Raw genomic sequence first — 56,929 nt, 5'->3', positions numbered from 1 at the left:
GCTACCTCACGCTCCTCGGCCTGGGCACCCAGCCGGAGGCGTGGGCCCTCGGGATCGCGGCCGTGCCGGTCGCGGACTATGTCACGGCGTTCCACGACGAGATGGAAGCGCTGAAGGCGATGGACCGTACGTTGCTGGGCGGTACGCCGGAGGAGGTGCCGGAGCGCTTCGAGGCGTCGTCTCCCTTGACGTACGTGGACCAGGTCAAGGCTCCGGTGTACATCTCGGCGGGCGTCAACGACCCGCGGTGCCCGATCCGTCAGGTCGACAACTATGTGAAGCGGCTGGAGTCGAGGGGTGCGGTGCACGAGGTGTACCGGTACGACGCGGGTCACGGGTCGCTGGTGGTGGACGAGCGGATCAAGCAGGTGAGGCTGGAACTGGACTTCGCCGAGAGGCATTTGGGGTAGCGGGGGCGGACTTCCGGCCGCGGGTGCGTGGGGGCTGGGCGCGCCCGCGCGGCGGAGCCGCACATCGATACAGCCCCGCGCCCCTCGGGCGAGTACAGCTCGGCCGACTTCAGGTGCACCCAGTTGGGGGCGCGGGGAACTGCGCGCCCAGCCCCCACCGAGCTGCGGCCCGCGACGAACGGCTATGTCCCCGCCCGCTCCCGTCCCCTGCGCCCCAGCAACTCCGCGAGCCCCCGCCGAGTCGCCGCCAGCACCACACGGTCCGAGGCCTGAAGGACATACGTGTCCGGCAGGTCCCACGCCAGTCCCGGAGAGTCCCCGGACTCCTCCCGCGCCAGCACCCGCCAGGACCCCGCCCGAAACGCCTCGCCGACCGTCCGCCCCTCCAGCTGTGGATGCCCGCCCACATCCACCGCCGCGAACAGCAGCACCCGCCGCTCGACCGGAAACGCCCCCAGGATCTGCCGCCCCATCATCGCCCCGGCGAAGGCGGGAGCCGCCAGATGGGAGACACTCCGGCTCCGGGTGGATGCCCGGGGGTGGGCGGCCCGCAGGGTCCGGTACACCGCCGTCGCGAAGTCGTCGTCGTACAGCCGCAGCACCACCCGCAGATCGGGCCGAACGGCCCGCGCGTACAGCACGGCCTCGAGATTCGTGGTGTCCGCGCTGGTCACCGCGAGCAGCGCATGGGCGCGGTGGATCTTGGCGGCCTCCAGGACCCCTTCCTGGGTGACGTCACCGAGCACCACCGGTACCCGCAGCCGTCGGGCCGTGGCGAGTCCGCGGGCCTCGGGGTCGGACTCGACGCAGACCACGGGGATGTTCAGCTCCCGCAGCCGCGTCAGCACCCTGGTGCCGATCTTGCCGAGTCCGAGCAGCACGACGTGTCCGCCGAGGCCACGGGGCGGTTTGCGCAGGGAGGACGCGGTGCGGAAGGTGCCGAGCGCTTCCAGGACCGCCGCGAGGAGCACCGGAAGGAGCAGCAACCCGGCGAGCCCGGACAGCAGTTGGAGGATCTGCCGCCCGACGGACTCCCCGATCGCGGGGTCGTCGATCGCGAACAGATCGAGCAGCGTCAGATAGAAGGCGCGCAGGGGGTGGATCCCGGTCACCAGCCAGAGCGCGACGGCGAGCGCGAGCACGCATCCCACCATCCCCGCCAGCGACCACCGCAGCCGCCGCGAGAACAGCGAGGCGAACCACGGCATCACACCCCGCCCGTCGGGCAAGGAGGGCCCGGCGTACGACACCTGCTCCAGCACGACGGTCGCGCGCCCGCCGCCGTCCCGTACCGCCGCCGCGTCCGGCAGCAGTGTCGGCCCCTGGTCGCCGCCGGGCCCGGCACTGTCGGTCGGTGAGAGCAGGGCGAGCGTGGCCAGACCCGGGTCGGCGCTCGTCCCGGCCCCGGACGGCGGCCGTTCGACCGCCCGCAGCAGCAGCCCGCCGGTCTGGAGCACCTTGCTGGTGCCGGTCAGGGCGGTGGCGGCCAGTGCGGGCGCGGCCGTGTCGGCGTCGGAGAGCACGGTCGTGGAGGCGTCGAACCCGGAACCGTCGGCCGCGCCGCCCGCCCCCTCGCCGTAGGCCAACGCGGCAGCCTGGTCGAGGAGTTCCTCGATGTGCTGGCCGAGGCGCCGGTTGTAGAGCCGCAGCACGAGCCGCAGCCGGGGGTTGAGGCGGCGGGCGGTGAGGGCGGCACGGATGTTGGTCTCGTCGTCGTCGTACACGAGCGCGAGCGCGTGCGCCCGCTCCACGCCCGCCTCGGCGAGCGCGGCCTCGTTCGGCTCGGCGGCTTCCATCAGCCGTATCCCGCCCGGGGGTTCGGCAGCAGGGGCGGTACCGCTGTTGGCGCCGCCCCCGTTGCCGGTCAGGCCGGCGGCCGCCGTCACCACCCGGTCGAGCAGCGCGGACGCGGCTCGGGCCCGCACGACCACCGGTGGCCGCACGGACCGTTCGGAGGCCGGCACGACGAGCGTGACCTGCTCGCCGTAGACCCCTCTGAGCTCGGCCGCCAGCCGGTGCGCGAGCCCGTCGTCCCCGCACACCACCATGTGCGCGGCCGCGTCGCCCGGCAGCCCTGGACTCTGGTTCGGAACGCTCCCCACAAGGGAGAAGAGTGCCCCACCGCGACGGGTGGTGCCACGGCCGGGGTCCCGGGTGGTGTCATGTGATGGCCAACCTTCCCCAAGGAATCCCCAAACCCCCGCGCACACTGAACAAACGGACCTGCACCGCCGTACGCACCAGCGGGGAAACCAGCACCTCACCACCGGAGGGATCCCGGCCGTGGCCGTCACCAAAGCACCCCCGCGCACGCGGGACACCGGCGAGGACCCGCGCCCGGCACCGGACCCGGAGGCGCGGCGCCTCAACTCCCCCCTCACGCTGACCCTGCTGATGCTGCTGGTGGTGCTGTGCCAGGGTCCGATCCGCGGGGCGCTGGGCGCGCCGGTCATGCAGAGCTGGATGACGGTGTTCGTCGCCGTGCTCGTCCAGGCGCTGCCCTTCCTGGTGCTCGGGGTGCTGCTGTCGGCGGCGATCGCGGTGTTCGTGCCGCCGTCGTTCTTCGCCCGCGCCCTGCCGAAGAACCCCACCCTCGCGGTGCCGGTGGCCGGAGTGGCGGGCGTGGTGCTGCCGGGGTGCGAGTGCGCGTCCGTGCCGGTGGCCGGAGCGCTGGTGCGCAGGGGCGTCACCCCGGCCGCGGCGCTCGCCTTCCTGCTCTCCGCACCGGCGATCAACCCGATCGTGCTGACGGCGACCGCCGTCGCCTTCCCGCGCAACCCGGAGATGGTCGTGGCCCGGCTCGTCGCGAGCCTGCTGGTGGCCTGCGTGATGGGCTGGCTCTGGCTGCGCCTCGGCCGCACCGACCTGCTGAAGTCGCCGGCCCGTCATGAGTACGAGGGTCAGGGCAGGGGCGCCGCCTTCTGGGGCTCGGTGCGGCACGACGTGATGCACGCGGGCGGCTTCCTGGTCGTCGGCGCGATGGCGGCGGCGACCCTGAAGGCCGTGGTCCCGCAGACGTGGCTGCGTACGGCGGCGGAGAACCCGGTGATCGCCGTGCTGGCCCTCGCGGCCCTCGCCGTGGTGCTGTCGATCTGCTCGGAGGCGGACGCGTTCGTGGCGGCCTCGCTGACCCAGTTCTCGCTCACCGCGCGGCTGACCTTCCTGGTCGTCGGCCCGATGATCGACCTCAAGCTGTTCGCCATGCAGACGGGCACCTTCGGCCGCGCCTTCGCCCTGCGGTTCGCGCCCGCCACCCTCGCGCTGGCGATCGTGGTCTCGGTCCTGACCGGGCTGGTGATGCTGTGAACCGGCAGGCACAGTCGGCGGTCCTGTTCGTCCTCGGCGCGGCCCTCCTGCATGCGGGCCTCACCGATCTCTACCTCCGCTACGTCAAGGCGGGCCTGCGCCCGCTGGTCCTCGCGGCCGGTGTCGTCCTCATCGCGACGGCGCTGGCGACGGCCTGGTACGAGTGGCGGGCCAGGGCCAAGGAGGAGGAACACGCCCACCGCGAACCCCGGGTCTCCTGGCTGCTGGTCCTCCCCCTCTTCGCCCTGATCCTCGTCGCCCCGCCCGCCCTCGGCTCCTACAGCGCGATGCGCACGGGTACCGCCCTGCAGCAGTCGTACGGCTACGCCAAGCTCCCGCAGAGCGGGCCTCTGCGGCTCGGCCTCGCCGACTACGCGGGCCGCGCCGTCTACGAGCACGGCCGGGGACTCGAGGGACGGCAGATCGTCATCACCGGGTTCGTCGCCCTGGACCACTCCGGCGCGCCCTACCTGGTCCGCATGGCCCTCAACTGCTGTGCGGCGGACGCCCAGCCGGTCAAGGTCGGGCTGACCGGACAGATCCCGCCGGTCCTCAAGCCGGACGGCTGGCTCCAGGTCACCGGGACCTACACGGCCAAGCGGACCAAGGACACGGTGAACGGCGGCCCGATCCCGTACCTCGAGATCACGCAGGCGAAGCCGGTCCCGACGCCGCACGACCCGTACGACGAGACCTGGAACAACTGACGTTCAGCCCTTCAGCGAGGCGAACGCCTCGTCCAGCAGCGTGACGAGGTCGAGGCGCCCGTCGGAGGCCGTCCAGTACTCCAGGGCGATGTTCAGGCAGTCCAGCGCGGCGCCCGCGCGAGTGGTGAGGGCGATGGTCGGCGGCCCGTCGGAACCGGCGCGGTCGGCCAGGGCCTCGGCCAGCGCGGGCCGCCAGCTGTGCTGTTTCTCCAGATGGCGGGCGCACAGGGACGGCGTGTCGTAGACGAGCCGGGTGGTGGCCAGGGCGCCGGCCGGGTCCTCGTGGTAGCGCCCGATGACCGCGTCCAGGGCGCGCCGCAGCGCCGTCCAGTCGTCCTCGTCGGCCGGCCGGGCCCGCAGCGCGTCGGCGACCTTCCGGTCCTGGCCCTCGAAGGCGCCGAGCACGGCGTCCTCCTTGGTGCCGAAGTACCGGAGAAAGGTGCTGCGGGAGACCCCGGCCGCTGCCGCCAGGTCGTCGAGCGTGACCTTGTCGAAGCCCTCGCGGCGGAACAACTCGAAGGCCACCTGGGCGAGTTCGGCCCGTACGGCAGCCCGGGCGATGTCTCTCGTGGTGGTACGCGCGGCTCCGGTCACCCGCCGATCGTATCGCCCGTGCCGGACCGCACTGGCAGCTGTGGGCCTCGGTCACTAATGTGACACTCAATTTCACATCTGGCTGAACCGTCGAGGAGAGACCCCGGATGACGATGATCGAGATCCCGACCCAGGACGGCACCGCCGACGCCTACCTCGCCCTCCCCGACGACGGCCGCCCGCACCCCGCCGTCCTCCTCTACATGGACGCCTTCGGCCTGCGACCGCACCTGAAGTCGATGGCGGACCGGCTGGCCGGGGCCGGATACACCGTCCTCGTCCCCAATGTCTTCTACCGGTACGGCCCCGCCCCGGTCGTCGAACTCCCCGAGTTCATCAATCCCGCCGAGCGGCCGGAGATCATCCAGAACCTCGGTCCCGCCGCGCGCACCCTCACCCCCGAGGGCGCCATGCGGGACGCCGCCGTCTACCTCGACTGGCTGGCCGCATCGCCCCTGACCACTGAAGGTCCCGTCGGTGTCACCGGCTACTGCATGGGCGCCGGCCTCGCCCTGCGCACCGCGGGCACCCACCCCGGGCGGATCGCCGCGGCGGCCGGGTTCCACGGGGCCCGCCTCGCCACGGAAGCCCCCGACAGCCCGCACCTCCTCGCCGGACACATCAGCGCCGAGCTCTACTTCGGCCACGCCGACCAGGACTCCACCAACCCCGCCGACCAGATCGCCCGCCTGGAGAAGGCCCTCACCGAGGCGGGCGTCGAGTACCGCAGCGAGGTCTACGAAGGGGCCCGCCACGGCTTCACCCAGGCCGACACGGCGATGTACGGCGCGGAGCCGACGGACCGTCACTGGACCGCGCTGCTCGACCTCTTCGCCCGCAGGCTCTCCGGCTGATCCCTTCGGGCCCGGGCCCGGGGCGCGGTCGCGGCGGCGTCACGCCGACCCGCCTGGCCCTTGCCCCTGCGGGGGCCTCCCCCTAGCCTGCAATCTGACGACCCATCAGATACCGGCTAGGGGGCAGGCAATGGCCGTCACCACCGAGAGCGGAACCCGGGACATCCCCAAAGTCATCAGCGTGGACGATCACGTGATCGAGCCCGCGCACCTCTTCGAGACCTGGCTTCCGGCGAGGTACCGGGACAGGGGGCCGAAGCCGCTCACCGCCGGCATCGGGGACCTCGCGTACGTCGGCGGGAAGTACCGGTTCACCACCGATCCCGAAGGCCAGATGACGGACTGGTGGGAGTACGAGGGCGACCTGTTCCCGTACAAGCGGATCATCGCCGCCGTCGGATTCTCGAGGGACGAGATGACCCTCGACGGGATCACCCGCGAGCAGATGCGGCGGGGCTGCTGGGATCCGAAGGCCCGTGTGGAGGACATGGAGATGAACCACGTCGAGGCCTCCCTCTGCTTCCCCACCTTCCCCCGCTTCTGCGGGCAGACCTTCGCCGAGGCCAAGGACAAGGAGGTCGGGCTCGCCTGTGTGCGCGCCTACAACGACTGGATGGTCGAGGAGTGGTGCGGGGACAGCGGGGGCCGGCTGATCCCGCTGTGCCTCATCCCGCTGTGGGACATCGAACTCGCGGTCGCCGAGATCCACCGCAACGCCGCACGGGGCGTACGGGCCGTCACCTTCAGCGAGATCCCGACCCACCTGGGGCTGCCGTCGATCCACTCCGGCTACTGGGACCCGTTCTTCGCGGCCTGCGAGGAGACCGGGACGGTCGTCAACATGCACATCGGCAGCAGCTCCCAGATGCCGGCCGCGTCCCCCGACGCCCCGCCGGCCGTGCAGGCCTCCCTCTCCTTCAACAACGCCATGGCCTCGATGATGGACTTCCTCTTCTCCGGGGTTCTGGTGAAGTTCCCGCGGCTCAAACTGGCGTACAGCGAGGGCCAGATGGGCTGGATCCCGTACGCCCTGGAACGCGCCGACGACGTCTGGGAGGAGCACCGGGCCTGGGGCGGCGTCAAGGACCTGATCCCGGAGCCGCCGTCGACGTACTACTACCGGCAGATCTTCTGCTGCTTCTTCCGCGACAAGCACGGCATCGAGGCCATCGAGACCGTCGGCGTGGACAACGCGACCTTCGAGACCGACTACCCGCACGTCGACTCGACCTGGCCGCACACCAAGCAGGTCGCGTGGGAGCACGTGGCCGGGCTGTCCGAGGACGTGACCTACAAGCTGCTGCGGGGGAACGCGATCAGGATGCTGGAGCTCGGGTTCGACAAGTGACATACGAAAAGACCCGACCGCTGGCGACGGGGGATGCACCAGCGGTCGGGCTGTGGCCAACACTAACAAGGCCGCAGGAACAGCGGGAGCGGACTGCTCGGCTGCGGGGAGAAGTTGTGATCGGGATCACCTAATGCGCTTCAGTCGCACGGAGGATCGTACGAGAGCCGCGGCAGGTACTCCTCCCAGGCCCGGCGGGTCAGAACGTTCGAAGTCGTGGCGCAGATGCGGCTGATCGCGTTGTCGACGTCCAGGTCCCACAGCCGGATCGTGTCCGCGCCGCTGGAGACCCCGAGCATGCGGCTGTCGGGGCTGAAGGAGAGGAAGCTGCCGGTCTTGGCACTGGGGCTCATCGACTGCCCGATGGGGCCGGCCGCGGACGGGTCGGCCACGTCCCAGAGCCGGACCGTGTTGTCGTTGCCGCCGCTGGCCAGCGTGGAGCCGTCACGGCTGTACGTCAGCGACACGACCGCCTCGGTGTGGCCGGTGAGCGCCGCGCCCGTCTGCTCGGCGTGCGTGGGGTCGGTCACGTCCCAGAGCCGGACCGCGGAGTCGTCGCCGCCGCTGGCCAGGGTGTGCCCGTCCGGGCTGAAGACGAGCACATTGACGGGCCCGGTGTGCCCGGTGAGCGGCTTGCGGAGCAGGGTCGGCCGGGCCGGGTCCGTCACCTTCCACAACCGGATCGTGCCGTCCGCGCTGCCGCTGGCCAGGGTTTGGCCGTCCGGGCTGAAGGCAAGGCCGTCGATGTACCCCTTGTGGCCGGCGATCGGGCCGTGGGAGACCGGGTGGGCCGGGTCGGTGACGTCCCACAGCTGAAGCTTGCGGCTGTCGTAAGCGGTGGCCAGGGTGCGTCCGTCCGGGCTGAACGCCAGTGCGTCCGGACCCATGAACCGGGAGCGCAGGACGAGCGCCGGACCGTAGGGGACGGGGTGGGCCGGGTCGGTGACGTTCCACAGGTGGACCCGGCCGGTGGTGAGCACCGCGAGGGTGCGGCCGTCCGGGGAGAAGAGCACCTGGGAGTCCGGGTCGCGCGCCACGGGTGTGAACGGCTCGCCCAGAGCCACGGGCCGGTCCGGGTCCGTCACGTTCCACAGCCGGATCCGCCCGTCCCGCCCGGCCGTGGCGAGCACCTCGCCGTCCCGCCGGAACGCCCCGCTGCTGCCCACCAGGTCTCCCGCCGGGATCGACCACAGGCGCACCTTGCTGTCGCCGCTGCCGGTGGCGAGGGTCCGGCTGTCGGGGCTGAAGCCCAGCGCGTACATCTCACCGCTGCTGCCGGCGAGGGGCTCGCCGATCTGCGAGGGGTACGCCGGATCGGTCACGTTCCACAGGCTCGCCGTGCTGTCCGCGCTGGCGGCGGCGAGCATGCTCCCGTCCGGGCTGAAGGCCACGGACCAGATGGGACCGGTGTGGCCGGTCAGCGGCGAGCCCACAGGCTGTGGATCGAGCGGGTCGCGCACGTCCCACAGCCGGACGCTGTCGTCCGCGCTGCCGCTCGCGAGCACGGTCCCGTCCGGGCTGAAGGCGACCGAGTGCACCAGACCCGTGTGACCGGCCAGGACCCGGTCGTACGCCTGGGGCCGCCGTGGATCGGTCGTGTTCCACAGCCGGATCGTGTTGTCGTCACCCCCGGCCGCCAGCGTGTGCCCGTCCGGGCTCCACGCCACGGACCGCACGGCGGCGTCGGCGCCCGTCAGTGTGGTGGGCGGCCTCTTCGAGCCGCGCATGTTCCAGAGCCGTACGGTCTTGTCCTCACCGGCGGAGGCCAGGGTCCTGCCGTCGGGGCTGAAGGCGATCAGATAGATCGTGCCGCGATGGCCTGTCAGGGGAGCGCCGAGGGGCCTCGGACGGCCGGGGTCGCTCACGTCCCACCGCCGGATCCTCCCGTCGTCCCCGGCGCTCGCCAGAGTCCTTCCGTCGGGGCTGAACACCGCGCTGCTGACCCAGCTCGTGCCACCCGCGAGGGGCTTGCCCAGCGCCTTGGGACGGGACCGGTCGCTGACGTCCCACAGCCGTACGGTCCGGTCGTAACTGGCGGTGGCGAGGAGCTTGCCGTCCGGGCTGAACGAGGTGAGGTAGACGGCCCCGGTGTGGCCGGTGAGCGGGGTGGCCAGCGGCGCGTTGACGATCGAGATGAGCCGGGTGTTGGTGCCCTCGTCGTCCGGCCTGAGGCCGTGCGCGACCAGGTCGATCCGGGCGGACAGCGACGGATCCGTGTACTGGACGCGGTCCGCCTCCGCGACGACCTGCTCGAACACGGCGTCGTTGCGCTGCTGCCAGGCGACCACCGCCGAACCGACGGCCACCATCGCGAGGACCACCAGGGCCGACACCGCGCCCCGGGCGATCAGGACCGTACGCCGGCGCAGCCGGACCGAGGCGGCCAGGAACTCCACCGCACTGCGGGTCAGGTAGGTGTCCCCCGCGGACTTCGCCCACGTGCGCGCCTGTTCGAGCCGCGACCCCCGGTACAGCAGCGACGAGTCGCGGTTCGAGCCCTCCCAGGAGCGGCCGTCCTCCTCGATGCGCTGGCGCAGCAGATGGTCGCTGCGGTCCTCGTCGATCCACTCGCGCAGCCGCGGCCAGGCCGTCAGCAGGGCCTCGTGGGTGATCTCCACGGTCTCCGCGTCCAGCGTCACCAGCCGGGCGCGTACCAGCGCTTCGAGGGACTCCTCCGTCTTGCCGGGGTCCGTCGACTCCGCGGCCAGCTGGCGCCGGGTGCCGCGCCTGCGAGTGGCCTGGGTGTCCTCGCCCAGGCGTACCAGGCGGAGCAGCAGCAGCCGGGCGGCCGTACGCGCCGCCGGGTCCAGAGCGGACCAGGCCCGCTCGGCGGTCGCCGCGACCGCGCCCTGGATACCACCGGCCGCGCGATAGCCGGCCAGGGTCAGTCGGCCCGCCTTGCGGCGCTGCCAGGTCGCGAGCAGGGCGTGCGAGAGCAGCGGCAGTACGCCCGCGCCGTGCTCGCCCACGGCCCGAAAGGCGTGGGAGGTGCCCCCACCGCGCGGACCGTCGGCGCTCACCTCGCGGATGATCAGCTCCGCGAGCCCCGGTTCCAGCTCCAGGCCCACGGCCCGGGCCGGACCGGTCACGGCCTCGCGCAGCTCCCCGCTGGTCAGCGGCCCGAGCACCATGTGCCGGTGCTGGAGCGCGTCGGCCAGTTCGGGGTGGTCGAGGCAGCGCTCGTAGAAGTCGGCGCGGATGCCGAGGAGAACGAGGGCGGGCGCGGCCGTGTCCGGGCCGGCGGGCGTGCAGGCGGCGTGCAGCACCTGGACGAACGTACGCCTGGCCGTCTCGTCCGAGCAGAGCGTGAACGCCTCCTCGAACTGATCCACGATCACCACCGGCCGGGCGGTGGCGGCCTCGCGCTGAGCCCACGAGGCGACCGCTACCCGGACGGCGTGCGCGAATTCAGGAGGATGGTCGGATTCATGGGTATCTGTGCCGTCTGTGCCGGCCACAACGGATTCCAGCCCGGGTATTCGACGGGTCAGTTCCGCGAGCGGATCGGCACCCGGCACGAGCTGAAGGATCGGGCGGCCGCCGGCCTCGCCGTCACCGTCGAGCGCGCCCTCCTCCAGGGCCGTCACCAGACCGGCGTTGAGCAGCGAGGACTTGCCCGCGCCCGAGGCGCCCACGAGCATCACCAGACCGCCCGTGCCGGTCCCGGCCGCCGAGCGCAGCAGCTTGACGAGTGCCTCCGTGCTCCGCTCCCGGCCGAAGAACCAGCGGGCGTCCTCCTGCCGATAGGAGGCCAGGCCCCGGTACGGGCAGACCCCGGCGGGGGCCTCCGGCTGGGGCCCCTCGTCCTCGTCCGGAGCCAGCGCGCGCTCCCACAGCCGCTGCCACTGGCCGAGGTCGTACAGTCCGGCCGAGACGGGGGTGGGACTGATCCGCCGTGCTTCGGGAATGAGGATGTGCAGCACGGCCGCGAGAGCGGTGAACTGAGCGGGCACGTTCCGGGCCCGCCGCCAGTCGCTGATCCGCTGCGCGGACACCCGGACGGGGCGACCCCGCTCGTCGACACGCTGGAGCCGGCCGACGCCTTCGGACACCCGCTTGAGGGGTGGATTTCCCGCCTCTCTGTACAACAGGGCGAGACGTTCCGCGAAGGCCGTGCGTGCCCCTGAGTCGGAACTCAAGGTTCCACCCCTTACTTCCCTCGCGGTTGAATCCAGACCGGAAAAGTCACTTTATACGGCTGACCTGCGGTAACGCACTGCTCCAGGCACCGGAACCTCCTCTGTGGGCCCCTTGGCTGGCAGGATCATGACCTGCGGCTCAGCCGTCGGGCGACGCCAGAACAGGCCACCAGTCCGGCGCTCCGCATTCCACCCAGCGCGCCGCATGTTCTCGGTCAATTTCCGTCCACGGTCACCCGCTTCCTCCGGTCCCGGTCCCCACGAGGGGAGGGACCGGTACCGGACGAAGCGGGACGATCACTGCGCCGCCCCTACACTTGGTCGGGCGGTTCGGTGTGATCGATTCGGTTCGACCCGGGAGGACGAGAGGGCTGTGGCGAAGATCGTCGGCGGTTTCCAGGACCCGTCGTCGGAGGTGCTCGCCGAGGCGGCCGCCGCCTTCGGACTCCTCGCCTCCGCCGCCCGGCTGCACATCATGTGGGCGCTGTCCCAGGGCGAGAGCGACGTCACCCATCTCGCGGACCGGGTCGGCGGCGCGTTGCCCGCGGTCAGCCAGCACCTGGCGAAACTGAAACTCGCCGGGCTCGTCCGCTCCCGCCGTGAGGGCCGCCGACAGGTCTATTACGTCGACGACCCCGACATCGTGACCGTGGTCCGCGTCATGGTCGGCCAACTCACAGCCCGGGAAACCTCCTCCGTAACCGGAACCTCGGACCGACTGCGCGAGGCCGGTGTCTGAGGAGCCGGGGGCGCGGGGGGAGGACGGAGCACCGTCTGCCGCGCCTGCTGCGTCGGATGGGGCAGTGTCTGGGGGTGCCGTTCCGGGTGGCCCGATATCTGAAGCCGACGGTTCTTCTGCGTGTGCGTGTGCGTCTGTTGTTCCGGGTCGCTCGAGGTCTGGGCGAGGTGGGGCGGCCTCTGTTGGTGACGGGCGGTCGTCGTCCGGGTCTGTTGGTTGCGCTGGGCGGGCGTCTGGGTCGGCGTCTGTTGGTGGGGGGCGGTCGTCGTCCGGGCCTGTTGATTCGGCTGGGCGTGGTGGGCTGGGCGGGTCGACGTCCGTTGTTGAGGGGCGGTCGTCGTCCGGGGCCGCTGGTTCCGCCGGGCGGGTGGCTGCGAGTGGTGGGGTGGGCGGGGCGGCTTTTGGTGGGGGGCGGTCGTCGTCCGGGGCCGAAGGTTCCGCCGGGCGGGCGTCTGTGTCCGGTGCGGATGACGGGCCGGTGCCTGCGTCTGCTGCTCCGGGTCGGGCGACGACTGGGCCGACTGACCCGGCTGTGCCTGCGGGTCCGGTCAGGCCGACGCCCGGGGCCTTCGCTCCAGCTCCGCCTACGCCTGCGCGTGTTCTTCGGGGCGGGCTGACGGGTGGTTCTGCTGCTGCCGACGCTCCGACGCCTGCGCGTGTTTTTGGTGGCGGGCTGTCGGGTGGCCCTGTTGCTGCCGAGCCTTCGCCTGCTGCGCGTGTTGTTGGGGTCGGGCCGTCGGGTGGCCCTGTTGCTCCCGACCCTTCGCCTGCCGCGTCTGTTCTTGGGGTCGGGCCGTCGGGTGGCCCTGTTGCTCCCGACCCTTCGCCTGCCGCGCCTGTTCTTCGGGTCGGGCCGTCGGGTGGTCCTGCCGCTGCTGACCCTCCGACGCCCGCGCCTGATCTTGGGGGCGGATCGACGGGTGACCCCGCCTCTCCCGACCGTTTGCCCCCCGCGCCCGCGACCCCCGTACTTCCGGTCGCCCCCGGCGCTCCTGCCGCTTCCCCCTCGCCCGCCCCTCCCCTCCTGCGCGCTCTCCCTTCCGCCGTCGGCACGGACGAGGACGGCGGCCCGGCCGACCCCGACCCCGGTCCCGGCCCCGCCGCTCCCGCCGCCGGCCTCCTCGAAGTGTTCCGCCGGCTCGACGCCGGCCCGCGAGGGCTGACCGAGGCGCAGGCGGAGGAGCGGCTGGCGCGGTTCGGGGAGAACGCGATTCCGGATGCCCGGGATCCCTCCTGGCCCCGCCTGTTCGTCCGCAGTGTGCGTGACCCGTTCACCGCGGTGCTGCTCTGTCTGGGACTGGTGTCGGCCGCCGTCTTCGCCTGGGGCACCGCGTCGGTGATCCTCCTGCTGGTCGTCGTGAGCTGCGTCCTGCGCGCCTCCGGCGAACACCGGGCCGCGCGCTCCACGGCAGGACTCCGCCGCCTGGTGGCGACCACCGTCACGGCCCAGCGCCGGTTGCACGAGGACACGGCCCCGGTCACCCGTGAGATCCCGGTCGAGGAACTCGTCCCCGGCGACGTCGTACGGCTCGGCCCCGGCGACCTGATCCCCGCGGACGTACGACTGCTGCGGTCGACCGGACTCACGGTCCACCAGGCCGCACTCACCGGAGAGTCCGCGCCGGTGGAGAAGTCCACGGTCGAGGACCCGGGGGACGACGGCGTCTTCCAGGACCCCCGGCTCTGCTTCCAAGGCAGCAGTGTCGCGTCCGGCAGCGCCACCGCCGTGGTCACCGCGACCGGCGGCGACACCCGTTTCGCCGCCGCCCACCGCCGTACCGGAAAACCCCCGGCGACCACCTTCGAACGCTCCGTCCAGGGCGTCTCCTGGATCCTGATCCGCTTCGCCCTGCTGACCCCGCCCCTGGTGCTCATGGCCAACGCCGCCCTCCGCGGCCGCGGTCTGGAGACCCTCCCCTTCGCCGTCGCCGTGGCGGTCGGCCTGACCCCGGAGATGCTGCCGGTCCTCGTCACCACCTGCCTGGCCCGTGGCGCCGCGCTCCTCGCCCGCACCCACGGCGTCATCGTGCGACGGCTCCCCGCCCTGCACGACATCGGCGCCATGGACGTCCTGTGCGTGGACAAGACCGGCACCCTCACCCAGGACCGCCCGGTCGTGCACCGCGCGCTGGACGCCGAGGGGCACGACGACCCCGAGGTACTGCGCTGGGCGGCGGCCGCCGCCTGGTGGTCGCTCCAGCTCGCCGACCTCCCGGCCCCCGACGCCCTGGACGAGGCCCTGCTCGCGGCCGCCGACGAGGACGCCCTCATGTCGTACGACGGCATCACGGCCCGCCCCTTCGACCCGGCCCGCCGCCTGGCCACCGTGATCGTCCGCACCCCCGGCCGGCTCGGCACGCACACCCAGATCACCAAGGGCGCCGTGGACGCCGTACTGCAACGCTGTGCCCTGTCCGACGACGAGCGCTCCCGCCTGCGCGACCTCGCCGACACGCAAGCCGCGGACGGGCTGCGCGTCCTCGCGGTCGCCACCACCGCCCGCCCGGCAGGGGCCCGCCCCCAAGAACGCGGCCTCACCTTCCGCGGCCTGGTCACCCTCCGGGACGACCTCGCCCCCACCGCCGCCGAGGCCCTCGCCGGGCTCGCCGCACGGGGCGTCACCGTCAAGGTCCTCACCGGCGACCACCCGGGCACCACGGTCCGGGCCTGCCGTGATCTGGGCGTCCCGGTGGCCGGTGTCCTCACCGCCGACCGCCTCGACACCCTCACCGACCCGGAACTCACCGAACTGGCCCGGCGTACGACCGTCTTCGCCCGTTGCACCCCCGAACACAAGGCCCGGATCATCCGAGCCCTCCAGGCCGGCGGCCACACGGTCGGCTTCCTCGGCGACGGCGTCAACGACCTGCCCGCCCTGCGCACCGCCGACGTAGGCATCGCCCCACGCGACGCGGCCGGAGTGAGCAGGGAGAACGCGGACCTGGTCCTTGCCGAGAAGGACCTCACCGCGATCGGCCACGCGGTCGCCGCCGGCCGTCACGCGGGCGGCAACATCGCCACGTACCTGCGCATCACGCTCTCCTCCAACCTCGGCAACGTGATCGCGATGCTCTCCGCGGGCCTTCTCCTGCCCTTCCTGCCGATGCTCCCGGCCCAGGTCCTCGTCCAGAACCTGTGCTTCGACGCGGCCCAACTGGCCTTCGCCCACGACCGTCCCGCCCCGTCCGCCCTGCGCCGGCCGAGCGTCCTGGATCCCCGGGCGCTGCTCCGGTTCATCGTCGGATTCGGCGTGCTGAACGCCGTGGCGGACCTGGCGACCTTCGGTGTCCTGGCGTTCGCGCTGCGGGGCCCGGGCGACGACGAGGCGCTGTTCCACTCGGGCTGGTTCACGGAGAACCTGCTGACGCAGGCCGTGGTGATGGTGCTGCTGTCCTTCGGCAGGGGTGGCAGGCGGCCGGGCCCGGTGACGTGGTCGGCCGCCGGACTGGCCGGAGTCGGTCTGCTGCTCCCCGCGTCCCCTGCGGGCGCGGCCCTGGGCCTGAGTCCCCTGCCCGGCGTGTACTACGTACTGCTCGCTGCCGTCCTGGCCCTGTACGCCGTAGCCCTGACGGCGGCGAGGACGCGCCACGGGCGCGTCTCGGCAGCCACAGTTGCGCAACCCGGCGACTGACGGGCCTCAGGGGCAGGCGATGTCGAATCCGTACCGCAGGGGTTCGTCCGGCACCCCGTGATCGAGCCGGTAGACGTAGACCCCCTCCACCCGCACTCCGGGCGGCGCGCCGTCGGCCTGGCAGGGGTACGTCACCTGCACCACCCGCGGCCGATCGGCAACCTTGACCCGCATGCCGTCCGCCGGCCCGCCCTCGAGAACGGCGACTTCCCATCCGGTCACGTCAGCGGTCTCCACTGTCTCCGTTGCTTCCACGCCGACAGTTTAAAGCTTGCGCAATCATCCGATCCGTGCCTCTTTGCGTCACGGGGCCCGTTGCTACGCTCCAAACAGAAGGTGAGCAACCCGAAGACCGGTGAAGTCTTCGTGCGCCCATCGAACGACGTCCGCGCCGCGTTCCCCTGGGAGATCCCATGAGCAGCAGCAGGCCGTCGTGGTCCGACCGGAAGCTGCCGGCGTTCTTCACCCAGTGGCGTGCGGAATGGAAGGACGAGGAACTCACCCCGGCCAACTACCTCGACTTCGAGGGCGGCCTGCGCTTCGTCCTGGCCGCGGCCTGGCTGTTCTGCCCCGAGACGGTCGAGTACCGGGACTGTGTGTTCCTCAAGGACCGCTTCGGCCAGGACACCATCGACAACTGGTTCACGACCCTGGACGGCGACCGGGAACGCATCGAGGCGGTGGCCAACCACGTCGAACTCTGGGCCCTGTTCGGCAACACCCCCCTCACAGCCGACGACCACCTGGGCGAAGAACTCCCACAACTCGCCCTGGCCCTGGGGGAGTCCTGGCAGGGCGTCCTCTCCACGCGCTATCCCGACCGCGAGATCACGGTCGGGGTGAGCGACGAGGAGGACGGCTCCTACGGGCCGACGGTGACGTTCTGGACGTCTCCGGCGACGTCGGTTTTCGGCTAGCGCAGCAGGTCGTCTGCCGCTCACCTGTGGTGAGCAGTACGGCTGCGGTGGCGACGCGGCGGGAAGCGGCCACGCCCCCCGTCGCGGTGGTCCCGCCGTTCGCCGGCGGTCGGCGACTCGGACCGAGGCCCCACGGGGGGCTGCGGTGTGGCGCGTCCGCTGCGGCGGAGCAGAGGGGCGCTGTACCGGTGCACGGCGATTCTGTCGGCGTGCTCGATGTTGAGCCGGTGGATCACGTATGCCGCAGCCGCGATGAGGACGATGAAGGCGGCGACCGTCAGGAAGGCGTTCATGGCGGCGGCCTCACAGACCGACGATCAGGCGGCTGGGCAGACCGGCCCGACCTGGCTGTCGCGGGACGGCTGTGACGATGGCGGGGGCGCCGCCCTCGTACTCCCATGCCTCGTCCGGGTCCAGTGGTTCCTCGGTCGAGGCGACGCCGTGCCGGGCCTCGTCCGCGGCGATGAGCGCGCTCGCCGTCAGAGGCGGGCCGTCGGGGTCGGACGCGGCAGCCATCAGCCGAGCCGCCGACTCCGCCCCGGTCTCCGGCGGGATGATCAGCAGGTCCCAGCGGCCGGTGCCGTAGGAGAGCAGCAGCAGCTTGTGCGGGTCGATTTCCGGGGTGAACCAGCCGACCCTGACGACATGCCCGTCCACGGGAACGTGGCGGGGGATGACCGGCCAGTACTTCGGATTGACGGCGACGCGCGTGATGCGCCCCCACAAGGGATCCAACACGTCGGTCAGAAGGGGCAGTTCACTCAGCAGATCCCGGGAGCGGGGCCACCAGGCACCGTCCAGGAGCCCTCGCGATGCGCCGTCGGTCTTCAGGGCGAGACGCGCGGCCGGAGCTGCGACGGGCTCGGGATGCGGCACGGTTGGATACAAGGTCGCCGACATGATGCGGACCCGTCTCCGGGCCGCCTCTGCGGCGGCCCGGGTTTCATCTCTCGCCGAGAACGACCCGGCGTGAAAGCCGGTGTGCGGCATGCCCTCGGTATCTCCACAGTACTCCGCGCCCCGCCGCGACGCGGAGTGGTGGCTGCCTAGAGGTGGAGCAGTCGCTGGGTGATCTCCCGGTACTGCCTCAGCGCGTGCCGGAGTTCGTCGGACTGCGTGTCGGGGTCCTGGTCCTGCCAGCCGGCGCGCAGGACACGCCGCCGTTCCGCGAGGGCGTTCACGAGCTGGGCGGTGGCTTCGTCGAAGGCGCTCTCGGCCTCTTCCAGCGCCTCGAGCGGGGTGTCGGCGAACGTGTTGAGGGCGTGCCCGAGGCGTACGGCGATCGCGTCCCGTTCGGTCGACGGGAGCAGCGACTCCGGACCCGCAGCGCGGCGTTCGTCGCGGCCCCGGGGTTGGCCCGCGGGCTGCTGGGCGCGTGTCTGGTCGTACATCATCGAGGGCTGCTTCCGTTCCGCCTGAAGGTGTCCGTGGTCCTCTGGACAGCCTGTTTCAGGCTTCCCGAGACTTCCGTGATCCCGCTCGTCATCGTCTGCGCCTGGCCTCACTGTTGGAGTTCGCCTCACGGTAGTGCTGCTGCTCGCGCAGTGTCAGGGGCATCGCCTCACATGTCGTCCGTTGGTGTCTGATCGTCCCGGGAGGACTGGCTGGTCAACAACCAGGAGCGCACCGGGTCCGCGATGCGCGTGGTGTCCACGGTGAGCTGGAGACGTGTTCCGCCGTCAGCGCCCGCGGGGTAGCTGCGCGCCTCGGTGGTGGCGAAACAACCGCGGAGAACCTCCGCGACATGACGAGCCGCCTCAGGATCCGCGGCGACGATACGAACCTCCGCGTGACCGGCCGACGGCAGTTCCGGTGACTTCATGGTGACCCCTTGCAGCTCTGTGGACCATGGGCAGCCGGGCCGAGGCCGATGGCAGGTGGCGCGGACCTGTCCCGACGTGGCCGGCCGGTATGCGAAGTACTCCCGGTTCGTTTCACTCTACGCCGCTCGGCGGCCCCGGGAGCCGGAACGTGCTCGTGAGCAGGCCTTTTGCCGAGAGACACGAGTCCGGCACCATCGGCGAGCCTGGCCGGTGCGTGCCGCACGACTTACGGTGAGAGGACGACCGAGAGGACGAGGTCCCGCGTTCGGTGGCGACACCGAATCCCGCAGACAGGCGGACACACCATGACCGAATCCGACCACTCTCGTGCGCCCGGGCTCCTGCCGGACGCGATCCACAGGGCCGCGAAACCCGGAACAGTTCTTCTGCGCCTGGAGACGACACCATCCCGGGAAGGCAATCTCGACGGCGCGTGGTGGCCGCGTTCCCGCGACATCGGCGCGGAGCTGCCCGACCTCATCCACGTGCTGACCGGGCACCTCGGCCCCATCACACGCGTCGGACTGGACGCCACCGCATGGGACGAACTTCCCACGCGTCTGGTCATCGACGGCCGGGTGGTCCATATCGACTCCTTCCCGGTCGGTGACAACACCGTCCTGATCACCCGGGGCGACCAGGACCACTTCTCCCTTCTCGTGATCCCACCGCACGCGACACCCGATGCCGCCCATGCCGCCATGGCCAGAGCCGTCCGGCCCGACAACATCTCCCCTGCCGCACAGATCCTCATCGACACCGGCACCCACCAGGCACACCCGATCCCCGCGGAGGCCCCTCGGACGGACGAGGAAGGCCACGAGCCCCGGGAACGAGGGCCCCAGTAGCTGTCTTCGGTTCGGCTCCGGCGCAGGGTCCGGCCCGTGCGGGAGGTCGTAGACGGCCCTCCCGGGCGGCCCTCCCTGTGCACCCCGACATCGACCCGTGCGGCGCCCGGCTGCCTCAGTTTCCACCGGGATGGGCGTTGCATCAGGAAGCGGTTCGGCGTCGCTTGAGCAGCGCGACGCCGGCCTGGTCCGTTTCCTCTGGTGCTCCGTTGAGTCGGTGGATCAGTACCCATCGGCCGTCGTCCGTCGCCCCGGCGAAGACCGAGGCGTCGCGCGTCGCGCCGTTGTGCCAGCGCAGGGTGTCTGCGGTCTGCCAGGACGGCGCGGGATCCCCCAATCGGCGTTCCACCAGGAGGCGTACGACCAGATCGGCTGCCGCGCGGGGGGTGGCCCACAGCCCCCCTGCGGGCAGGATCGCACCGTGCATGGTCCACGGCCTGCGGGACCTCCCGAAGCGCCCCGTGGCCGGCAGGCGCCTGCTCGGGTCAGGGTTCGCGGTCACCTCGGCTATGTCCAGCGGACGCAGGACGTACTCGGTCACCAACTCCTCATAGGTGGTGCCGGCCGCGGTGGCCAGTGCCTCGCCCAGGATGGCGTAGCCGAGGTTGGAGTACTCCTCCTGTCGACCGGGAGGTCGTGCGGCGATCGCGTCCAGCCGGCTCAGCAACCGGTGCACCGCACGACGATCGAACGTCGCGTACGGGTCCCGCCGCGAGACGCGGGGTGGCAGGCGTGGGAGGCCGGACGTGTGCTGGGCGAGGTGCAGAAGCGTGATCCCGGTTCTCGGAGTCGCGGGAAGCCACCGCTCGAGGGGATCGTCGAGCCCGACCACCCCGGATGTGGCCATGCGGGCCAGCGCGGTGCCGGTGACGACCTTGGTGAGCGAGCCGATCTCCACGAAGCGGTCCACGGCGTGACCGTCGCTGACGTCGGGAGGAGCAGCGTCGCTCAAGACGCAGGTCGGGGTACGGCGCACAACGGAGCCTTTCGACGAGGACGAGCCGGATCCTTCAACTGGGGCGCGGCGGTACGGCACACGCAGTCGTGCTTCCGGGCATGCGGTGACGGTTGCGGGACACCCAGCGGTACACCGCGCGAGCGCAGGTCCGGACGCCGGGGAGACCGAGGACGGCTGCGGCCGTGCGGTACGTACGGGACGGCGAGGAGCCGACGAAGCCGGCCAGCGCCTCCGCTCCGCCCGCGACGGCCAAGCTGCCCCGCAGAAGCAGAACTTCCCTGTCCAGCCGCTCGACATGGGGCGCGGTCGATTCTTCGGGCAGGAACTGCCACGGCACCGCCTCCATGGCCGGTGCAGCGGCTGCTCGAATACGGTCGACGGCTGCTTGGCAGAAACCGCAATCCCCGTCATACGCGAGGACCGGCGGCGAGGAGGTGACACCGGTTCTGGTCACGAGTTCTCCGTCCAGTGGTTCAACAGTGCCTCTCGTTCGGCCGGGCGCGGGGGACGCGACCTGGGCGAAGTCCTCAGCCACTCAGTGAGAACCGCCGGAGACGTCTTTCCCCGGACGATGTGCTCCAAGAGGCGTTGCGACAACTCCACTTCACGGACGGCTATCCGCTATCCGCCTCGTGGCACGCCACCCGGGGTGGTCTAGCGGCCATCGAAGTAGATCGACACGGCAACCAACAGAGGGAAGCCGAGAGTGCAGATCAGCGCGAGAGCCAGCCCCGCCAGACACCCCCACATGGTCAGACGGGTGCTGGCTCTCTCATAGTCATCGCTCTTCGACACACCCTCATCCAAACGCATCCACCCGCTACCGCACCGCTCATGCCTCTGACCAGAGCTGTAGCGGAAGGAGCGGACCTGACACGAAGAGGGCCACCGACCCCGGAACCCTGCCAAGGAGGTTTCCTGACCTGCCGAACAGCTGCTCTACCGCCCCGAAGAAGCGGCCAAGGCACTGAGGACCGGACGCTGCCGCCGTTGGCCAACCGCACTTCCCCTGCTTCCACTCACCCACGGTGTGGCCCCCTCCCGTTGGTTCGTCTCGTGTCCGGGCATCCAGCGTCTGGCACGTAGCGGACGCCGAGCAGGGCGCACGGGCGGCGGAGTCGAGCGATGCGGGCGCACGCGGTAAGTACGTTGGGAGCACTCCGCTGAGTGCACGCTTTCCAACTGTGGTGGTGGGATGGTGGCGTCATTCAGGGTCGTTCAGTTGCGTTCACCAGCTGCCCGAGAGTGCTACCGGCATCGGCCTCGGGTCCGCTGCGAACGGCCCTGAACCAAGCTGAATGAGACAGAAACTGAGACGGGGACCCGATGGAACGAGTGGAAGCCGAGCTGTTCACCGATGCCGGCAACGACGCTGTGGTGCGCCTGCCTGGCCGTCGCTTTCCTGGAGTCCTGGTCCAGGGTGACACCCTCAGGATCCTCTCGGCCGACGTAGCCGAACTCGTCGAACTCTGCGCGGCCGGCGATCTGGAGGAGGCCCGCCAAGCGGCAAGCCTCCTCCAGGAGGAACTCGGGGCGAAGCTACAGCGCTACACCGATGCTCTCGACGCCCACGGAGAGCGACACCCCTTCTGATCCGTAGCTCTAACCGGATCGGTCAGGGAGGGCCATACCGGCCGCCACAAGGCCCCGGGGAGACGGTAGCGGGCGAAGGCGGTTGTTGTGAGCGCGGTACTCCGTTGCGGTACCGCGCTGGCTCCGGCCATTACGCCCTATGCAGCCACCTGCGCCATGGGCTCGTGGGCCTGGGGTCGTAGTCGGCGTTTCGGGAGAGTTGGCGCAGGTGCTCGAACGAGTAGTCTCGTCCCGCATCGGAGTCTTCGCAGGTCTCCTCCCATAGACGGTTGAACGGCGAGCGGCTCATCTGGGAAGAGATGGCGCCCTTCCACTCCCGCCAAGTGTCATCGGAAACCCAGCTTTGGGCACGCAGGTCCGCTTGGTCCTCGCTGAGGCGAAAGTACAGCCGGATGGCCAGCTCTTCCTCCTTGCTGAGATCGTGCCCGTCCAAGCCGCGGAGGGTACGGGGACCCAGCCTGTCCAGCAATGACCAGTAGCGAGCCACGTAGACATCCTCCACCTGACGGACCCTCTGAGTGCGGGCCTGCCCGATGGCAACGAAAGAGGCCGTCAACCCGACTACAAGCGTGATGATCAGAGAAAGCAGATCCATGCGTGTGATTGTGGCTGCCGGCAGGCTCTCGACTTTGAACTCCGGCCTCATCTTTACCAGGTCGATCATGGGTGCCTGATCACCTGCGTCAACCGCCGGTACGGCGGTGATGTCAGACATCAATGGACTGCTTGACGTTTCTCTCGACCAGAAGTAGGGCTCCGGCGCGTCGGACCGGTCTTGCACAGCCTACCGGCGCCCGATACAACCATCTGGTGACAAGTGCCTACAAGCCGAACATGCGGTGGACCAAGGACGAGGCTGGAGCCATCCTGGCCGCCACCACCGGCTTCTTCTTCGCCAACCCGCCAGCTCTTGAAATGACGACGCAGCTGATCCCACGCCACGCACACACGGTCGCGGTGCTTGTCAGCTTCGCGGTGGCGGTCCTTGCTCACTCGGTCGGACTGAGGGCGATGAAGAAGCTCCCATGACGGTTCCCCGTCTCCGCCGTAGCTTCGCCACCCGCCTTCACCCACCACTGGGTCGATGGCGGTCGGGGCGGAAGCTCCCTGCGCACGCCACTACGGACTCGCAGCATCGAACGGCGCCCCTCCGCCCCGGTCCCGGCCGATCCCCCGCCGGAGGCTGTCTGACCGTGGCTTGCCCGTCTAGGTTTCCACTCAGGGCCAGCCCGCGCTTGCCCGGGCATCTGAACCAGTAGAGAAAGTTGTAACCGGTTGCTGCTTGAACACCGCGCTTGTCTCGGCTTGGCTGTGCGCCCGCCTGGCGTAGATCCGTTGGCCTACGCTTCGGTTCATGGGGGCGATGATTTGGCGCGGTGTCCGAGAGCGGGTGGAGATTCTGGCCCGTGCTGACAAGGCGCGGGAGGTCTTTGGAGCGTGGGGCAAGTCCGTGGGAACGGGGCACCACTTCCGGCTTGCTGATCCGCTCTCGGAGGCGAGTGTCGCCGAGGCAGAGGCTCAGTGGGGTGTCTCGCTGCCTGAGGACTACCGGGCCTTCCTCCTCGAAGTCGGCGCCGGCGGTGCCGGACCCTTCTATGGACTCACGACCCTGTCCCGCACAGATGCCGGGTGGCTGTGGAGTGACCCCGGCGGCGGGACCGTCCACGAGCGACTGCGCTTCCCCTTCCCGGATGTGGAAGAGACCGTGCGTGCGCAGGCCGAGCATGAGCGCAAGGAGCCCGTCGAGTCCCACTTCGAGGACGAAGCAGCCTTCGACGCGGCGTACCGGGCCTGGCTTGCGGAGGACGAGAAGCTGTCCGACTGGTTCTTGTCCGGCGCTGTGTGCCTCAGCCACGAAGGGTGCGGCTACTTCCACTGGTTGATCGTGTCTGGCCCACAGCGCGGCCAAGTGTGGCTCGACGAGCGTCCAGGCGACGGGCGGTTCAGTCCCCTCGAGCAGGTCGGATTCGCTGACTGGTACCTCGACTGGGTTGAGAAGACCGAGGCTGTCGTGCGGCGGGGCCGCTAGGGAGTGTCGTCAAAGTGCCGCTCACGTCAGAAGTGATGCGAGGGTGGCGGCTTCTGGTAGAACCGGGCCGTGACCGCTCCGGAGCCAGCACAGCTAACTCTTTTGTCTGGCAGTCGCCCGCCCGCTGCTCTGGCCCACACCCTGGAGCCCCCTTTGTCCTTACGAACAGGTATCACCCGCCCGATATCCCTTCTCCTGGCGACCGCGTTTATGGCCGCGACGCTCACCGGTTGCGCGCTGCTGGATCTCGCCCAGGACTGCGAGGGGACCGCCCCCCGGGTGGAGGAGATGGCGGCGCTCGACATCCTTGACTCCCGGCCCGACGAGGCCACCGTCGCCCGGGGCTTCGAAAAGGTCGACGCCGGCTGCTGGGCGGACAGCGGCGATGTCATCGTGTACGCCGAGCGGACATACGCCTTTCCCGGCACACGGGCCGAAGTGGCCGCGCATTACCGGACGGCGACGCTACAGGGCGGATGGAGCCCAGACCCTGAAGCCTCGCCCGACGACCTGTGCTTTGTCAGAGAGGCAATGAGCCTGCGGATCGTCTTCCTCACCGCCGAACTTCTCGCGGAAGACGGCCATGGGAGCCGCCCGGACCTCACCACCGGTGCCGGTTATTCGATCAGCATCGACTCGTACGTGAACAGCGGTATTGAGGCGGGCTGTTAGGAGTTGTCGTCGAAGAGTCACGCCCACATCAGTAGCGAGGCGAGGGTGACGGCCGCCTGGTAGGAATCAGCGGTTTCGTCGTAGCGGGTCGCGATGCCGCGCCATTGCTTCAAACGGTTGAAGCAACCTTCCACGACGTTGCGCTGCTCGTAGATTTCGCGATCGACTGTTGGAGGACGTCCACCGAGGCTGCCGCGCCGGGTCCGGTTTCGGATCTGGTCGGCCCGTTCCGGGATGGTGTGCGTGATGCCCCGGCGCCGCAGCCAGGCCCGGATCGCTTTTGAGCCGTAGCCCTTGTCGCCCAGGACGTGATCGGGCCGCACGCGGCGGCCGGCCAGGACCGACGCGGGGCACCCGTATCGCCTCCATCACGGCCCCGCCACACGTCGCGGTGTGGCGCTCGGTCCGTAAGCACGGTGAGACCAAGACCAGAAAGAGCCGCCGGACCATTGCTCTACCGAAGCAGGTGGTCGACGTCCTCGAAGAGCACATGCGATGGCAGAAGCAGGAGCGGGCATCGCGGGGGATGGAGTGGAGCCCGACCGGCCGTGTCTTCACGACCAGGAGCGGCGAACCGCTCGACGCGGCCAACGTCCGGCGAGACTTCAAGGCCATCGTGAAGTAGGCCGGGCTGAAGCCTGAGTGGACCCCGCGGGAGCTCCGGCACAGCTTCGTGTCCCTGCTCTCCGACCATGGCATCCGCTGGAACGCATCGCGCTCTTGGTCGGTCACAGCAGTCAGGCGACCACAGAAGCGGTCTACCGCAAGCAGCTCCGGCCGGTCATCACGGAGGGCGCCGAAGCGATGGATGACATCTTCGCCGAAGATCAGGAAGAGGAGGATGCGGGGGAGGAAGGAGAGGGCGACGCGGTGGCCTGACCGGATTCGTTTGGCCCCCTGTTTGGGGCCCCCGGGCATGAAAGAGGCCCATTCGCGATCAAGCGAATGGGCCTCTGACCAGCGTCGGGGTGGCGGGATTTGAACCCACGACCTCTTCGTCCCGAATTAGGCCCTGGAAGATCGTCTATCTGTGCTCTAGGTCAAATGTGCAGGTCAGGGCATCGGGGAGCATCGGTCTCGTTTGGAGCTTCAGGGATCCCGACGCAAGATCATCTCCAGAAATTCTCCAAGGCTCGCTCACGCGTGCCGCTCAACGTGCGGGCAGAGACCGCGCTGTTCGTAGCCGCCGAGAACGCCGGCGCTCACTGAGCTCCAGAAGACTTGCGCGTCGCTGAAATGCCCGCCGAGGGTGTGCCAGGCCGGCGACCCAGTGATGCAGGCACGCTCGCGGACCGGCAGTCGTCGGTGTGCCCACCCTGCCGTGGCAGTGCAGGACTGCAAGCACGCTCGCCGGACATCAGACGCGCTCGGGAATTCACCAAGTGGGTGCGCGACCTCAGTGGCGCTGCTGTACTGGTACCAGGAGACACTTTCGTCGTGTAGGGGGACGCCATGGAGCCTGTCTTCACTTCGCTGGGAGCTAGAGCCGCCTCGTTAGCAGCAGCCCCGCTCGTGCGAAAAATCCTTGTTTCACATACTCCCGGCGCTGCGCTGACATCCGGTGGCACACCGCTTGCCCGAAGAGTCGCTTGGGGTGGGAGACAAGCAAAAATCACCCCTGCGGACGTCAGAAGACTAGTCGACAAGCTAATCGAGGAAATCCTCGACTCTGATCCAGAGCTATATTCCCTTAAGGCCAATCCTGAGCCGCTAGCTGAGGCGGTCTTCGATACGCTCCTCAGCTTGGGGGAGCTGGATATGAATGACATTCAAGCGGTGAGCCTGCGACATGATGGACTCGCCCGCAAACTGAAAGAAGCAAAGCCCGGAGCGCGACGCGAACTATCAGAAAACTTCACCCATCTATACGACACAGTCGTCGATATCTGCTGCCTCCACATCTTGGATTTCTTCTCAAGTCGTCCAGAATTTGCCGCGCGCACACAGATAGAAACCGTAGGCATGCTGCAAGCGCAAGACAAGGCGCTCTTGTCGCTGCTCGAACGCCTACCCGACCCGAAATCCGTCGATAGATCATTCGAGAAACAATACGCGGAAGAAATAGTTCGCCGCTATGACGAACTCACCATCTTCGGTATCGACCTCGCCAATTCACGTGCCGCGTGGCCACTCGATACCGCATATCTCAGCCTGGAAACCATTCGAGCTGGCCGCTATTATCGCGTTCATGCAGAAGATGTCGCATCGCAGATTGCGGAGGGGGAGGGATCCACCGGCCTTCCGGAACGAGTTGAACGTGCCCTAGCCGGCCGCCAAAGGGTCCTAATGCGTGGGGTGGCAGGGTCAGGGAAGACCACCCTGATTCACTGGATGGCATCAACTGCATCCCGCCAGACCTTCACGGACGAACTTGCCGAACTCAACATCTTTGTTCCTTTCGTATTGCCTCTGAGGACCCTGGCCCGGGATGGAGCTAACCGCCTGCCAACTCCTGACCATTTCCTACACGCAGTCGACAATATGCAGGCTGGCGCACAACCAGCAGGCTGGGCAAATCGAGTGTTGGAACAGGGTCGCGGTCTGCTGCTCATCGATGGAGTGGATGAGGTAAATGAGAGCTTCCGCATCCGTACGAGAGATTGGCTGCAGAATCTACTTAAAGCATTCCCGCAGACTCGATGCATAGTAACTGCCCGCCCATCCTCTATTCCGGAGGGATGGTTGGATGGTTCCGGATTCATCGAGCTTGCGCTCAGCCCCATGCGCCCCCAGGACGTGCATGTATTCGTCCAACGTTGGCATGAAGCCGCTAAAAGCCAGTGCGAGACCGATGAGGCTAGGGAAGAACTTGAGACTTTTTCGGTAAAACTACTTGAGACGATCGATACGAAACAAGATATTGCGCGCCTGACAACCAACCCGTTGATGTGTGCACTTGTTTGTGCTCTCCACCGTGACAAGCGGGGCAGGCTACCTCGCGGACGGAAGGCGCTCTATGACGCCGCACTCAGAATGCTCCTCGTGGAGCGGGATGATCAGAGGCTGATTGGGTCACCGGAAGGCGTCGCGCTTGATGAAGACGATCAGATACTACTGCTACAGAAACTTGCATACTGGCTCATCAGGAACGGGCTTGCTGAGGTCGAAAAAGAAACCGCCATGCGGATGGTTCAGGATGCCGTCTCACACATGCCCGCCGTTCGGCAAGGGGCGGGCGCAAGCTGGACCCCGAAACAGGTATTCGATCACCTTGTCACGCGATCTGGGATGCTCCGCGAGCCAACCACTGAGACCATTGAATTTCTTCATCGCACATTTCAGGACTATCTTGGAGCACGCGCCGCGGTGGAGAATGAGGACATCCCGTACTTGGTTCAGCAGGCGCACAATGACCAATGGGAGGACGTCATCCGGATGGCGGTCGCTCATTGCAGACCCAAGGAGCGGGCTCGCCTGCTCACAGGCCTCATCGAGCGTGGCGACAGGGAGCCTGAATCGCGACACCGGCTTTACATTCTCGCCTTTGTATGCCTTGAACATTCTCCAGAGCTGGACCCAAGCTTGGAGAAGCTGGTCGAAGAGAAAGCGGGCAGACTTCTGCCCCCAAGAACTTTCGATGAAGCCGAAAGGCTTGCCCAAGTAGGGCCAGTGCTGCTCGAATTGTTGCCTGACCCGACGGGATTGACTGAAGAACAGGCTTGCGCCACTGTTCGCGCTGTCTCACTAGTTGGCGGGAGCACTGCACTAAGAACCATCGCCAAGTATGCATCAGACGATCGGCATACAGTTAGGCAAGAGGTCGTTGGCGCATGGGCACGGTTCGACGCATCCGACTTCGCGGAACTCGTACTAGCACGGAGCACAATTCTCCCGGTCGTGACAACTGTCGAACAGGCAGGCGCCTGCCGGAAAATTCCGTCGCTTCGTACAGTGACGTGCGTTGGCAACGGCGCGATCAATGAAATGATACCGGAGCTGCCTCGGGACCTCATTGCCGTCAACATTCTTCGAGACGAAGACCCGGCAGAATGTGACACACTGTCACACTTTGAGGCGTTGCAGATATTGTCGGTCGCGCAATGTCCCGAGGTCACGGACCTCGGGTCAATCGTTGATGCATGTCCCGACCTATCGGCGTTGTACCTCGACGCTCTCCCTCTCTCCGATTTCCGCGATCTTTTCAGTCTCCGGAAACTGCACTATCTGAGCATCAGGAACAATTTGGAACCACTATCACTAGAGCGGTTCCCTCCGCTCCCAAATGTCCTTGAGCTTAGCTTGAAGGGGTACTTCGGAGTGGAATCTATCAGGTCGAGGTTCACGGGGCTGAGGAGGCTGGACATTTCACTCGACTCCCCCATAGGTTCGCTGGAACGCCTCGGAGAATGGCCGTCCATCGAATCACTTCGCGTTACAGCGCGCGACCAGGCAGAAGGTGTGATCAGAGGACTCGCGAATTTCAATAGCTTGAAAGAACTCACGCTTGGCTTCATTCTCCCCGCCTTCTTCGGTACGGAACAGTTGAAAGAAATTGTCACTCCTCTCCCTCAACTGGAGAAGCTGACCTTGAGTTGGGCGCCTGGACAACTTGCCTTCGTCGATATTTCCTACTTGGCCAATGCAAGGCCGGACTTGCAACTCAGTTTGTGGGGTGCCCACGAAGTGCGGGGGGCAGAGCAATTTGATGCTGCACGGTTGCAGATCCATGACTGACCTGAGAATGACGTGTGGAAATTGCGCTCCTCCGGACTACACCTCCGGTACCGCACAAGTATGGTTCGACTGGCGACTGTTGATCGGTGCCACAACGTCCATATGCTGCGAACAAGCCACCTCCACCACGGCCGCCGCCCTGGATGCGCGCAGCTAGGTGCTGGTTGCCATGCCATCTCGCAGCGCTGCCCTGGCGAGGTACAGAAGAGTCGTGTACGCGTCGAGTCGCGCAGCGTTGGCATCTTCGTAGGCGCGTGCTGCGGCTTCGGTGTCACCAGATGACGCGACGGCGCGTGCCCAGTCAAGGACAGCCCTGAACTGGTGCTGGGTCTTCGAGTGCAGCGTGACGCAAGCTGCCGCGCCTGCTTCCGGGCCCCAGACGTTTAGATGGATGGCGCCACGCGACAGCACAGTGTTTGCGTTGCGCACCCGCTCCACAAGGTCCCCCGGTATGCCCTCGCCACGGCGACAGCGACTTGCCATCTCTTCGAGCGCTCCGACCGCATTAGCAGCCTCATCCAAGGCTTGTATCCAGGCAGTCTTTCGGTGCTCTCGGGCCCAATGTGCATGTTCGGCGAGCGCCTGTTGCTGAACCTGAGCCAGCACTGCCTCAAGTGCTCTCTCTGCTCCGATCCTCGCGCCTCGAAACGAGGCCACAGCCCCCACTAGCGCGCCGATTAGCGCTCCAGCACCTGCCAACAGCGCCGCCAGTCCCTCATCCATGACCACCATGATGGCCGGTTCATGACTGCAGGTGGTGCGGCTGTGCACAGTCGCGGACCGGCACTATCACCATTGGCGCCTTTGCGCGAGCCAGCCGCCTGCGACCAGCCTTCGTCAGGAGCGGGAGGCATCCAAGAGCGCGAACAGACCCGCAGGGTCGCCGCGGTACAACAGGTGTGGTTCGTCCTCCTGAGGGGGGATGAACCGGGTGCGGTACCGCTGGAGGTCGCTCTCAGAGAAGTAGATCGAGTTGGGATCGTTCGCGTGGAAGTCGTTGCGCTTGCTGATCCTTGCCCATAGCTCCTCGTGACTGGCTGCGAGGTAGACGAGCACAGGGGTGGCGCCAGCGTCGCTGGCGATGGCTCGCCAGATGGCCCGGAGAACAAGGTGGGTTATGCCGAGAGTCTCGGCAGCTACTGGCGCGGTCGCTACAAGCTCGCGCCGGGCAAGTACGCCACTGTCCGCGATGCCAATGGCGATGCCATCCGCTTCCGGACCAAGGCTGCGGCAAAAAAGGCGGCTGACGCCGAAGAAGCGAAGCTTCTGGCTGGAACGAAGAAGGCACCACGCGAACGGATCACCTTCGGTGAGTACGTCAACCGCTGGTATGCGGCACAAGACTTGGCAGCATCCACCATGCAGAACTACCGGCGGCACATCGAAGAGCATTTGCTTCCAGCATTCGAGGACTCCGCCGTTGCCGACATCCTGAGCACCGACATTGCCGCTTGGGAGAAGCAGGAACGCGCAGTGCCCTACGCGGCATCCAGCGTCAAGACATGGCGGGCGACGCTGCACCTGATCCTGGCCGACGCTGTTGACGAGGGGCTGCGCGACTCCAACCCGGCAACAAAGCGCCGTGGACGAGGAAAGCGCGCTGGCCGCTCACGTAACCGTGGCCCGGAGAAGGCTGTAACGACCGCACTCGGCATCCTGCTGCTCGCCGAGAGAATGGCACTCCTGTCCGGCCGTGACGACGAGTTCGTCGCCGGCATCGTCACGGGCTACACCGGCATGCGCTGGGGCGAGATCGTTGGCCTTGAGCCCGAGTTCGTCCGACCGAAGAGCATCCGCGTGGAGTGGCAGCTCTACGAACTGGATACAGGCGAACTGCACCGTTGCCCGCCAAAGGACGACTCCTACCGCGACATCGACACTCCGGATTTCCTCGCCGCGCTGCTTGCCAGGCACATCGCCCGGACGAGACCGAAGCCCTGCGAGTGCCACGGACTGGCCTACGTCTTCCGTGGCCATGGAACCGCCAACGGGTCCGTAAGCCGCCCGGGGGCGAAGCTAGTCGACGTGGCGCGTCGTTCCGGTGTATCGACCGGCACCGTTTCCAATGTCCTCAACCGACCGGATGCCGTGGCGGAGTCGACTCGCCTGAAGGTGCTGGATGCCGTCCGTGATCTCGGGTACATCCGCAACGCCGCATCGGGGGAGTTGGCTGCTCACTGGCGGCGTTCCGGTTTCGCCACGTGGCTCCTTCGACCGGCCGCGACAGGGCGGTATCCCGGGCGAGGCAGTCAGGAAGAGCGGCCAGTGCCTGCGGTTGCTGAGCCGTGGCCTGGCATTCCGGCGCGCGGGCGAGGAGCCACGAAGCGGGCGGAGGTGTGCTGGGTGCCGATCGCTCCGGGGCTTACTCCGCACGGCTTGCGCCACACGCACAAGACCCTGATGAGGGAGGTGGGGACCCCGCCAAAGCTGATGGATGAACGCATGGGGCACGAGGACGGCTCCGTCCAGTCGCGCTATGACCACATCACGCCAGGGATGCGGCAGGCGCTGATGAGTGCGCTCACCGGGATGTGGCAGGAAGCGTTGGACGCGCGCCGGACCATGAGTCCCGGCTCGCCCGTGGCTGTTCTGGATGCGTTGCTGAAAGCTCGCTGACGGGCGCCGATCCGGAGAAAGATTCCAAGATCTTCTCCAGGATTTCTCCAGAGAGCCCCTGGAGATCGAGGCAGGCCCGGTGCTGACGTATCAGCACCGGGCCTGACCTGCGTTTTAGCTGTCGGGGTGGCGGGATTTGAACCCACGACCTCTTCGTCCCGAACGAAGCGCGCTGCCAAGCTGCGCTACACCCCGATCGTCGCTGCTCGTCGCGGCGACGTCGTTTACTTTAGCCCACCGGTGGCTTCAGACGAAATCCGGTTTTGCCGCGGTGGCGGATGGGGTTCGGGCGGGCGTGGTCGAGGGCGATCAGGAGGATCGCGAGGGCGTAGAAGGAGAGGCCGAGGAGGAGGGCGTTGCCGAGGACGTTCTTGTAGCCGTGGAGGTCCACGTCCAGGAAGGGGTAGAGGTAGCGGCCGCCCGTGCCCGGAGGGATCAGTTCGCCTCGGGTGAAGGAGAAGAGCAGGTACGCCAAGGGGTACAGCAGCCACGACGCCGCCTGGCGCAGGTGCAGGCGGCCGGGGGCCGTCAGCAGGAGCCAGTCCGCCAGTGCCGCCGCGGGGATCACCGTGTTCAGGAGGTGGGTGGTCACCGCGTGCCAGCCCGTCGGGTTCGCCGCCGCGCCGGTCAGGAGGAAGGGGCTCGCCGCGTTCGCCAGCAGCAGGTGGTACACCAAGGCCGTGATCGTGATGTAGAGGAGGGCCGCGCCTGTCACGGATGACGGCAGCGGGCGGCGGGCGGTCCACGCCCTGCGGGCCGACAGCAGGAGCACCATCGCCAACAGGATCGTGCTCTGGACCGAGAAATGGCTCAGCGTACGGATCGGGCTGCTCAGGAGCAGCTCGATGGTCACGGCCGCCGCGGCCGTCAGGGCCACCAGTACGCGGTAGACGGCGGCCACGGGGTGGCGTACGGGAGCCACCACCGCCGTGGCGGGGACGGGGGAGCGCAGGAATGCGGGCATGCCCGGGACAGCGGGGAGATCCGGCATGTCCCTCGGTATCGGCGCGGTCATGCCCTCACGTTAGGCAAAACCGGCAAAAGGGGCGATACGGGCGGACCATGCGGGTTAATCTCCCGGCACAGCCCCAGTCGTACGGCGGCCGGCCCCTACTCCCGGCCCACCAGCGTCAGCAGCGTCACCTCGGGCGGGCACGCGAACCGCACCGGCGTATAACGGTTCGCCCCGCACCCCGCCGACACGTGCAGGTACGACCTGCGGCCCTCCGCCTCATGCGTGGACAGGCCCTTCACGCGGTCCGTGTCCAGGTCGCAGTTGGTGACGAAGGCGCCGTAGAAGGGGAGGCAGATCTGGCCGCCGTGAGTGTGGCCGGCGAGGATCAGCGGGTAGTTGTCGGCCGTGAAGGCGTCCAGGGCGCGGAGATACGGGGCGTGTACGACGCCCATGGAGAAGTCGGCCGCGCCCGACGGGCCGCCGGCCACCTCCGCGTAGCGGTCCCGCTTGATGTGCGGGTCGTCCAGGCCCGTCAGCTCCACCGACACGCCCTCGACCTTCAGCATGCCGCGCGTGTTCGTGAGGTTCTGCCAGCCCGCCGCCTCGAAACCGTCCCGCAGGTCCTCCCACGGGTTGTGGACGACCCCCACGGCGGGCGCGTTGCCGTTCAGGCCGTGGCGGCCCTGGGCCTTCTCGTACAGGTAGCGGGCGGGGTTACGGAATTTGGGGCCGTAGTAGTCGTTGGAGCCGAAGACGTACGCGCCCGGGAACTCCATCAGCGGGCCCAGCGCGTCCAGGACCTCGGGCACGCCCTCCGGGTCCGACAGGTTGTCGCCCGTGTTGATCACGAAGTCCGGGCGCAGGCCCGCCAGTGAGCGCAGCCAGCGCTGCTTCTTGCGCTGGCCGCTCACCATGTGGATGTCGGAGACCTGGAGCACCCGCAACGGGCGCATGCCGGGCGGCAGGACGGGGACCGTCACTCGTCGCAGCCGGAAGGAACGGGCTTCAAAACCAGCCGAGTAGACGAGACCGGCGGCGCCAACCGCCGCGATCCCCAAGGGAACTCCGTATCGCGCGCGCATGCCTCCATCGTGTCAGATCACGAAGGCATCCTTGACCGGACGCCCGCTGTCCCCTAGAGCCGGGCGCCCACCACCCCGTAAATGCGCGGGCACCCCCCACCCCGCACCTGCGACAATCACACGCATGACCACGCTCAAGTCGAAGCTGCAGGAAGACCTCACCGCCGCCGTGAAGGAGCGCGACGAGCTCCGCTCCTCGACGCTCCGGCTGACGCTCGCCGCGATCACCAAGGAGGAGGTCGCGGGCAAGACGAAGCGCGAGCTCTCCGACGACGAGGTCCTGAAGGTGATCACCAAGGAGGCGAAGAAGCGCCGCGAGGCTGCGGACGCCTTCGCCCAGGGTGGTCGCGCCGAGTCCGCCGAGCGGGAGAAGGCGGAGGGCGAGGTCCTCGCCGGGTATCTGCCCAAGCAGCTCAGCGACGAGGAACTGAACGACATCGTCGGCCAGGCGGTCGAGGAGGCCAGGGCGGCGGGCGCCGAGGGGCCCCGGGCCATGGGCGCCGTCATGAAGATCGTGAACCCGAAGGTGGCCGGCCTGGCCGAGGGTGGCCGCGTCGCCGCGGTCGTGAAGAAGCTCCTGGCCGGCTGAGACTGCCACCTGGCAGTCACCTGGCAGTCGTACGAGAGCCCGGTCCCGCGCATTCAGCGGGACCGGGCTCTCATCTGTGTGTACGCCTCCGGGCGTCAGCCGCGCCCGCCCCCGTTGCCGTTCCCGTTGCTCGTGCCCTGGATGAAGTTCTCCGGGATGGAGAAGGTCGGCGTCGGGAAGGTGGTGTTGCCGTCGTCTCCGCCGTTGTTCCCACCGTTGTCGTTGCCGCCGTTGTCATTCCCGCGGTTGTCACCGTCGTCGTTGCCGTCGCCGTCGTCCTTTTCCTTCGGCGGGTCCGGGATGTAGACGAGGTTGAAGTTGGGGGCATCCTTGCCCTCCAGCGCGCCGCTCATCATGTCGCGCCAGATCGGGCCGGGGACCTTGCCACCGAACACCTTTTGGTTGTACACGCCGCCGATGGTGATGTTCTGCATCTTGCGCTTGTGCGCGGGGTCGCCGACCCAGACCGCGCCGGCCATGTTCGGCGTGTAGCCCACGAACCAGGCCGCGTAGCGCTCGTCGGTCGTACCCGTCTTGCCGGCGCTGGGACGGCCGCCGCCGAGGCCCGCCTCCGAACCGGTGCCGTCCTCGACCACGCCCTTGAGGAGCGTGTTGATCGTGTCCGCGGTGTTCTCCGACATCGCCCGCGAGCAGGTCGACTTCGGCACCTGGAGGGACTTCGACTGCTCGCCGACCCGCTGGGTGATCGACTCGATGGCGACCGGGGTGCAGTACATACCGCGTGAGGCGAAGGTCGCGTACGCGTTCGCCATCGTCAGCGGGGACATCTCCTGCGTGCCCAGGGCGATCGACGGGGCCTGCTGCATCTTGCCGCCGTCGGCGCGCGCCACGCCCATCTTCGCGGCCATCTCCGTCACCGGGCAGATGCCGATGTCGCTGATCATCGACACGTAGTAGGTGTTGACCGACTTCGCGGTCGCGGTCTTCATGTCGTACGGGCCGACCTCGGAGGTGTTCTCGTTGGTGACCGGGACGCCCTTCTCGTTCCAGATCTTGCCGTTGCACGCCTGGACCGGGGCCGGGTAGTCCATCTTGTACGGCGAGGGGTACATCTTCGTCGCAGGCATGCCGCCCTCGATGGCGGCCGCGGCCACGATCGGCTTGAACGTCGAACCGGGCTGGTAGCCGGCCCCGCCGCCCATCGCTGCGTTGACCGAGAGGTTGAGCGTCGTCTCGTTCTTCTTGTTGTTGATGCCGTACGGCCGCGACTGGCCCATCGCCAGGATCTTGCCGGTGCCGGGCTGGACGATGGTCGCGGCGGTGGCCACGTCGTCGTCCTGGTAGACGTGCTCCTTGATGGACTTCTGCGCCGACTTCTGGGCCTGCGGGTCCATCGTGGTCTTGATCGTCAGACCGCCCTGGTTCCAGACCTTGGCCCGCGCCTCCTTGGTCTTGCCGAAGACCGGATCGGTCAGGAAGACCTCGCGGACGTAGTCGCAGAAGAAGCCCGCGCCCTTGACCGCCGTGATGCAGCCGTTCTTGGGCTTGCTGACCTTGAGGCCCAGCGGCTGCTCCTTGGCCTTGTCGGCGTCCGCCTGGGAGACGTCACCGACCTCGGCCATGCGCTGGAGCACGGTGTTGCGCCGCTTGGTCGCCTCGGCCTCGTCGTTGACGGGGTCGTAGCGGCTCGGGGACTGGACGATGCCCGCGAGCAGGGCCGACTGCTCGAGGTTGAGGTTCTTGGCGTGCGTGGAGAAGTAACGCTGGGAGGCGGCCTCGACGCCGTAGGCCTGCTGGCCGAAGAACGTGATGTTGAGGTAGTTCTCGAGGATCTTCTTCTTGCCGAGTTCCTCTTCGAGCTGGATCGCGTACTTCAGCTCGCGGATCTTGCGGCCGATGGTCTGCTGGGTGGCCTCGGCGACCTTCGTCGGGTCGTCACCGGCCTCCTCCACCGCGACGTTCTTCACGAGCTGCTGCGTCAGCGTGGAGGCGCCCTGGGAGACACCGCCGCTCTGGGCGTTCTTGTTGAGCGCGCGCAGGACGCCCTTCAGATCGACCGCGCCGTGCTGGTAGAAGCGCGAGTCCTCGATCGCGACGATCGCCTTCTGCATGTACGGCGAGATGTTCTTGAGGTCCACCACCGTGCGGTCGCGCGAGTACACCGTGGCGATGGTGCCGCCCTCGCTGTCGAGGATCGTGGTGCGCTGGCTCAGCGGTGGGGTCTTCAGGTTCGTCGGGAGTTCGTCGAAACTCTCCACCGACCCCTTGGCCGCGAGCCCCAGCGCGCCGGCCGCGGGCAGCGCGATGCCGGCCATCACCGCTCCCGCGAGAACACTGACACCGAGGAACTTCGCGGCCTGCTGCGTGGGCGACAGACCGCCGCCCGAGCGCTTCTTCGACATAGAGGGCAGCCTAATCCGTACTCATGAGCGTTCAGAGGGAGCCCATGTCACGGCATGGCGACGGAAGCGGGCACGACCGCGTCGGAGCGGGCATGGCGACAGGAGCGCCTACCTTCTCATTCGCCGGACACGCGCACAGGCCTTGGCCTAAGCTGCTCTCAACTGTCACAGCAGTAGGGCCACGTATCAATACGTCCGGCGACCCCGAATCGTTCCGGAGGTTCCCCAACTTTTTTGGTGGGGGCGTGTCCGAATCCGCCTCATGTGTCATCAGGTGCCCGTTGTGACGCAAGACAAGTGTCCTGGTTTGCCGGGATAGTCATGTATGTCGCGGGCTCACTCCCCCGGGTGATCTGCCGCTTACGCATAGTCCGTTCGGGCCATTCAAGATTGGGCCCGAAGGGGGTGTTGCGCTGTGCCTCCCTTCCGTAACGTCCTCAACTGGCGGCGGTGAATATGCCGCTGCCGCCGTGGGGGAGCCTCGATTCGGGAGAGGACGGCGCCGGTATGGGCTGGGTAGTCGACTGGAGTGCGCAGGCGGCCTGCCGCACTACCGATCCGGATGAACTGTTCGTTCAAGGAGCAGCGCAGAACCGGGCGAAGGCGGTGTGCACCGGATGTCCGGTGCGCACGGAGTGCCTCGCCGATGCGCTGGACAACCGCGTCGAGTTCGGCGTGTGGGGAGGCATGACGGAGCGCGAGCGCCGCGCACTGCTGCGCCGGCGGCCGACCGTCACTTCGTGGCGCAGGCTGCTGGAGACCGCGCGCACGGAGTACGAGAGGGGCGTAGGCATCCTGCCCCTCGAGGACGACGAGCTCTACGAGAACTACGCGGCGGTGAGCTGAGGACACCCCCCGGGTCAGTCCACGGCAGCCTCGGGCAGCTCCGGCCGTCCGGCCGCGAGCCGGTTTCCGATGTTCCGCAGCCCCGCGAGGTCGTGCACATCGCCGGGCAGCGCGGCCACTTCGGCCACCGCCACCTCGGGGTGGAGCGCGGTGAAGCGGTCACGCGTGCGCTGCTCGCGGGAGAGCAGCTGCATACGGTCGGCATGCAGTCTCAGCAGGCCTGCGGTGAGCTGGTCGACGGACCGGTCAGCGGGGTCGGCGGACCGCCCCTTCTCCATGCGCTCCGAGCTCGGGTTCTTCGGGTCGGCGGGGGAGCCTTCGTCAGGAGCCGGTGCCTCGGAAGCGGGAGATTCTGAACTGCCGTACGTGTCGGGAGAGTTACGAAGTCCAGCTTTCCCGCCCTCCTGATCGACAATGCGGGGCTCTTCAAGATTTTCCACGGCCTCGAGATTTTCCGCGGCGGCGAGCGCCCGCTGGGCCGAGAGCCGGTCGGCGCCGCTGCCGTGGACCCGGTTGAGCACCAGACCGGCGAGCGGCATGTCCTCCGCGGCCAGCCGCTCCACGAAGTACGCGGCCTCGCGCAGCGCGTCCCGCTCCGGGGCCGCGACCACCAGGAACGCCGTCCCGGGGGCCTGGAGCAGTTTGTACGTCGCGTCCGCGCGCGTGCGGAACCCGCCGAACGTCGTGTCCATCGCGGCCACGAACGTCTGGACGTCCTTGAGGAGTTGACCGCCCAGCAGTTTGCCGAGGGTGCCGGTCATCATCGACATCCCGACGTTCAGGAACTTCATCCCCGCCCGTCCGCCGAGCTTGGCCGGGGCGGTGAGCAGCCGGATGAGCCTTCCGTCGAGGAAGGAACCGAGCCGCTTGGGCGCGTCCAGGAAGTCGAGGGCGGAGCGGGAGGGAGGTGTGTCGACGACGATCAGGTCCCACTCGTCCCGGGCCCGCAGCTGCCCGAGCTTCTCCATCGCCATGTACTCCTGCGTGCCCGCGAAGCCCGCCGAGAGCGACTGGTAGAAGGGGTTGTTCAGGATCGTGGCCGCCCGCTCGGCGTCCGCGTGCGCCTCGACGATCTCGTCGAAGGTGCGCTTCATGTCGAGCATCATCGCGTGCAACTCGCCGCTCGCGGAGTCGTCGAGACCCTTCACCCGGCGCGGCACGTTGTCCAGCGAGTCGATGCCCATCGACTGGGCGAGCCGGCGGGCCGGGTCGATGGTGAGCACGACGACCTTGCGGCCCCGCTCGGCGGCCCGCAGGCCGAGAGCCGCCGCGGTCGTGGTCTTCCCGACGCCTCCCGAGCCGCAGCAGACCACGATGCGGGTGCCCGGATCGTCGATCAGCGGATCGAGATCGAGCACGGGGGCGGGCGAAAGACGGCGGTGCCGGTCGTGCGCGTCCGCGTCCGGGCTCATGACATCCCCTGCTTCCGCAGCTCGGTGGCCAGTTCGTACAGACCCGCCAGGTCCATGCCCTCGGTCAGCAAGGGCAGTTCGTGCAGCGGCAGCCCCAGTTCGCCGAGGGCCGAGCGCTGTTCGTGCTCCAGGTCGTACCGCTCGGCGTACTCCTCGGCCTGCTGGATCAGCGGGTCGACCAGCTTCTCGGCGTTGCCCCCGCGACGGGCGCCGCCGAGTCCGGCCGAGGACAGCGCCTTCGCCACGGCTGAACGCTGGGTGGTCCGTACGAGTTCCAGGTCGGTGCCGTCCAACACCTCCGGACGCACCATGTTCACGACGATCCGGCCCACGGGAAGGTGGGCGGCCCTCAACTCCGCGATGCCGTCCGCGGTCTCCTGGACCGGCATCTCCTCGAGGAGCGTCACCAGGTGGACGGCCGTCTCCTTGGACTTCAGCACCCGCATCACGGCCTGCGCCTGATTGTGTATCGGGCCGATCTTGGCGAGCCCCGCGACCTCGTCGTTGACGTTCAGGAAGCGGGTGATACGGCCGGTGGGGGGCGCGTCCATCACGACGTAGTCGTAGGCGAAGCGGCCGGACTTGTCCTTGCGGCGGACCGCCTCGCACGCCTTGCCCGTCAGGAGGACGTCTCTGAGGCCGGGCGCGATCGTGGTCGCGAAGTCGATGGCGCCGAGCTTCTTCAGGGCGCGCCCCGCTCCGCCGAGTTTGTAGAACATCTGGAGGTAGTCCAGAAGGGCCAGTTCGGGGTCGATGGCCAGTGCGTACACCTCCCCGCCCCCCGGAGCGACGGCGATCTTCCGCTCCTCGTAGGGCAGCGCCTCTGTTTCGAAGAGCTGCGCGATTCCCTGGCGGCCCTCTACCTCGACGAGAAGCGTCCGCTTCCCCTCGGTGGCGAGGGCCAGCGCGAGGGCTGCGGCGACCGTGGTCTTTCCGGTCCCGCCCTTGCCGCTGACGACCTGGAGCCTGCTCACGTATTCGAGCGTAACCAGTCGGCGGCGAAGCTAAGCAGGAGGCTGTGGATAACGCGGTCACGGCTGTGGGTGAGCAGCGGCTGAAAGCCGGGGGTGAGCAGCGGCTAAAGTCGGCCGCATGACCAAGAAGTGGGAATACGCGACCGTGCCGCTGCTCGTCCACGCCACGAAGCAGATTCTGGACACCTGGGGCGAGGACGGGTGGGAGCTCGTGCAGGTCGTGCCCGGGCCGAACAACCCCGAGCAGCTGGTGGCGTACCTGAAGCGGGAGAAGGCGGCGTGAGCGGGGCGGTCGAGGCGCGGCTCGCGGAACTGGGGCTGACGCTGCCGGCGGTCGTGCCGCCGCTGGCCGCGTACCAGCCGGCCGTGCAGTCCGGTGTGTACGTGTACACCTCGGGACAGCTGCCCATGGTCGAGGGCAAGCTTCCGGTCACCGGAAAGGTGGGTGCGGAGGTCACGGCCGAGGAGGCGAAGGAGCTGGCCCGGACCTGCGCGCTGAACGCGCTGGCGGCGGTGAAGTCGGTCGCGGGTGACCTCGACCGGATCGCGCGCGTGGTGAAGGTCGTGGGGTTCGTGGCGTCGGCCTCGGACTTCACGGGTCAGCCGGGTGTGATCAACGGCGCGAGTGAGCTGCTGGGCGAGGTGCTGGGCGACAAGGGCGTGCATGCGCGCAGCGCGGTGGGTGTCGCTGTGCTGCCGCTGGACGCGCCGGTCGAGGTCGAGGTGCAGGTGGAGCTGGTTTCCGCTTGATGCGGATGCCTGCGGGGCCGGCGGGGGGTCGGTGGAGGTGCGCGTAGCGCCTGACCTGGCACCCCCGCCGGGCGCCCGGCCCTCGAACATCCGCTCCCCAAGAGTTAGCCTCCGCCCATGGCAAACGGGCAGTGGTACCCAGCGGAATGGCCGGACCGCATCCGCGCGCTCGCGGACGGCTCGCTTCAGCCGGCCGTGCCCAGACGCGCCGCCACGGTGATGCTGCTGAAGGACGGGCCGACCGGAACGGTTGTGCACATGTTGCGCAGACGGGCCTCCATGGCCTTCGCGGGAGGCGCTTACGCCTATCCCGGCGGCGGAGTCGACCCCCGTGACGACGAGCACCACATCCACTGGGCGGGCCCCACGCGCGCGTGGTGGGCGGCTCGGCTCGGGGTGGACGAGACGACGGCCCAGGCGATCGTCTGCGCGGCCGTGCGGGAGACGTACGAGGAGGCGGGTGTCCTGCTCGCCGGACCGACGCCCGAGTCGGTGGTCGGTGACACCACGGGCGCCGAGTGGGAGGCGGACCGTGCCGCTCTCGTGGCCCGGGATCTCTCCTTCGCCGAGTTCCTGGAGCGCCGGGGGCTCGTCCTGCGGTCGGATCTGCTCGGGGCCTGGACCCGCTGGATCACCCCCGAGTTCGAACCCCGTCGCTACGACACCTGGTTCTTCGTCGCCGCCCTCCCCGAGGGCCAGCGCACCCGCAACGCCTCCACGGAGGCCGACCGCACGGTGTGGATCCGGCCCCAGGAAGCGGCGGACGGCTACGACAAGGGCGAGCTGCTCATGATGCCGCCCACCATCGCCACGCTGCGGCAGCTCACCGCGTACGGCGCCGCCGCCGACGCGCTGGCCGCCGCGCCCGACCGTGACCTGACCCCTGTGCTCGCGCAGGCCCGGCTGGTGGAGGGCGAGATCGTGCTCTCCTGGCCGGGGCACGACGAGTTCACCAAACACATCCCGACCGGTGGAGCCTCCGCATGACCGACGCCGCAGCCCTCCCCGGCCAGCCTCGGGGCGGGGTCCTCTCGGGCCCCGCCACCCCGCGGGCCGTCAACGTCCTGGCCCCCAACGCCTCCGCGATGACCCTGGACGGGACCAACACCTGGATCCTGTCGGAGCCGGATTCGGAGCTGGCGGTCGTCGTCGACCCCGGTCCGCTCGACGAGGGGCACCTCCGCGCGGTCGTCGACACGGCCGAGGCCGCAGGAAAGCGCGTAGCCCTCACCCTGCTCACCCACGGCCACCCCGACCACGCCGAGGGTGCCGCCCGCTTCGCCGCGCTGACCGGCACCAAGGTGCGGGCCCTCGACCCGGCGCTGCGGCTGGGGGACGAAGGGCTCGGCGCCGGGGACGTGGTGCGCGTCGGTGGGCTGGAGCTCAGGGTCGTGCCCACGCCCGGGCACACCGCCGACTCGCTGTGCTTCCATCTCCCGGCCGATCAGGCGGTCCTGACCGGTGACACCGTCCTGGGGCGCGGCACGACCGTCGTGGCCCATCCCGACGGCCGTCTGGGCGACTATCTGGACTCGCTGCGGCGGCTGAGGTCCCTCGCGGTCGACGACGGCGTCCACACCGTCCTGCCGGGCCACGGGCCCGTCCTGGAGGATGCCCAGGGTGTCGTCGAGTTCTATCTCGCCCACCGGGCCCATCGGCTCGCCCAGGTCGAGACGGCCGTGGAGAACGGATACCGCACGCCCGGTGCCGTCGTAGAACATGTGTACGCGGATGTGAACCGGGCGCTCTGGCCCGCCGCCGAGCTGTCGGTGCGGGCACAACTGGAGTATCTGGAGGAGCACGGGCTCATCTAGGGGCCTTCGTGCCGTGCACGCGCGTGTACTCGTCCGCCAGCCAGGGGCCCAGATCGTCGACGTACGTCCGCAGTACGGCCGCGTCGGCGGTCGGGGTGTGTCCCAGGACGGCTGCCGTCCGTAGCTGCTCGGCGCGCTCCGGGTAGTACGCGCCGAAGACCTCCGCCATCTCTGTCAGGTCGCTCGTCCAGCCGTTCCAGCGGGGCATGACCAGGGTGAACGCGGTGCGGACCAGGTGGCGGGACATGAAGCGGACGAGGCGGGTCCGGGTTCCGTCGGAGTCCGCCGCCTCGATCCGTTCGCGCCAGCGGGGGAGCAGGAGGGCGAGGTCGCCGTTCGTCTCGCGGGCCAGGAGGGCGTCGGGGCGGTAGCGGGGGAGGTACTCCGCCAGGTCGTCCCCGAGCAGCGGGGTGCACAGGCAGGCCACGAACCAGCCCAGGTCGTGCCGCTCCAGCTCGCTCAGCAGGAGATCCCGGCTGTACAGCAGCGTTCCGACGCCGTCGATCTGCGGGAACTCCTTGTCGAGCGCCTCCCCGAGCTCCCGTACGCCCTCCCGGTCCGCGTCGGTCGGTTCGTCCCGCAGGGCGAGCAGGAGGTCGAGGTCGCTGCGGCCCACACGCGCGGTGCCGCGCGGAATCGAGCCGTAGAGGTACGCGCTGTGCAGCCTCGGCCCGAACAGGTCCAGCACCCGGTCGCGCGCGGCGGCGACGACCGGGCGGAAGGGCTGCGGGATCCGTCCGAGGGAGCCCTCGCGCTCGATGTAGCCCTCGGCGTCGAGGCCCTTGCGGGCGACAGGGGGAACGGTTTCGGCGGCCATGGGATCACTGTGCCCGGGGGCGGGCCCGAGGACAGCTCATTTACGGCCCTGGACGGACCGTGTGGGGCCGAACGTGGTCAGCGCCGGTGGGAGCCGGTGGAAGACGCGCAGGCGGCGTGAGGCGCCGTGGGAGCGGCAGGCAGTGGCGATCGCTGGGTCCTGTTCAGGCGACCGTGCCCATGGCCAGGCCCTGGGAGCCCGCCCCGGGCGTCGGCAGCGCCACGGCGACCACGTCCGCGCCGAGCGTGCCCACCCCTGGCGATACGAGAAGGGCCCTGCCGTGCGGCAGGGCCCTTCGAAGTCGTACGACGATCCGTGCTCAGCGCGAGCGCTTGGCGAGCCTCTCGACGTCCAGGAGGATCACCGCGCGGGCCTCAAGGCGCAGCCAGCCGCGCTGGGCGAAGTCCGCGAGGGCCTTGTTGACCGTCTCGCGGGAGGCGCCGACCAGTTGGGCGAGCTCCTCCTGAGTGAGGTCGTGAACGACGTGGATGCCCTCCTCGGACTGCACGCCGAAGCGGCGGGAGAGGTCGAGCAGGGCGCGGGCCACGCGGCCGGGGACGTCCGAGAAGACCAGGTCGGACATCGCGTCGTTGGTGCGACGCAGACGGCGCGCGACGGCGCGCAGAAGCGCGGTGGCCACCTCGGGGCGGGCGTTCAGCCAGGGCTGGAGGTCGCCGTGGCCGAGGCCCAGCAGCTTGACCTCGGTCAGCGCGGTGGCGGTCGCGGTGCGCGGGCCCGGGTCGAACAGGGACAGTTCGCCGATGAGTTCGCCGGGGCCGACCACGGCCAGCATGTTCTCGCGGCCGTCGGGGGAGGTGCGGTGGAGCTTGACCTTGCCCTCGGTGACGACGTAGAGCCGGTCGCCCGGGTCGCCCTCGTGGAACAGGGAGTCGCCTCGCGCGAGGGTCACCTCACTCATGGAGGCGCGCAGTTCCGCGGACTGCTCGTCGTCGAGTGCCGCGAAGAGCGGGTTGCGCCGCAGAACGTCGTCCACGAGTTCTCTCCTTGTCGACCTGCTCAGGGGATCTTGTTCCCCCTTGGTACCAGGGGAACCCGGTGCCCATTTTGCCGGACGGTCCAAACAGTGTGATCTGTCACAAGGATGCCGCACACATGTCCCGGGGTAAGCGGCAGGGGTCCAATTGGGGGCCGGTCTTCGAGGTCCGAGGCGGATGTCAGTGCCGGGCCCTAGGCTGGCCGAGTGTCCAAAACGCCGGTGAGAGCACAGGCCAAGGGGGCTGGACGGGTGGTTGCACGTCGAGATTCCGCTGTGGGCGAACAGGACGCCGGGGATGGAAAGAAAACGGCAAAAGCGGCAGGGAAGGCTCCGGTGGAGAAGAGGACTTCGGCGAAGAAGGTGGCTCCCGTGAGGAAGGCCGCCGCCGTGAAGAAGGCGACCGTGGCTCCCAAGAAGGCGGCGGCCCCGGTGAAGAAGGCCTCGGCCACGAAGACGGTCGCCGTGAAGTCCCCGCGGGGCGAGTCGCGGACCGCCCTCGTCCGCCGCGCCCGGCGCATCAACCGCGAGCTTGCGGAGGTGTTTCCGTACGCCCACCCCGAGTTGGACTTCGAGAACCCCTTCCAGCTGATCGTGGCGACGGTCCTGTCCGCGCAGACCACCGACCTGAGGGTCAATCAGACGACCCCCGCGCTGTTCGCCAAATACCCGACCCCCGAGGATCTGGCCGCGGCCAACCCCGAGGAGGTCGAGGAGATTCTCCGGCCGACCGGGTTCTTCCGGGCCAAGACCAAGTCGGTGATAGGGCTGTCCAAGGCCATCGTGGAGAACTTCGGCGGTGAGGTCCCGGGGCGGCTCGAGGACCTCGTCACGCTGCCCGGCGTGGGCCGCAAGACCGCCTTCGTCGTCCTCGGCAACGCCTTCGGGCGGCCCGGCGTCACCGTCGACACGCACTTCATGCGGCTGGTCAGGCGCTGGCAGTGGACCGACGAGACCGACCCCGACAAGATCGAGGCCGCCGTCACCGCGCTCTTCCCGAAGAGTGACTGGACGGACCTGTCGCACCACGTCATCTGGCACGGCCGCCGCATCTGCCACGCCCGCAAGCCCGCCTGCGGCGCCTGCCCCATCACCCCGCTCTGCCCGGCCTACGGCGAGGGCGAGACGGACCCGGAGAAGGCGAAGAAGCTCCTCAAGTACGAGAAGGGCGGCTTCCCGGGACAGCGGCTGAATCCGCCGCAGGCTTATCTGGACGCCGGCGGCAAGGCCGCACCGCCGCTGGGGGCCACCGAGTGAGGACGCGGACGGCACGGCCGGGAGGCGGCCCGGCACGGGTCGGCGGGCCGGATCGGGAGGCCGGGGCTGCCCGTGCGGTGCGGCCGGTCGGAGAAGCCCGGCACCACCGAGCGGTGCGGCCGGAACGATCTAGGGCCCGTCAGGCGTTGAGCGATGCAGGACGACGGGGGTGGCGATGACACGGGCGAGCCATACGAAGGGCGTGACGCTCAGCAAGGACGGCCTGCCGAGCTGGCTGGACCCGGTGGTGCACGCCGTGGAGACGGTCGAGCCGCGGCAGCTGAGCCGCTTCCTGCCGCCGGCGAACGGCGCGGGCCGGCAGTCGGCCGTGCTGATCCTGTTCGGCGAGGGCGAGCGCGGCCCCGAGCTGCTGCTGATGGAGCGGGCGAGCTCGCTCAGGTCGCACGCCGGGCAGCCGTCGTTCCCCGGCGGTGCGCTCGACCCGGAGGACGGCGATCCCCACGGGGACGGGCCGCTGCGGGCCGCCCTGCGCGAGGCCGAGGAGGAGACCGGCCTCGACCCCTCCGGCGTCCAGCTGTTCGGCGTGCTGCCCAAGCTGTACATCCCGGTCAGCGGCTTCGTGGTGACCCCGGTGCTGGGCTGGTGGCGCGAGCCGACCCCGGTCGGGGTCGTCGATCCGAATGAAACCGCCCGCGTCTTCACCGTTCCCGTGGCGGATCTCACGGACCCCGACAACCGTGCGACGACCGTGCACCCCAGCGGCCACCGAGGTCCGGCATTCCTGGTCGAATCAGCCCTTGTCTGGGGCTTCACCGCCGGAATCATCGACCGACTCCTGCACTACGCGAGCTGGGAGCGCCCCTGGGACCGCGAGAAGCAGGTCCCGCTCGACTGGCGCGCATGACAGGGTGAACTCCGTGTTGTGTCTTTTCGGGGGCGCTGTATCCGATTGCCGCTTCGCGGCGCGCCGGACCCCCGGCCGACCTGTGGTGAACGCGAAGTGATGAGGCGAGGCTCGAACCGGTGAACGTGCTGGACATCCTGTTGCTGGTCGCCGCCGTGTGGTTCGCGATCGTCGGCTATCGCCAGGGCTTCGTCGTCGGCATCCTGTCGGTGATCGGATTCCTGGGCGGCGGTCTCGTCGCCGTCTACACCCTCCCGGTCATCTGGGACGCGCTGACCGACCACGCGGAAGTCGGCACGGTCGCCGCCGTCGTCGCCGTGGTCGTCGTCATCGTCTGCGCCTCCATCGGCCAGGCCCTGACCACCCACCTCGGCAACAAGCTGCGCCGGTACATCACCTGGTCCCCGGCCCGCGCCCTGGACGCGACCGGCGGCGCCCTCGTCAATGTCCTCGCGATGCTCCTGGTCGCCTGGCTCATCGGCTCGGCCCTCGCCCAGACCACCATGCCGACGGTCGGCAAGGAGGTCCGTAGCTCCAAGGTGCTCCTGGGCGTGCAGGAGGCGCTGCCGGGCGCTGCCGACACCTGGTTCAAGGACTTCACCTCGGTCCTCGCGCAGAACGGCTTCCCGCAGGTCTTCAGCCCGTTCTCCAACGAGCCGATCAAGGAGGTCCAGCCGCCCGACCCCAAGCTCGCCAACAGCGCCGTCGCCACCCGCGCCCAGCGCTCCATCGTCAAGGTCATGGGCACCGCGCAGAGCTGCGGCAAGGTCCTGGAGGGCTCCGGCTTCGTGTTCGGTGACCGCCGCGTCATGACCAACGCCCATGTCGTCGGGGGCGTCGACGAGCCCACGGTCCAGATAGGTGGCGAGGGCCGCAAGTACGACGCCACGGTCGTCCTCTACGACTGGGAGCGCGACATCGCCGTACTGGACGTCCCCGATCTGGACGCGCCCGCGCTGCAGTTCACGTCCGAGGACGCCGCCAGCGGGGACAGCGCGATCGTCGCGGGCTTCCCGGAGAACGGCTCGTACGACGTGCGCTCCGCGCGGGTGCGCGGGCGCATCGACGCCCACGGACCGGACATCTACCACCGTGGCACCGTCAGCCGCGATGTCTACTCCCTCTACGCGACCGTCCGCCAGGGCAACTCCGGCGGCCCGCTGCTGACCCCGGAGGGCAAGGTGTACGGCGTGGTCTTCGCCAAGTCGCTCGACGACGCCGACACCGGGTACGCGCTCACCACGGACGAGATCCAGGAGGACATCGTCAACGGGCGCACCGCGAACCAGCAGGTGGACAGCGACAGCTGCGCGCTGTGAGGGGTGTCAGGACGAGGGCGCGTCAGCCTCGGGGGTGACGCAGGCGTACCGAGACCCAGCGGGCCCGGCGACGCAGGATGCGCGGAATGCCCACCCTCAGGTCCGTGCCGCCCGGCAGTTGCGGGGCACCGCCCTGATGGTGGGAGCTCAGGCCGCCGCCGGAGCGTCGATTGCGTGCTGCGTCACTGTAGTCGTGCGTCCAGCCCATACCCGGACGTGTGCCCCCGCCCCAAGGTCGATAACCGCCCCCACGCCCCCCAATTGGCCTATGCGCCGGGCAAGTGGCCGTTCGTAGGACAGGTGTTCAGGTCCATGTACCGGACGCGACGAAACGGTCACCGATCGGGTTCGGGATCCTTCAGCCAGTTGATCAGTTCCGTCGAGAAGGCGACCGGGTCCTCTTCGTGCGGGAAGTGCCCCAGACCGTCGAACAGCCGCCAGCGGTACGGCGCTTCGACGTACTCCCCGGACCCGGCGGCGCTGCGCGTGCGCATCACCGGGTCGAGCGAGCCGTGCAGGTGAAGAGTCGGCACGCGGACGGGCCGCTTCATGCGCCGGTTGAACTGGATCCCGTCGGGACGGGCCATCGAACGCACCATCCAGCGGTACGGCTCGATCGAACAGTGCGCCGTCGAGGGGATGCAGATCGCCCTGCGGTACGTCTCCACCACCTTGTCGTCCGGCTGGCGCGGGCCGGACCAGTCCCGGATCAGCTCGGCGACCAGCGCGCCGTCGTCGGCGGTCAGCTGCCGCTCCGGGACCCAGGGCCGCTGGAACCCCCAGATGTAGGAGCCGGCCCGCGTCTGCTTGACGTCCGACAGCATGGCCGAGCGCCAGCGCCGGGGATGCGGCATCGAGGCGACCGCGAGCCGTCGTACGAGCTTGGGACGCATTGCGGCCGCCGTCCACGCCAGATAGCCGCCCAGGTCGTGGCCGACCAGGGCGGCGTCCGACTCGCCGAGCGAGCGGATCACGCCGGTGACGTCGAGGGCCAGGTTGGCGGGGTCGTAGCCGCGCGGGGTGCGGTCGCTGCCGCCGACGCCGCGCAGATCCATGGCCACGGCCCGGAAGCCGGCGTCGGCGAGCGCCTCCAGTTGGTGGCGCCAGGTCCACCAGAACTGCGGGAAGCCGTGCAGGAACATCACGAGCGGTCCGTCGCCCAGTTCGGCGATGTGGAAGCGTGCGCCGTTGGCGGCCACGTCCCGGTGCGTCCAGGGACCGTCTGGCCGTACGAGAGAGGCGGGCTGCTGCGCCGAAGGGGTGGCGGGGTCGGTCATGACGACGAGCGTGCCACAGCCTCGATGGCCTTCGTGTTTCGGACCCGCTCCTCCAGGACCTTGGTGTCGTCGGGCCGCGGGTGGGGCTTGGCGTTCTGGAGCACGCCCGCCGTCTCCTTCATCGACGCGGCGACCTTCTGCGGGCCCTTGCTCTTCTGCGCCTTCTTCGCGAAGACGACGCCGATCAGCGCGAGGACGAGCGCGACGAGGACGTTGGCCGCGAAGGACAGCAGGAAGCAGACCGCGAGGTTCCAGTCGCTCCAGGTCCGGATGCCGTACGCCAGCGCGAAGTTCAGCATCGGCAGGGAGAACAGCAGGACCGCGCCGGCCACGCTGAACGCGCCGCCGCTCATCGCGCCCCGTTTGACGTCCTGCTTGAGCTGCGCCTTCGCCAGCGCGATCTCGTCGTGCACCAGCGCAGACATCTCGGTCGTCGCCGAGGCGAACAGCTGGCCGATGCTGCGTTCGGCGCCGACCGGGCTGCCGTCGGGTGCGCTCATCGCGGTCTCTCCCTATTCACTGGGACTCTTGTGTGTGGCGTGTCTTTTGTACCGTCCCGTCAGATCATGCCCGACGGTCGTCCTCCTCGCCTGCCCCGCCCGCTACTTCGGCAAGCCGCTCGGCACTCTTGAGCTCGGCGATCCGGCGGTGCTCGGCGGCCTTTCGCTCGTGGATGGCCGCCATGCGCAGGTGGTACGCCGGGTCGTCCTCCTCGTAGATGTCCGGGATGCCGGAGTGGTCCTCGTCGCGCTCCTCGGCCTCGTACATCCTGCGGTACTCGGCGTTGCGCAGCTTGAGCAGCACGGTCGCGAGGGTGGCCGCGATGAGCGAGCCGAGGAGTACGGCGGCCTTGACCTCGTCGGTCAGCGTGGCGTCGCCGCCGAAGGCGAGCTCCCCGATGAGCAGCGACACGGTGAAGCCGATGCCGGCCAGGGTCGCCACCGCGAACACGTCGGCCCATGCGAGGTCGTCGCTCAGCGAGGCCCGGGTGAAGCGAGCCGTGAGCCACGTCCCGCCGAAGATGCCGAGCGCCTTGCCGACGACCAGCCCGAGCACCACGCCGAGCGTCTCAGGCTCGGTGAAGACGTCGCCGAGCGCACCGCCGGAGACGGAGACACCCGCGCTGAAGAGGGCGAACAGGGGGACGGCCAGGCCCGCCGAGAGCGGCCGTACGAGATGCTCGATGTGCTCGCCCGGGGAGTGCTTCTCGCCCTCCCGCGTGTTGCAGCGCAGCATCAGGCCCATCGCGACGCCCGCGATGGTGGCGTGGACGCCGCTGTTGTACATCAGCGCCCAGATCACCAGCGCGAGCGGGACGTAGATGTACCACCCGCGCACGCCCGTGCGCAGCAGCACCCAGAAGACGGCGAGGCCGAGGGCGGCGCCGCCGAGCGCGGCGAAGTCGATGTCGGCGGTGAAGAAGACCGCGATGATCAGGATCGCGAAGAGGTCGTCCACGACGGCGAGGGTCAGCAGGAAGGCGCGCAGTGCGCTCGGCAGCCAGGTGCCGATGACGGCGAGCACGGCGAGCGCGAAGGCGATGTCGGTGGCGGTGGGCACGGCCCAGCCGGCCAGGGAGCCGCCGCCGGTGAGGTTGGTGAGCGTGTAGACGAGCGCCGGTACGGCCATGCCGCACAGGGCCGCGACCACGGGCAGCGCGGCCGCCTTGGGGTCCTTCAGGTCACCGGCGACCAGTTCGCGCTTGAGCTCGATGCCGGCCACGAAGAAGAAGATCGCGAGGAGACCGTCGGCGGCCCAGTGCTCGACCGACAGGTCGAGTCCGAGGGCCGCGGGGCCCAGGTGGTAGTGGCTGACGCTCTCGTAACTGCTGTGCAGCGCGGGGACGTTCGCCCAGATGAGAGCGGTGACGGCGGCGATGAGCAGCAGCACACCGCCGACCGTCTCGGTGCGCAGTGCGTCCGCGACGAAGGTCCGCTCGGGGAGGGAGAGGCGTCCGAGGACCTTGCGAGGGGGCGCGGACATGGGGGAGACCTCCGGTCGGTGGGCAGGGCTGAACTCTTCGCCGACCAGACTTCCCGGCACACCTTGAGGGTCACGCTGTTTTGTTTACTTTAGCTAAAAGGGGCGCGCGGCGCGGTCTCGCGCCCAGCGCCCCCCTTTCCTGAAGGAGTCGTCAGTCCTCGCTGGGCGCTGCCGGCAGCTTGGCCTGGATGAGGTCCATGACCGTCGAGTCCGTCAGCGTGGTCACGTCACCGAGCTGGCGGTTCTCGGCCACGTCCCGCAGCAGGCGGCGCATGATCTTGCCGGAACGGGTCTTGGGCAGCTCGGCCACCGGCAGGACCCGCTTGGGCTTGGCGATCGGGCCGAGGGCGGCGCCGACGTGGTTGCGCAGGTCGGCGACGAGGTTCTCGTCCTCGGCGTTCGCCGTGCCCCGCAGGATCACGAACGCGACGATGGCCTGGCCGGTCGTCTCGTCCGCGGCACCGACGACGGCCGCCTCGGCGACCGACGGGTGGGAGACGAGCGCCGACTCGACCTCGGTGGTGGAGATGTTGTGGCCGGAGACCAGCATGACGTCGTCGACGCGGCCGAGCAGCCAGATGTCGCCGTCGTCGTCCTTCTTTGCGCCGTCACCGGCGAAGTACTTGCCCTCGAAGCGCGACCAGTACGTGTCGAGGAAGCGCTGGTCGTCGCCCCAGATGGTGCGCAGCATCGACGGCCACGGCTCGGTCAGGACGAGATATCCGCCCCCGCCGTTCGGGACCTCGTTCGCTTCGTCGTCGACGACCGTGGCGGAGATGCCGGGCAGCGGCGTCTGCGCGGATCCGGGCTTGGCCGCGGTCACACCCGGCAACGGCGAGATCATCATCGCGCCGGTCTCGGTCTGCCACCACGTGTCGACGATCGGCGTCTTGTCGCCACCGATGTTCTTCCGGTACCAGATCCACGCCTCGGGGTTGATCGGCTCACCCACGGACCCCAGCACCCGCAGGCTCTTGAGGTCGAACTTCGCGGGGATGTCGTCGCCCCACTTCATGAACGTACGAATGGCTGTGGGCGCCGTGTAGAGGATCGTCACCCCGTACTTCTGGATGATCTCCCAGAAGCGACCCTGGTGCGGGGTGTCCGGGGTGCCCTCGTACATGACCTGGGTGGCGCCGTTGGCGAGCGGGCCGTAGACGATGTACGAGTGCCCGGTGACCCAGCCGACGTCGGCCGTGCACCAGTAGACGTCGGTCTCCGGCTTGAGGTCGAAGACGGCGTGGTGGGTGTACGCGGTCTGGGTGAGGTAGCCGCCGGAGGTGTGCAGGATGCCCTTCGGCTTACCCGTCGTGCCGGACGTGTAGAGGATGAAGAGCGGCTGCTCGGCGTTGAAGGGCTCGGGGGTGTGCTCGGCCGGCTGCCGATCGACGATCTCGTGCCACCACACGTCCCGGCTGTCGTCCCAGGCGACCTCCTGGCCGGTACGGCGTACGACCAGCACGTGCTCGACGTTGTCGACCTTGCCGACCGCCTCGTCGACGGCGGGCTTGAGCGCGGACGGCTTGCCGCGCCGGTAGCCGCCGTCGGTGGTGATGACCACCTTGGCGTCGGCGTCCTGGATGCGGGTGGCGAGCGCGTCCGCCGAGAAGCCGCCGAAGACCACGGAGTGCGCGGCGCCGATCCGGGCGCACGCGAGCATCGCGACGGCGGTCTCGGGGATCATCGGCATGTAGACGGCGACCCGGTCGCCCTTCTGGACGCCCAGCTCCAGCAGGGCGTTCGCGGCCCTGGAGACCTCGTCCTTGAGCTCGGCGTAGGTGATCGCGCGGCTGTCGCCGGGCTCGCCCTCGAAGTGGATGGCGACCCGGTCGCCGTTCCCCGCTTCGACATGCCGGTCGACGCAGTTGTACGCCACATTGAGCTCGCCGTCCTTGAACCACTTGGCGAACGGCGGGTTCGACCAGTCCAGGGTCTCGGTCGGCTCCTTGGCCCAGCTCAGTCGGCGGGCCTGCTCGGCCCAGAAACCGAGTCGGTCAGCCTTGGCCTGCTCATACGCCTCCGCCGTGACGTTGGCGTTTGCGGCCAGGTCGGCGGGGGGTGCGAACCTGCGCTCTTCCTTGAGCAGGTTGGCCAGGCTTTCGTTGCTCACGGCATCTGCCTTTCCCAGGGTGTCCGTTGTGTCCCAGGCCACAGCTCATCACCCCGGGGGCGTGATGACAAGGGTCGACCTGAAATTGGTTTAGACCTGTTGGGCGTCGAGTCCGGCGGCCCGGCTCATCCGTACCCACGTACGCCGACCAGGCGGAGTTCAGGGTCTGTAACGCCTTTCACACTCCCGCCGCGGCGGGTCCGGAAGCTCTGTGCCCCGCCCGGTGAAGCCGACCCCGGGCCGGCCCCAGCGTTCTTGGTGTCCCGCCGTGGGTGTGCGGCCCCTCCAGGACGAGCCGCACACCCCTGAGGCTCACGCCGGCAGGTCCGTCGCCGCCTCCACATGGTCGAACTGCCCGTCCCCGCCGGTCCCGGTGAGCAGATAGGCCTGCGCCTCGCCCACGTGGAAGTACATCCCGTGCAGCTCCAGCTCCCCCTCCCGCCGGGCCCGGGCGACCGATTCATGGGCGCTCAGATGCTCCAACTGCTGCACCACGTTGGTCAGACACAGCTGCTCGACCGCGTCGGCGGGTGCCCGCCCGGCGAGTCCCGCCCAGGGCCGGGTGTCGTCGGCCATCCGCTCCAGGCTGGGCAGTCCGTGCCGGAGCCACCGCTGCAGCGGGGTCCGGGCGCCGCCCGGCTCGGAGTTGAGCAGCGCCTGCATGGCCCCGCAACCGGAGTGCCCGCACACCGTGATGGAGCGCACCTTCAGCACGTCCACCGCGTACTCGATCGCGGCCGCCACCGAGTCGTCCCCGCTCTCCTCGCCGGGCAGCGGAACGAGGTTGCCCACGTTGCGCACCACGAAGAGGTCGCCCGGACCACTGGAGGTGATCATCGAGGTGACCAGCCGCGAGTCGGCGCAGGTGAGGAAGAGCTGGTCCGGCTGCTGGCCCTCGCGCGCCAGCCGGGCCAGCTCGCCCCGCACGATCGGTGCGGTGTTGCGCTGGAACGCGCTGATGCCACGGGCCAGTTCCTGCCCGCTCGACTCGCGGCCCGCGCTCGTGCCCTGGGCCGCACCGGGCTCGCCGGACGCACCGGGATGTCCGGCGGCCGACGCGGTGTACGGGCGCTCACACTGGTGGTTGCGCCAGGGCGTCCAGGGACGGCAGCGGCAGTGGGCGGAATCGGACGGCTCGGCGATGCGCGTGCCGGGTCTGCGCCCGGTCATCTCGACGGAGCCGCCCTGGGCGGTGTGCGTCTTCTGCCAGTCCTGCAGCGATTCGTACGCCGCGTGGTCCATGAACGACCCGTCCAGCTCCACGACGGCGTCCGCTCCGTGGGGGATGAGATGCAGGGCCCGGCTCAGCCGGGGTACCGCGAGGAACGTCAACTGCCCTCGCACATGTACGTGATGGACTCCGTCCCTCTCGTGGTGCGTGATGCGGGTGCGGGTGAGGCGGTGCAGGGCGACTCCGACGGCGACGGCGACGCCCAGCGTCACACCCTCCAGGACGCCGAACAGGACCACGCCGAGGGTGGTGACGGCGTAGACCGGGACCTCTCGGTGTCGGGTCACCGTGCGGATGTGGTGCAGGGACACCATCTGGATGCCGACGGCCATCACCAGGGCGGCGAGCGAGGCGAGCGGGATGAACTCCAGAACCGGGACCATCAGCAGTGCGGCGATCACTACGAGAACGCCGTGCAGCACGGTGGAGTTCCGGCTGACGGCACCGGCTTGGACATTGGCCGAGCTCCGCACCGCCACACCGGCGACGGGCAGTCCGCCGAGCGTGCCGGAGACGATGTTGGCGGCGCCCTGCCCGAGCAGTTCGCGGTTCAGGTCGGAGCGGCCGACGCGGGCACCGCGACCGGGCCCGGGGGTGCCGGAGATCAGGTCGGGGCGTCCGGCCGCCAGCTTGTCGACGGCGACCGCGCCGAGCAGCGACTGCACACTGCACACCAGCGTGGTGGTGAGCACGGCGGCGGTGAGGCCGAGCACGGGCCCCTCGGGCAGCCCGGCCAGGGCGTGGCTGCTCCAGGACGGCAGATCGACCTTGGGCAGGGTCAGCCCGGCGAACGAGGCGGCGGCGGTGGCTCCGGCGACGGCCACGAGCGCGGCCGGGATCCTGCGCAGGAGTTGCCCTGCCCGGCCGGGGATGCGTGGCCAGAGGAAGAGCAGCGCCAGGGTCAGCACGCTCACCGACACCGCGGCGGGCTGCAGGCGCGCCAACTGTGCGGGCAGACCGCGGAGGTTGTCGAGGACGGAGCTCTGCGGGGTGCCGCCGAGGACGATGTGCAGTTGGGCGACGGCGATGGTCACGCCGATGCCGGCGAGCATGCCGTGCACGATCGCCGGGCTGACGGCGAGCGCGGTCCGGGCCACCCGCAGGCAGCCGAGGCCGAGTTGGACCACTCCGGCAAGGACGGTGATGGCGCAGGTGGTACGCCAGCCGTAGCGGTGGATCAGGTCGGCCGTGACCACGGTGAGTCCGGCGGCGGGGCCACTGACCTGGAGCGGGGATCCGCCGAGTCGGCCGGCGGCGATCCCTCCGACGGCGGCGGCCACGAGGCCCGCCTGGAGGGGCGCGCCGGTGGCGAGGGCGATGCCGAGGGACAGGGGCAGGGCGATCAGGAAGACCGCGATCGAGGCCGACACGTCGGCGCCCGCGATGCGGAAGCGACGGGGCGGGGTCGGTGGGGGGCTGTGAGGTGGGTGGACGCACCTCGTTGGGTTCGAGTCGCTCGGGTCGGTGGCGCGGGTGGGAACACAGGCTGACATTTTCCCGTCTCCTCCGGGGCAGCGCGGTCGCGGAACAGGTGGTCCCCCGTCGATGGCGGGGGTCGGGTCGCGGCCGTGGGTCACGGCGTGCAGCGGCGGGATGATTCAACGCTTCGTAAATGGATCGTAATGCAGAGTAAAGGACAGGCATAGACTTTCCGGGCAAATGGGTTAACAACTCACCTAGATGGGTGAAGTGGCAATTTCATCGGCTTGTCGTACTAATTCCTTCTCGAGCCCATGCGAACTTGGCGGCGCTGTCGTTGGCCCCGAGAGAAGGAAGAAGGTGGGCGGAACATGGCCGCCACCCACAGGATTGCCGCGGGAGCCGTGGTCGCCGCGGTCTGCGCCGCCTCGCTCGCCGGTTGCGCCACCGGCACCGACGTCTCCGAGGGAGGAGCCGCCGGCCCGCAGAAGGTGAAGCCCGGACTGGCCCCGCCCAAGCGGGTGTTCCGCCTGATCGGCGACGGCTCCACCGCGTACACCGGAGCGCAGCCGCACCTGCCCAGAGCCGAACGCCTCAAGCCCGGCGAAAAGCCCCCGCAGTTCGTGGTGTTCTCCTGGGACGGCGCCGGCGAGGACAGCCAGAAACTGTTCTCCCACTTCCGTGCGGTCGCCAAGGCGAATCACGCGACGATGACGTACTTCCTGAGCGGCGTGTACATGCTGCCGGAGGACAAGCGCGACGAGTACAAGCCGCCGCAGCACTCCCCGGGCCGCTCCGACATCGGCTTCAACGACGAGCAGGGCATCGCCGACACCGTCAAGCAGCTGCGCCTCGCGTGGCTGGAGGGCAACGAGATCGGCACCCACTTCAACGGCCACTTCTGTGGCAGCGGCGGCGGGGTCGGCCAGTGGTCGGTCGCGGAGTGGAAGGACGAGATCGCCCAGGCGAAGAAGTTCGTGAAGTCCTGGAAGACCAACACCGGGATGACGAAGG

51 protein-coding genes, 1 tRNA gene and 1 pseudogene (2 of these 53 running past the window's edge) are annotated in these 56,929 nt (G+C 69.1%); 26 read left to right on the top strand and 27 right to left on the bottom strand.

Annotation, left to right across the window (positions count from 1 at the left end):
* A protein-coding gene (locus tag RNB18_RS06550) for a S9 family peptidase (protein ID WP_311713195.1) crosses the window boundary here: on the top strand, positions 1–410 show its 3' portion. The gene continues 1,405 nt to the left of window position 1, outside the view; only the last 410 of its 1,815 coding nucleotides appear in the window; its start codon lies beyond the left edge, outside the window; it ends in the stop codon at positions 408–410.
* Between the two features lie 182 nt (positions 411–592).
* Here RNB18_RS06550 and RNB18_RS06545 read toward each other — a convergent pair whose 3' ends face one another.
* On the bottom strand, positions 593–2,458 hold the full coding sequence (locus RNB18_RS06545; RefSeq protein WP_311713672.1) for an NAD-binding protein: 1,866 nt from the start codon (positions 2,456–2,458) through the stop codon (positions 593–595).
* A 235-nt stretch (positions 2,459–2,693) separates the two neighbouring features.
* Here RNB18_RS06545 and RNB18_RS06540 point away from each other — a divergent pair, with 235 nt between their 5' ends.
* Both RNB18_RS06540 and RNB18_RS06535 read left to right on the top strand, forming a co-directional pair.
* Positions 2,694–3,716, top strand: a complete 1,023-nt coding sequence (locus RNB18_RS06540; RefSeq protein WP_311713194.1) for a permease — start codon at positions 2,694–2,696, stop codon at positions 3,714–3,716.
* Complete coding sequence (locus RNB18_RS06535; protein WP_311713193.1) at positions 3,713–4,423, top strand: TIGR03943 family putative permease subunit; 711 nt, start codon at positions 3,713–3,715, stop codon at positions 4,421–4,423. Before RNB18_RS06540 ends, RNB18_RS06535 begins: the two co-directional genes overlap by 4 nt.
* A 3-nt stretch (positions 4,424–4,426) precedes the next feature.
* On the opposite strand, the gene RNB18_RS06530 is transcribed toward RNB18_RS06535, so the two are convergent.
* Positions 4,427–5,017: a TetR family transcriptional regulator gene (locus tag RNB18_RS06530; protein ID WP_311713192.1), complete on the bottom strand. Its 591-nt coding sequence runs from the start codon at positions 5,015–5,017 to the stop codon at positions 4,427–4,429.
* Positions 5,018–5,124: 107 nt separating this feature from the next.
* Here RNB18_RS06530 and RNB18_RS06525 point away from each other — a divergent pair, with 107 nt between their 5' ends.
* Positions 5,125–5,871 (top strand): dienelactone hydrolase family protein, encoded by a 747-nt coding sequence (locus tag RNB18_RS06525; RefSeq protein ID WP_311713191.1) that lies wholly within the window; start codon positions 5,125–5,127, stop codon positions 5,869–5,871.
* Positions 5,872–6,001: 130 nt separating this feature from the next.
* The gene (locus RNB18_RS06520; RefSeq protein ID WP_311713190.1) at positions 6,002–7,219 is read left to right on the top strand and encodes an amidohydrolase family protein; all 1,218 of its coding nucleotides are present in this window, start codon (positions 6,002–6,004) and stop codon (positions 7,217–7,219) included.
* 140 nt (positions 7,220–7,359) lie between these two features.
* On the opposite strand, the gene RNB18_RS06515 is transcribed toward RNB18_RS06520, so the two are convergent.
* Complete coding sequence (locus RNB18_RS06515; RefSeq protein ID WP_311713189.1) at positions 7,360–11,358, bottom strand: nSTAND1 domain-containing NTPase; 3,999 nt, start codon at positions 11,356–11,358, stop codon at positions 7,360–7,362.
* Between the two features lie 373 nt (positions 11,359–11,731).
* Here RNB18_RS06515 and RNB18_RS06510 point away from each other — a divergent pair, with 373 nt between their 5' ends.
* Positions 11,732–12,097, top strand: a complete 366-nt coding sequence (locus RNB18_RS06510; protein ID WP_311713188.1) for an ArsR/SmtB family transcription factor — start codon at positions 11,732–11,734, stop codon at positions 12,095–12,097.
* A 1,024-nt stretch (positions 12,098–13,121) separates the two neighbouring features.
* Positions 13,122–15,728 (top strand): magnesium-translocating P-type ATPase, encoded by a 2,607-nt coding sequence (mgtA, locus tag RNB18_RS06505; protein WP_394817602.1) that lies wholly within the window; start codon positions 13,122–13,124, stop codon positions 15,726–15,728.
* Positions 15,729–15,734: 6 nt separating this feature from the next.
* Here mgtA and RNB18_RS06500 read toward each other — a convergent pair whose 3' ends face one another.
* On the bottom strand, positions 15,735–15,950 hold the full coding sequence (locus RNB18_RS06500; RefSeq protein ID WP_311713187.1) for a hypothetical protein: 216 nt from the start codon (positions 15,948–15,950) through the stop codon (positions 15,735–15,737).
* Between the two features lie 191 nt (positions 15,951–16,141).
* On the opposite strand from RNB18_RS06500, the gene RNB18_RS06495 reads away from it, so the two are divergent.
* Positions 16,142–16,645, top strand: a complete 504-nt coding sequence (locus tag RNB18_RS06495) for a hypothetical protein (RefSeq protein ID WP_311713186.1) — start codon at positions 16,142–16,144, stop codon at positions 16,643–16,645.
* 20 nt (positions 16,646–16,665) lie between these two features.
* On the opposite strand, the gene RNB18_RS06490 is transcribed toward RNB18_RS06495, so the two are convergent.
* The 4 genes from RNB18_RS06490 to RNB18_RS06475 all read right to left on the bottom strand — a co-directional run bounded on the left by RNB18_RS06490 (position 16,666) and on the right by RNB18_RS06475 (position 18,467).
* Positions 16,666–16,938, bottom strand: coding sequence for a hypothetical protein (locus tag RNB18_RS06490; RefSeq protein WP_311713185.1), 273 nt, complete (start codon positions 16,936–16,938; stop codon positions 16,666–16,668).
* Positions 16,939–16,948: 10 nt separating this feature from the next.
* The gene (locus RNB18_RS06485) at positions 16,949–17,635 is read right to left on the bottom strand and encodes a DUF5994 family protein (protein ID WP_311713184.1); all 687 of its coding nucleotides are present in this window, start codon (positions 17,633–17,635) and stop codon (positions 16,949–16,951) included.
* A 56-nt stretch (positions 17,636–17,691) separates the two neighbouring features.
* Positions 17,692–18,039 (bottom strand): hypothetical protein, encoded by a 348-nt coding sequence (locus tag RNB18_RS06480; protein ID WP_311713183.1) that lies wholly within the window; start codon positions 18,037–18,039, stop codon positions 17,692–17,694.
* A gap of 167 nt (positions 18,040–18,206) precedes the next feature.
* Entirely contained in the window at positions 18,207–18,467 is a 261-nt protein-coding gene (locus RNB18_RS06475; protein WP_311713182.1) for a hypothetical protein, read from the bottom strand.
* Positions 18,468–18,773: 306 nt separating this feature from the next.
* Between RNB18_RS06475 and RNB18_RS06470 the strand changes: the two genes are divergently transcribed.
* A complete protein-coding gene (locus tag RNB18_RS06470; protein ID WP_311713181.1) occupies positions 18,774–19,316 on the top strand; it encodes a DUF5994 family protein in 543 nt (180 codons plus the stop codon).
* A 142-nt stretch (positions 19,317–19,458) separates the two neighbouring features.
* Here RNB18_RS06470 and RNB18_RS06465 read toward each other — a convergent pair whose 3' ends face one another.
* A complete protein-coding gene (locus tag RNB18_RS06465; RefSeq protein ID WP_311713180.1) occupies positions 19,459–20,226 on the bottom strand; it encodes a serine hydrolase domain-containing protein in 768 nt (255 codons plus the stop codon).
* A gap of 100 nt (positions 20,227–20,326) precedes the next feature.
* Complete coding sequence (locus tag RNB18_RS06460) at positions 20,327–20,728, bottom strand: thiol-disulfide oxidoreductase DCC family protein (protein ID WP_311713179.1); 402 nt, start codon at positions 20,726–20,728, stop codon at positions 20,327–20,329.
* An 872-nt stretch (positions 20,729–21,600) separates the two neighbouring features.
* Between RNB18_RS06460 and RNB18_RS06455 the strand changes: the two genes are divergently transcribed.
* Entirely contained in the window at positions 21,601–21,867 is a 267-nt protein-coding gene (locus RNB18_RS06455) for a DUF6959 family protein (RefSeq protein WP_266517058.1), read from the top strand.
* 130 nt (positions 21,868–21,997) lie between these two features.
* On the opposite strand, the gene RNB18_RS06450 is transcribed toward RNB18_RS06455, so the two are convergent.
* Positions 21,998–22,582, bottom strand: a complete 585-nt coding sequence (locus RNB18_RS06450) for a hypothetical protein (RefSeq protein ID WP_311713178.1) — start codon at positions 22,580–22,582, stop codon at positions 21,998–22,000.
* Between the two features lie 95 nt (positions 22,583–22,677).
* Here RNB18_RS06450 and RNB18_RS06445 point away from each other — a divergent pair, with 95 nt between their 5' ends.
* From RNB18_RS06445 to RNB18_RS06435, 3 genes are all read left to right on the top strand, one after another.
* Positions 22,678–22,896 carry a hypothetical protein gene (locus RNB18_RS06445; RefSeq protein ID WP_311713177.1) on the top strand — a complete coding sequence of 73 codons (219 nt, stop codon included), beginning with the start codon at positions 22,678–22,680 and terminating at the stop codon, positions 22,894–22,896.
* A 361-nt stretch (positions 22,897–23,257) separates the two neighbouring features.
* Positions 23,258–23,896 (top strand): SMI1/KNR4 family protein, encoded by a 639-nt coding sequence (locus tag RNB18_RS06440; RefSeq protein WP_311713176.1) that lies wholly within the window; start codon positions 23,258–23,260, stop codon positions 23,894–23,896.
* Between the two features lie 210 nt (positions 23,897–24,106).
* Positions 24,107–24,568 (top strand): hypothetical protein, encoded by a 462-nt coding sequence (locus tag RNB18_RS06435; protein ID WP_311713175.1) that lies wholly within the window; start codon positions 24,107–24,109, stop codon positions 24,566–24,568.
* A gap of 17 nt (positions 24,569–24,585) precedes the next feature.
* Here RNB18_RS06435 and RNB18_RS06430 read toward each other — a convergent pair whose 3' ends face one another.
* Positions 24,586–24,891 (bottom strand): transposase, encoded by a 306-nt coding sequence (locus RNB18_RS06430; protein WP_394817595.1) that lies wholly within the window; start codon positions 24,889–24,891, stop codon positions 24,586–24,588.
* 53 nt (positions 24,892–24,944) lie between these two features.
* Between RNB18_RS06430 and RNB18_RS06425 the strand changes: the two are divergent.
* Both RNB18_RS06425 and RNB18_RS06420 read left to right on the top strand, forming a co-directional pair.
* Positions 24,945–25,447: pseudogene (locus RNB18_RS06425) on the top strand (tyrosine-type recombinase/integrase); the annotation flags it as partial.
* Between the two features lie 573 nt (positions 25,448–26,020).
* Positions 26,021–29,242 (top strand): NACHT domain-containing protein, encoded by a 3,222-nt coding sequence (locus tag RNB18_RS06420; protein WP_311713174.1) that lies wholly within the window; start codon positions 26,021–26,023, stop codon positions 29,240–29,242.
* Between the two features lie 153 nt (positions 29,243–29,395).
* Here the strand turns inward: RNB18_RS06420 and RNB18_RS06415 are convergent, their stop codons facing one another.
* Complete coding sequence (locus RNB18_RS06415) at positions 29,396–29,965, bottom strand: hypothetical protein (RefSeq protein WP_311713173.1); 570 nt, start codon at positions 29,963–29,965, stop codon at positions 29,396–29,398.
* 387 nt (positions 29,966–30,352) lie between these two features.
* Here RNB18_RS06415 and RNB18_RS06410 point away from each other — a divergent pair, with 387 nt between their 5' ends.
* Positions 30,353–31,858, top strand: a complete 1,506-nt coding sequence (locus RNB18_RS06410; RefSeq protein WP_311713172.1) for a tyrosine-type recombinase/integrase — start codon at positions 30,353–30,355, stop codon at positions 31,856–31,858.
* A 121-nt stretch (positions 31,859–31,979) separates the two neighbouring features.
* On the opposite strand, the gene RNB18_RS06405 is transcribed toward RNB18_RS06410, so the two are convergent.
* From RNB18_RS06405 to RNB18_RS06395, 3 genes are all read right to left on the bottom strand, one after another.
* Positions 31,980–32,053: transfer RNA gene (locus RNB18_RS06405), tRNA-Pro, on the bottom strand.
* Between the two features lie 34 nt (positions 32,054–32,087).
* Positions 32,088–32,873: a Pr6Pr family membrane protein gene (locus RNB18_RS06400; protein ID WP_311713171.1), complete on the bottom strand. Its 786-nt coding sequence runs from the start codon at positions 32,871–32,873 to the stop codon at positions 32,088–32,090.
* A 95-nt stretch (positions 32,874–32,968) separates the two neighbouring features.
* Entirely contained in the window at positions 32,969–33,895 is a 927-nt protein-coding gene (locus tag RNB18_RS06395) for a metallophosphoesterase (protein WP_311713170.1), read from the bottom strand.
* A 124-nt stretch (positions 33,896–34,019) separates the two neighbouring features.
* Here RNB18_RS06395 and RNB18_RS06390 point away from each other — a divergent pair, with 124 nt between their 5' ends.
* Complete coding sequence (locus tag RNB18_RS06390) at positions 34,020–34,484, top strand: GatB/YqeY domain-containing protein (protein WP_311713169.1); 465 nt, start codon at positions 34,020–34,022, stop codon at positions 34,482–34,484.
* Between the two features lie 95 nt (positions 34,485–34,579).
* Here RNB18_RS06390 and RNB18_RS06385 read toward each other — a convergent pair whose 3' ends face one another.
* Positions 34,580–36,847, bottom strand: coding sequence for a transglycosylase domain-containing protein (locus RNB18_RS06385; RefSeq protein ID WP_311713168.1), 2,268 nt, complete (start codon positions 36,845–36,847; stop codon positions 34,580–34,582).
* Between the two features lie 507 nt (positions 36,848–37,354).
* Between RNB18_RS06385 and wblA the strand changes: the two genes are divergently transcribed.
* A complete protein-coding gene (wblA, locus tag RNB18_RS06380) occupies positions 37,355–37,693 on the top strand; it encodes a transcriptional regulator WblA (RefSeq protein WP_031043210.1) in 339 nt (112 codons plus the stop codon).
* A gap of 14 nt (positions 37,694–37,707) precedes the next feature.
* Here wblA and RNB18_RS06375 read toward each other — a convergent pair whose 3' ends face one another.
* Complete coding sequence (locus RNB18_RS06375; protein WP_311713167.1) at positions 37,708–39,105, bottom strand: ArsA family ATPase; 1,398 nt, start codon at positions 39,103–39,105, stop codon at positions 37,708–37,710.
* On the bottom strand, positions 39,102–40,079 hold the full coding sequence (locus RNB18_RS06370; RefSeq protein ID WP_311713166.1) for an ArsA-related P-loop ATPase: 978 nt from the start codon (positions 40,077–40,079) through the stop codon (positions 39,102–39,104). The genes RNB18_RS06375 and RNB18_RS06370 overlap by 4 nt, the downstream gene beginning before the upstream one ends.
* 118 nt (positions 40,080–40,197) lie before the next feature.
* Between RNB18_RS06370 and RNB18_RS06365 the strand changes: the two genes are divergently transcribed.
* The 4 genes from RNB18_RS06365 (at position 40,198) to RNB18_RS06350 (ending at position 42,643) form a co-directional block, all read left to right on the top strand.
* Positions 40,198–40,362, top strand: coding sequence for a DUF4177 domain-containing protein (locus RNB18_RS06365; RefSeq protein ID WP_007383662.1), 165 nt, complete (start codon positions 40,198–40,200; stop codon positions 40,360–40,362).
* Entirely contained in the window at positions 40,359–40,829 is a 471-nt protein-coding gene (locus RNB18_RS06360) for a RidA family protein (protein WP_266561742.1), read from the top strand. The genes RNB18_RS06365 and RNB18_RS06360 overlap by 4 nt, the downstream gene beginning before the upstream one ends.
* Before the next feature lie 117 nt (positions 40,830–40,946).
* The gene (locus RNB18_RS06355) at positions 40,947–41,816 is read left to right on the top strand and encodes an NUDIX hydrolase (RefSeq protein WP_311713165.1); all 870 of its coding nucleotides are present in this window, start codon (positions 40,947–40,949) and stop codon (positions 41,814–41,816) included.
* Positions 41,813–42,643: an MBL fold metallo-hydrolase gene (locus RNB18_RS06350; RefSeq protein WP_311713164.1), complete on the top strand. Its 831-nt coding sequence runs from the start codon at positions 41,813–41,815 to the stop codon at positions 42,641–42,643. The genes RNB18_RS06355 and RNB18_RS06350 overlap by 4 nt, the downstream gene beginning before the upstream one ends.
* Here the strand turns inward: RNB18_RS06350 and RNB18_RS06345 are convergent.
* On the bottom strand, positions 42,636–43,460 hold the full coding sequence (locus RNB18_RS06345) for a nucleotidyltransferase domain-containing protein (protein ID WP_311713163.1): 825 nt from the start codon (positions 43,458–43,460) through the stop codon (positions 42,636–42,638). The genes RNB18_RS06350 and RNB18_RS06345 overlap by 8 nt on opposite strands.
* Before the next feature lie 319 nt (positions 43,461–43,779).
* A complete protein-coding gene (locus RNB18_RS06340) occupies positions 43,780–44,454 on the bottom strand; it encodes a Crp/Fnr family transcriptional regulator (RefSeq protein ID WP_015658871.1) in 675 nt (224 codons plus the stop codon).
* A gap of 336 nt (positions 44,455–44,790) precedes the next feature.
* Between RNB18_RS06340 and nth the strand changes: the two genes are divergently transcribed.
* The 3 genes from nth (at position 44,791) to RNB18_RS06325 (ending at position 47,895) form a co-directional block, all read left to right on the top strand.
* Positions 44,791–45,711 carry an endonuclease III gene (gene nth, locus RNB18_RS06335; RefSeq protein ID WP_311713162.1) on the top strand — a complete coding sequence of 307 codons (921 nt, stop codon included), beginning with the start codon at positions 44,791–44,793 and terminating at the stop codon, positions 45,709–45,711.
* Positions 45,712–45,886: 175 nt separating this feature from the next.
* Positions 45,887–46,576 carry an NUDIX hydrolase gene (locus RNB18_RS06330; RefSeq protein WP_311713161.1) on the top strand — a complete coding sequence of 230 codons (690 nt, stop codon included), beginning with the start codon at positions 45,887–45,889 and terminating at the stop codon, positions 46,574–46,576.
* A 119-nt stretch (positions 46,577–46,695) separates the two neighbouring features.
* Positions 46,696–47,895: a MarP family serine protease gene (locus tag RNB18_RS06325; RefSeq protein ID WP_311713160.1), complete on the top strand. Its 1,200-nt coding sequence runs from the start codon at positions 46,696–46,698 to the stop codon at positions 47,893–47,895.
* A gap of 22 nt (positions 47,896–47,917) precedes the next feature.
* Here the strand turns inward: RNB18_RS06325 and RNB18_RS06320 are convergent, their stop codons facing one another.
* The 6 genes from RNB18_RS06320 to RNB18_RS06295 form a co-directional block, all read right to left on the bottom strand.
* Positions 47,918–48,103, bottom strand: coding sequence for a hypothetical protein (locus tag RNB18_RS06320; protein WP_079072518.1), 186 nt, complete (start codon positions 48,101–48,103; stop codon positions 47,918–47,920).
* 127 nt (positions 48,104–48,230) lie between these two features.
* Positions 48,231–49,172 (bottom strand): alpha/beta fold hydrolase, encoded by a 942-nt coding sequence (locus RNB18_RS06315; RefSeq protein WP_311713159.1) that lies wholly within the window; start codon positions 49,170–49,172, stop codon positions 48,231–48,233.
* Positions 49,169–49,672 carry a phage holin family protein gene (locus tag RNB18_RS06310; protein ID WP_306978339.1) on the bottom strand — a complete coding sequence of 168 codons (504 nt, stop codon included), beginning with the start codon at positions 49,670–49,672 and terminating at the stop codon, positions 49,169–49,171. Before RNB18_RS06310 ends, RNB18_RS06315 begins: the two co-directional genes overlap by 4 nt.
* A gap of 64 nt (positions 49,673–49,736) precedes the next feature.
* Positions 49,737–51,155 (bottom strand): Na+/H+ antiporter NhaA, encoded by a 1,419-nt coding sequence (gene nhaA / locus RNB18_RS06305; RefSeq protein ID WP_311713158.1) that lies wholly within the window; start codon positions 51,153–51,155, stop codon positions 49,737–49,739.
* A 151-nt stretch (positions 51,156–51,306) separates the two neighbouring features.
* Entirely contained in the window at positions 51,307–53,265 is a 1,959-nt protein-coding gene (acs, locus tag RNB18_RS06300) for an acetate--CoA ligase (protein WP_311713157.1), read from the bottom strand.
* Positions 53,266–53,577: 312 nt separating this feature from the next.
* Positions 53,578–55,989 carry a SulP family inorganic anion transporter gene (locus RNB18_RS06295; protein ID WP_311713156.1) on the bottom strand — a complete coding sequence of 804 codons (2,412 nt, stop codon included), beginning with the start codon at positions 55,987–55,989 and terminating at the stop codon, positions 53,578–53,580.
* Between the two features lie 297 nt (positions 55,990–56,286).
* On the opposite strand from RNB18_RS06295, the gene RNB18_RS06290 reads away from it, so the two are divergent.
* Positions 56,287–56,929: the 5' portion of a polysaccharide deacetylase family protein gene (locus tag RNB18_RS06290; RefSeq protein ID WP_311713155.1), read on the top strand. The gene runs 635 nt beyond the window's last position; the window shows 643 of its 1,278 coding nt (coding positions 1–643); it begins with the start codon at positions 56,287–56,289; its stop codon lies off the right edge, out of view.

The organism is Streptomyces doebereineriae (genome assembly GCF_031845645.1).
GTDB classification, from domain to species: Bacteria; Actinomycetota; Actinomycetes; order Streptomycetales; family Streptomycetaceae; genus Streptomyces; species Streptomyces canus.
Note: the sequence above shows the minus strand (reverse complement) of the source record. Positions and strands in the feature narration are given on the sequence as shown.

What these genes read in the sequence shown, in the direction of transcription:
- nhaA (WP_311713158.1), bottom strand. Translation starts at nt 51,155, where the DNA reads ATGTCCGCGCCCCCTCGCAAGGTCCTCGGACGCCTCTCCCTCCCCGAG.
- RNB18_RS06495 (WP_311713186.1), top strand. Translation starts at nt 16,142, where the DNA reads ATGAGCAGCAGCAGGCCGTCGTGGTCCGACCGGAAGCTGCCGGCGTTC.
- RNB18_RS06485 (WP_311713184.1), bottom strand. Translation starts at nt 17,635, where the DNA reads ATGCCGCACACCGGCTTTCACGCCGGGTCGTTCTCGGCGAGAGATGAA.
- RNB18_RS06400 (WP_311713171.1), bottom strand. Translation starts at nt 32,873, where the DNA reads ATGACCGCGCCGATACCGAGGGACATGCCGGATCTCCCCGCTGTCCCG.
- RNB18_RS06385 (WP_311713168.1), bottom strand. Translation starts at nt 36,847, where the DNA reads ATGTCGAAGAAGCGCTCGGGCGGCGGTCTGTCGCCCACGCAGCAGGCC.
- RNB18_RS06315 (WP_311713159.1), bottom strand. Translation starts at nt 49,172, where the DNA reads ATGACCGACCCCGCCACCCCTTCGGCGCAGCAGCCCGCCTCTCTCGTA.
- RNB18_RS06310 (WP_306978339.1), bottom strand. Translation starts at nt 49,672, where the DNA reads ATGAGCGCACCCGACGGCAGCCCGGTCGGCGCCGAACGCAGCATCGGC.
- RNB18_RS06525 (WP_311713191.1), top strand. Translation starts at nt 5,125, where the DNA reads ATGACGATGATCGAGATCCCGACCCAGGACGGCACCGCCGACGCCTAC.
- RNB18_RS06475 (WP_311713182.1), bottom strand. Translation starts at nt 18,467, where the DNA reads ATGAAGTCACCGGAACTGCCGTCGGCCGGTCACGCGGAGGTTCGTATC.
- RNB18_RS06390 (WP_311713169.1), top strand. Translation starts at nt 34,020, where the DNA reads ATGACCACGCTCAAGTCGAAGCTGCAGGAAGACCTCACCGCCGCCGTG.
- wblA (WP_031043210.1), top strand. Translation starts at nt 37,355, where the DNA reads ATGGGCTGGGTAGTCGACTGGAGTGCGCAGGCGGCCTGCCGCACTACC.
- RNB18_RS06295 (WP_311713156.1), bottom strand. Translation starts at nt 55,989, where the DNA reads ATGTCAGCCTGTGTTCCCACCCGCGCCACCGACCCGAGCGACTCGAAC.
- RNB18_RS06470 (WP_311713181.1), top strand. Translation starts at nt 18,774, where the DNA reads ATGACCGAATCCGACCACTCTCGTGCGCCCGGGCTCCTGCCGGACGCG.
- RNB18_RS06355 (WP_311713165.1), top strand. Translation starts at nt 40,947, where the DNA reads ATGGCAAACGGGCAGTGGTACCCAGCGGAATGGCCGGACCGCATCCGC.
- RNB18_RS06480 (WP_311713183.1), bottom strand. Translation starts at nt 18,039, where the DNA reads ATGATGTACGACCAGACACGCGCCCAGCAGCCCGCGGGCCAACCCCGG.
- RNB18_RS06455 (WP_266517058.1), top strand. Translation starts at nt 21,601, where the DNA reads ATGGAACGAGTGGAAGCCGAGCTGTTCACCGATGCCGGCAACGACGCT.
- RNB18_RS06435 (WP_311713175.1), top strand. Translation starts at nt 24,107, where the DNA reads ATGGCCGCGACGCTCACCGGTTGCGCGCTGCTGGATCTCGCCCAGGAC.
- RNB18_RS06345 (WP_311713163.1), bottom strand. Translation starts at nt 43,460, where the DNA reads ATGGCCGCCGAAACCGTTCCCCCTGTCGCCCGCAAGGGCCTCGACGCC.
- RNB18_RS06350 (WP_311713164.1), top strand. Translation starts at nt 41,813, where the DNA reads ATGACCGACGCCGCAGCCCTCCCCGGCCAGCCTCGGGGCGGGGTCCTC.
- RNB18_RS06375 (WP_311713167.1), bottom strand. Translation starts at nt 39,105, where the DNA reads ATGAGCCCGGACGCGGACGCGCACGACCGGCACCGCCGTCTTTCGCCC.
- RNB18_RS06520 (WP_311713190.1), top strand. Translation starts at nt 6,002, where the DNA reads ATGGCCGTCACCACCGAGAGCGGAACCCGGGACATCCCCAAAGTCATC.
- RNB18_RS06490 (WP_311713185.1), bottom strand. Translation starts at nt 16,938, where the DNA reads ATGAACGCCTTCCTGACGGTCGCCGCCTTCATCGTCCTCATCGCGGCT.
- RNB18_RS06420 (WP_311713174.1), top strand. Translation starts at nt 26,021, where the DNA reads ATGGAGCCTGTCTTCACTTCGCTGGGAGCTAGAGCCGCCTCGTTAGCA.
- RNB18_RS06415 (WP_311713173.1), bottom strand. Translation starts at nt 29,965, where the DNA reads ATGGATGAGGGACTGGCGGCGCTGTTGGCAGGTGCTGGAGCGCTAATC.
- RNB18_RS06395 (WP_311713170.1), bottom strand. Translation starts at nt 33,895, where the DNA reads ATGCGCGCGCGATACGGAGTTCCCTTGGGGATCGCGGCGGTTGGCGCC.
- RNB18_RS06330 (WP_311713161.1), top strand. Translation starts at nt 45,887, where the DNA reads ATGACACGGGCGAGCCATACGAAGGGCGTGACGCTCAGCAAGGACGGC.
- RNB18_RS06450 (WP_311713178.1), bottom strand. Translation starts at nt 22,582, where the DNA reads ATGTCTGACATCACCGCCGTACCGGCGGTTGACGCAGGTGATCAGGCA.
- RNB18_RS06365 (WP_007383662.1), top strand. Translation starts at nt 40,198, where the DNA reads ATGACCAAGAAGTGGGAATACGCGACCGTGCCGCTGCTCGTCCACGCC.
- RNB18_RS06545 (WP_311713672.1), bottom strand. Translation starts at nt 2,458, where the DNA reads ATGGTGGTGTGCGGGGACGACGGGCTCGCGCACCGGCTGGCGGCCGAG.
- RNB18_RS06320 (WP_079072518.1), bottom strand. Translation starts at nt 48,103, where the DNA reads ATGGGCTGGACGCACGACTACAGTGACGCAGCACGCAATCGACGCTCC.